This is a genomic window from Allobosea sp. GW822-FHT03F07, from assembly GCF_058801345.1.
The window spans coordinates 1,394,751-1,451,371 of the sequence record NZ_JBXAND010000001.1; the positions used below are offsets into that span (position 1 = coordinate 1,394,751).

The 56,621-nt window shown below is 66.9% G+C and carries 49 protein-coding genes, 1 other RNA gene and 1 pseudogene (1 of these 51 only partly in view); 20 read left to right on the forward strand and 31 right to left on the reverse strand.

All coding sequences use genetic code 11. From position 1 onward, the window contains the following. Window positions 1-781: the start of an ATP-dependent helicase gene (locus tag AC1RMY_RS06665; RefSeq protein ID WP_492863165.1), read on the reverse strand. Its footprint begins 1,595 nt before the window's first position; only the first 781 of its 2,376 coding nucleotides appear in the window; its start codon is at window positions 779-781; the stop codon falls past the left edge of the window. A gap of 158 nt (window positions 782-939) precedes the next feature. On the opposite strand from AC1RMY_RS06665, the gene AC1RMY_RS06670 reads away from it, so the two are divergent. Continuing rightward, entirely contained in the window at window positions 940-2,577 is a 1,638-nt protein-coding gene (locus AC1RMY_RS06670; protein ID WP_492863166.1) for an acyl-CoA dehydrogenase family protein, read from the forward strand. A 191-nt stretch (window positions 2,578-2,768) separates the two neighbouring features. On the opposite strand, the gene msrB is transcribed toward AC1RMY_RS06670, so the two are convergent. Together msrB and AC1RMY_RS06680 are read right to left on the reverse strand one after the other, a co-directional pair. Next, window positions 2,769-3,209, reverse strand: a complete 441-nt coding sequence (gene msrB, locus AC1RMY_RS06675) for a peptide-methionine (R)-S-oxide reductase MsrB (RefSeq protein WP_492863167.1) — start codon at window positions 3,207-3,209, stop codon at window positions 2,769-2,771. A gap of 187 nt (window positions 3,210-3,396) precedes the next feature. After that, a complete protein-coding gene (locus AC1RMY_RS06680; protein ID WP_492863168.1) occupies window positions 3,397-4,473 on the reverse strand; it encodes a tartrate dehydrogenase in 1,077 nt (358 codons plus the stop codon). A gap of 115 nt (window positions 4,474-4,588) precedes the next feature. Between AC1RMY_RS06680 and AC1RMY_RS06685 the strand changes: the two genes are divergently transcribed. From AC1RMY_RS06685 to AC1RMY_RS06700, 4 genes are all read left to right on the forward strand, one after another. After that, complete coding sequence (locus tag AC1RMY_RS06685) at window positions 4,589-5,293, forward strand: GntR family transcriptional regulator (protein ID WP_492863169.1); 705 nt, start codon at window positions 4,589-4,591, stop codon at window positions 5,291-5,293. Between the two features lie 110 nt (window positions 5,294-5,403). After that, entirely contained in the window at window positions 5,404-6,333 is a 930-nt protein-coding gene (locus AC1RMY_RS06690; RefSeq protein WP_492863170.1) for a tripartite tricarboxylate transporter substrate-binding protein, read from the forward strand. 82 nt (window positions 6,334-6,415) lie between these two features. Next, window positions 6,416-7,669: a BtaA family protein gene (locus tag AC1RMY_RS06695; protein WP_492863171.1), complete on the forward strand. Its 1,254-nt coding sequence runs from the start codon at window positions 6,416-6,418 to the stop codon at window positions 7,667-7,669. Continuing rightward, window positions 7,666-8,331 (forward strand): class I SAM-dependent methyltransferase, encoded by a 666-nt coding sequence (locus AC1RMY_RS06700; RefSeq protein WP_492863172.1) that lies wholly within the window; start codon window positions 7,666-7,668, stop codon window positions 8,329-8,331. The genes AC1RMY_RS06695 and AC1RMY_RS06700 overlap by 4 nt, the downstream gene beginning before the upstream one ends. A 171-nt stretch (window positions 8,332-8,502) precedes the next feature. Here AC1RMY_RS06700 and mqo read toward each other — a convergent pair whose 3' ends face one another. Together mqo and AC1RMY_RS06710 are read right to left on the reverse strand one after the other, a co-directional pair. Further along, the gene (gene mqo / locus AC1RMY_RS06705; RefSeq protein WP_492863173.1) at window positions 8,503-10,227 is read right to left on the reverse strand and encodes a malate dehydrogenase (quinone); all 1,725 of its coding nucleotides are present in this window, start codon (window positions 10,225-10,227) and stop codon (window positions 8,503-8,505) included. A 442-nt stretch (window positions 10,228-10,669) separates the two neighbouring features. Then, a complete protein-coding gene (locus AC1RMY_RS06710; protein ID WP_492863174.1) occupies window positions 10,670-11,230 on the reverse strand; it encodes a thioesterase family protein in 561 nt (186 codons plus the stop codon). Window positions 11,231-11,498: 268 nt separating this feature from the next. On the opposite strand from AC1RMY_RS06710, the gene AC1RMY_RS06715 reads away from it, so the two are divergent. Further along, on the forward strand, window positions 11,499-12,938 hold the full coding sequence (locus AC1RMY_RS06715) for an FAD-binding oxidoreductase (RefSeq protein WP_492863175.1): 1,440 nt from the start codon (window positions 11,499-11,501) through the stop codon (window positions 12,936-12,938). 148 nt (window positions 12,939-13,086) lie between these two features. After that, on the forward strand, window positions 13,087-16,701 hold the full coding sequence (locus tag AC1RMY_RS06720; RefSeq protein WP_492863176.1) for an AsmA family protein: 3,615 nt from the start codon (window positions 13,087-13,089) through the stop codon (window positions 16,699-16,701). A gap of 231 nt (window positions 16,702-16,932) precedes the next feature. On the opposite strand, the gene AC1RMY_RS06725 is transcribed toward AC1RMY_RS06720, so the two are convergent. The 7 genes from AC1RMY_RS06725 to AC1RMY_RS06755 all read right to left on the reverse strand — a co-directional run bounded on the left by AC1RMY_RS06725 (window position 16,933) and on the right by AC1RMY_RS06755 (window position 20,784). Then, a complete protein-coding gene (locus tag AC1RMY_RS06725) occupies window positions 16,933-17,157 on the reverse strand; it encodes a ribbon-helix-helix domain-containing protein (protein WP_492863177.1) in 225 nt (74 codons plus the stop codon). A gap of 10 nt (window positions 17,158-17,167) precedes the next feature. Beyond that, on the reverse strand, window positions 17,168-17,365 hold the full coding sequence (locus tag AC1RMY_RS06730) for a DUF4169 family protein (RefSeq protein ID WP_492863178.1): 198 nt from the start codon (window positions 17,363-17,365) through the stop codon (window positions 17,168-17,170). 15 nt (window positions 17,366-17,380) lie between these two features. Further along, entirely contained in the window at window positions 17,381-18,790 is a 1,410-nt protein-coding gene (gene fumC, locus AC1RMY_RS06735) for a class II fumarate hydratase (RefSeq protein ID WP_492863179.1), read from the reverse strand. 95 nt (window positions 18,791-18,885) lie between these two features. Then, window positions 18,886-19,512 (reverse strand): SspB family protein, encoded by a 627-nt coding sequence (locus AC1RMY_RS06740; RefSeq protein WP_492863180.1) that lies wholly within the window; start codon window positions 19,510-19,512, stop codon window positions 18,886-18,888. Window positions 19,513-19,569: 57 nt separating this feature from the next. Next, window positions 19,570-19,982, reverse strand: a transfer-messenger RNA (tmRNA) gene (ssrA, locus tag AC1RMY_RS06745). 41 nt (window positions 19,983-20,023) lie between these two features. Further along, window positions 20,024-20,335 carry a hypothetical protein gene (locus tag AC1RMY_RS06750; protein WP_492863181.1) on the reverse strand — a complete coding sequence of 104 codons (312 nt, stop codon included), beginning with the start codon at window positions 20,333-20,335 and terminating at the stop codon, window positions 20,024-20,026. Between the two features lie 128 nt (window positions 20,336-20,463). Then, on the reverse strand, window positions 20,464-20,784 hold the full coding sequence (locus tag AC1RMY_RS06755; protein WP_492863182.1) for a PepSY domain-containing protein: 321 nt from the start codon (window positions 20,782-20,784) through the stop codon (window positions 20,464-20,466). A 213-nt stretch (window positions 20,785-20,997) separates the two neighbouring features. On the opposite strand from AC1RMY_RS06755, the pseudogene AC1RMY_RS06760 reads away from it, so the two are divergent. Further along, window positions 20,998-21,282, forward strand: a pseudogene (locus AC1RMY_RS06760) (thymidylate synthase); the annotation flags it as partial. A gap of 187 nt (window positions 21,283-21,469) precedes the next feature. Further along, window positions 21,470-22,264 (forward strand): thymidylate synthase, encoded by a 795-nt coding sequence (locus tag AC1RMY_RS06765; RefSeq protein ID WP_492863183.1) that lies wholly within the window; start codon window positions 21,470-21,472, stop codon window positions 22,262-22,264. A 509-nt stretch (window positions 22,265-22,773) separates the two neighbouring features. Here the strand turns inward: AC1RMY_RS06765 and AC1RMY_RS06770 are convergent. The 6 genes from AC1RMY_RS06770 to AC1RMY_RS06795 form a co-directional block, all read right to left on the reverse strand. Then, window positions 22,774-24,978: a TonB-dependent receptor gene (locus AC1RMY_RS06770; protein ID WP_492863184.1), complete on the reverse strand. Its 2,205-nt coding sequence runs from the start codon at window positions 24,976-24,978 to the stop codon at window positions 22,774-22,776. A 296-nt stretch (window positions 24,979-25,274) separates the two neighbouring features. Next, the gene (locus AC1RMY_RS06775; RefSeq protein ID WP_492863185.1) at window positions 25,275-26,174 is read right to left on the reverse strand and encodes a LysR substrate-binding domain-containing protein; all 900 of its coding nucleotides are present in this window, start codon (window positions 26,172-26,174) and stop codon (window positions 25,275-25,277) included. 33 nt (window positions 26,175-26,207) lie between these two features. After that, window positions 26,208-27,107, reverse strand: coding sequence for an ABC transporter permease (locus AC1RMY_RS06780; protein ID WP_492863186.1), 900 nt, complete (start codon window positions 27,105-27,107; stop codon window positions 26,208-26,210). Then, the gene (locus AC1RMY_RS06785; RefSeq protein WP_492863187.1) at window positions 27,104-28,060 is read right to left on the reverse strand and encodes an ABC transporter permease; all 957 of its coding nucleotides are present in this window, start codon (window positions 28,058-28,060) and stop codon (window positions 27,104-27,106) included. The genes AC1RMY_RS06780 and AC1RMY_RS06785 overlap by 4 nt, the downstream gene beginning before the upstream one ends. A gap of 6 nt (window positions 28,061-28,066) precedes the next feature. After that, window positions 28,067-29,740: a peptide ABC transporter substrate-binding protein gene (locus AC1RMY_RS06790; protein ID WP_492863188.1), complete on the reverse strand. Its 1,674-nt coding sequence runs from the start codon at window positions 29,738-29,740 to the stop codon at window positions 28,067-28,069. Window positions 29,741-29,809: 69 nt separating this feature from the next. Continuing rightward, complete coding sequence (locus AC1RMY_RS06795) at window positions 29,810-30,946, reverse strand: NAD(P)/FAD-dependent oxidoreductase (protein ID WP_492863189.1); 1,137 nt, start codon at window positions 30,944-30,946, stop codon at window positions 29,810-29,812. 229 nt (window positions 30,947-31,175) lie between these two features. Here AC1RMY_RS06795 and AC1RMY_RS06800 point away from each other — a divergent pair, with 229 nt between their 5' ends. The 4 genes from AC1RMY_RS06800 (at window position 31,176) to AC1RMY_RS06815 (ending at window position 35,724) form a co-directional block, all read left to right on the forward strand. After that, window positions 31,176-31,589: a RidA family protein gene (locus tag AC1RMY_RS06800; protein WP_492863190.1), complete on the forward strand. Its 414-nt coding sequence runs from the start codon at window positions 31,176-31,178 to the stop codon at window positions 31,587-31,589. Beyond that, complete coding sequence (locus tag AC1RMY_RS06805; protein WP_492863191.1) at window positions 31,576-32,931, forward strand: NAD(P)/FAD-dependent oxidoreductase; 1,356 nt, start codon at window positions 31,576-31,578, stop codon at window positions 32,929-32,931. Before AC1RMY_RS06800 ends, AC1RMY_RS06805 begins: the two co-directional genes overlap by 14 nt. 35 nt (window positions 32,932-32,966) lie before the next feature. Then, window positions 32,967-34,481 (forward strand): aldehyde dehydrogenase family protein, encoded by a 1,515-nt coding sequence (locus AC1RMY_RS06810; RefSeq protein WP_492863192.1) that lies wholly within the window; start codon window positions 32,967-32,969, stop codon window positions 34,479-34,481. 109 nt (window positions 34,482-34,590) lie between these two features. Continuing rightward, window positions 34,591-35,724, forward strand: a complete 1,134-nt coding sequence (locus AC1RMY_RS06815) for a serine hydrolase domain-containing protein (RefSeq protein ID WP_492863193.1) — start codon at window positions 34,591-34,593, stop codon at window positions 35,722-35,724. A gap of 19 nt (window positions 35,725-35,743) precedes the next feature. Here the strand turns inward: AC1RMY_RS06815 and AC1RMY_RS06820 are convergent, their stop codons facing one another. The 7 genes from AC1RMY_RS06820 to AC1RMY_RS06850 all read right to left on the reverse strand — a co-directional run bounded on the left by AC1RMY_RS06820 (window position 35,744) and on the right by AC1RMY_RS06850 (window position 44,467). After that, window positions 35,744-37,792: a mechanosensitive ion channel family protein gene (locus tag AC1RMY_RS06820; protein WP_492863194.1), complete on the reverse strand. Its 2,049-nt coding sequence runs from the start codon at window positions 37,790-37,792 to the stop codon at window positions 35,744-35,746. A 112-nt stretch (window positions 37,793-37,904) separates the two neighbouring features. After that, window positions 37,905-38,723, reverse strand: a complete 819-nt coding sequence (locus AC1RMY_RS06825) for an MBL fold metallo-hydrolase (protein ID WP_492863195.1) — start codon at window positions 38,721-38,723, stop codon at window positions 37,905-37,907. 8 nt (window positions 38,724-38,731) lie between these two features. After that, complete coding sequence (locus tag AC1RMY_RS06830) at window positions 38,732-40,627, reverse strand: adenylate/guanylate cyclase domain-containing protein (protein ID WP_492863196.1); 1,896 nt, start codon at window positions 40,625-40,627, stop codon at window positions 38,732-38,734. A gap of 26 nt (window positions 40,628-40,653) precedes the next feature. Beyond that, on the reverse strand, window positions 40,654-41,160 hold the full coding sequence (locus AC1RMY_RS06835) for a hypothetical protein (RefSeq protein ID WP_492863197.1): 507 nt from the start codon (window positions 41,158-41,160) through the stop codon (window positions 40,654-40,656). A 40-nt stretch (window positions 41,161-41,200) separates the two neighbouring features. After that, window positions 41,201-42,295, reverse strand: coding sequence for a patatin-like phospholipase family protein (locus AC1RMY_RS06840; protein ID WP_492863198.1), 1,095 nt, complete (start codon window positions 42,293-42,295; stop codon window positions 41,201-41,203). After that, window positions 42,295-43,614 (reverse strand): NAD(P)/FAD-dependent oxidoreductase, encoded by a 1,320-nt coding sequence (locus AC1RMY_RS06845; RefSeq protein ID WP_492863199.1) that lies wholly within the window; start codon window positions 43,612-43,614, stop codon window positions 42,295-42,297. The genes AC1RMY_RS06840 and AC1RMY_RS06845 overlap by 1 nt, the downstream gene beginning before the upstream one ends. A 22-nt stretch (window positions 43,615-43,636) precedes the next feature. Then, complete coding sequence (locus AC1RMY_RS06850; protein WP_492863200.1) at window positions 43,637-44,467, reverse strand: 3-hydroxybutyrate dehydrogenase; 831 nt, start codon at window positions 44,465-44,467, stop codon at window positions 43,637-43,639. Between the two features lie 136 nt (window positions 44,468-44,603). Between AC1RMY_RS06850 and AC1RMY_RS06855 the strand changes: the two genes are divergently transcribed. Then, window positions 44,604-45,269, forward strand: a complete 666-nt coding sequence (locus AC1RMY_RS06855) for a peroxiredoxin-like family protein (RefSeq protein WP_492863201.1) — start codon at window positions 44,604-44,606, stop codon at window positions 45,267-45,269. On the opposite strand, the gene AC1RMY_RS06860 is transcribed toward AC1RMY_RS06855, so the two are convergent. The 6 genes from AC1RMY_RS06860 to AC1RMY_RS06885 all read right to left on the reverse strand — a co-directional run bounded on the left by AC1RMY_RS06860 (window position 45,250) and on the right by AC1RMY_RS06885 (window position 50,082). Then, window positions 45,250-46,149, reverse strand: a complete 900-nt coding sequence (locus AC1RMY_RS06860) for a LysR family transcriptional regulator (RefSeq protein ID WP_492863202.1) — start codon at window positions 46,147-46,149, stop codon at window positions 45,250-45,252. The two genes, AC1RMY_RS06855 and AC1RMY_RS06860, sit on opposite strands and share 20 nt — an antisense overlap. Window positions 46,150-46,258: 109 nt before the next feature. Further along, on the reverse strand, window positions 46,259-47,482 hold the full coding sequence (locus AC1RMY_RS06865; protein WP_492863203.1) for an MFS transporter: 1,224 nt from the start codon (window positions 47,480-47,482) through the stop codon (window positions 46,259-46,261). Window positions 47,483-47,521: 39 nt separating this feature from the next. Further along, entirely contained in the window at window positions 47,522-47,977 is a 456-nt protein-coding gene (locus AC1RMY_RS06870; RefSeq protein ID WP_492863204.1) for a DUF4440 domain-containing protein, read from the reverse strand. Window positions 47,978-48,060: 83 nt separating this feature from the next. Continuing rightward, entirely contained in the window at window positions 48,061-48,552 is a 492-nt protein-coding gene (locus AC1RMY_RS06875) for a cupin domain-containing protein (RefSeq protein WP_492863205.1), read from the reverse strand. A gap of 229 nt (window positions 48,553-48,781) precedes the next feature. Beyond that, window positions 48,782-49,423, reverse strand: a complete 642-nt coding sequence (locus tag AC1RMY_RS06880) for an NrsF family protein (RefSeq protein WP_492863206.1) — start codon at window positions 49,421-49,423, stop codon at window positions 48,782-48,784. Between the two features lie 68 nt (window positions 49,424-49,491). After that, entirely contained in the window at window positions 49,492-50,082 is a 591-nt protein-coding gene (locus tag AC1RMY_RS06885) for a sigma-70 family RNA polymerase sigma factor (protein ID WP_492863207.1), read from the reverse strand. A gap of 263 nt (window positions 50,083-50,345) precedes the next feature. Between AC1RMY_RS06885 and AC1RMY_RS06890 the strand changes: the two genes are divergently transcribed. The 6 genes from AC1RMY_RS06890 to AC1RMY_RS06915 all read left to right on the forward strand — a co-directional run bounded on the left by AC1RMY_RS06890 (window position 50,346) and on the right by AC1RMY_RS06915 (window position 56,511). After that, complete coding sequence (locus AC1RMY_RS06890) at window positions 50,346-51,113, forward strand: CE1 family esterase (RefSeq protein ID WP_492863208.1); 768 nt, start codon at window positions 50,346-50,348, stop codon at window positions 51,111-51,113. A gap of 72 nt (window positions 51,114-51,185) precedes the next feature. Further along, the gene (locus AC1RMY_RS06895) at window positions 51,186-52,835 is read left to right on the forward strand and encodes a thiamine pyrophosphate-binding protein (RefSeq protein ID WP_492863209.1); all 1,650 of its coding nucleotides are present in this window, start codon (window positions 51,186-51,188) and stop codon (window positions 52,833-52,835) included. Continuing rightward, window positions 52,835-54,031: an OpgC family protein gene (locus AC1RMY_RS06900; protein ID WP_492863210.1), complete on the forward strand. Its 1,197-nt coding sequence runs from the start codon at window positions 52,835-52,837 to the stop codon at window positions 54,029-54,031. Before AC1RMY_RS06895 ends, AC1RMY_RS06900 begins: the two co-directional genes overlap by 1 nt. Window positions 54,032-54,100: 69 nt before the next feature. Further along, window positions 54,101-55,507, forward strand: coding sequence for a tetratricopeptide repeat protein (locus AC1RMY_RS06905; protein WP_492863211.1), 1,407 nt, complete (start codon window positions 54,101-54,103; stop codon window positions 55,505-55,507). Between the two features lie 20 nt (window positions 55,508-55,527). Next, window positions 55,528-56,013 (forward strand): hypothetical protein, encoded by a 486-nt coding sequence (locus tag AC1RMY_RS06910; RefSeq protein ID WP_492863212.1) that lies wholly within the window; start codon window positions 55,528-55,530, stop codon window positions 56,011-56,013. Between the two features lie 15 nt (window positions 56,014-56,028). After that, window positions 56,029-56,511 carry a YHS domain-containing (seleno)protein gene (locus AC1RMY_RS06915; RefSeq protein ID WP_492863213.1) on the forward strand — a complete coding sequence of 161 codons (483 nt, stop codon included), beginning with the start codon at window positions 56,029-56,031 and terminating at the stop codon, window positions 56,509-56,511. Window positions 56,512-56,621: the final 110 nt, after the last annotated feature.

Genomic DNA, 56,621 nt, shown 5'->3' on the forward strand with positions numbered 1-56,621 from the left:
GCCGCAGCCAGAGATACTGCGCGGTATTGGTGTCCTGATACTCGTCGACGAGGATGTAGCGAAAGCGGTCGTGATAGGCCTGGAGTACGTCCGGATGCTCGCGGAACAGCGTCAGGCAGTGCAGCAGCAGATCGCCGAAATCGACCGCGTTCAGCGCCTTCAGCCGCTCCTGATAGGCGGCGTAGAGCTTGCCGCCCTTGCCGTTGGCGAAGACGGCGGCCTCGCCCGGCGCGACATCCTTTGGTGCGAGCCCGCGGTTCTTCCAGCTATCGATGAAGCCGGCGAGCATGCGGCCGGGCCAGCGCTTCTCGTCAATGCCCTCGGCCGCGATCACCTGCTTCATCAGGCGGATCTGGTCGTCGGTGTCGAGGATCGTGAAATCCGAGCGCAGGTCGAGCAGCTCGGCATGGCGGCGCAGGATCTTGGCCGAGATCGAGTGGAAGGTGCCGAGCCAGGGCATGCCCTCGGCGACGCCGCCGACGAGATGCGCGATGCGCTCCTTCATCTCGCGCGCAGCCTTGTTGGTGAAGGTCACCGACAGGATCTGCGAGGGGAAGGCGCGGTTGGTCGCGATCAGATGCGCGATGCGGGTCGTCAATACGCGGGTCTTGCCGGTGCCGGCGCCGGCGAGCACCAGCACGGGGCCGTCCGTCGCCTCGACGGCCAGCCGCTGCTCCGGGTTCAGCCCAGCGAGATAGCCGGCAGCCGGCTGCGCCGCAGCGCGCGCGGCAAGGCCGCCGGGGCGGGGCAGGGGGGCGGAAAAACTGTTCGCGTCGGACAAAGGACCAGGGTGCTCGTGCGTGATTCGTTCTCCGGCGAATATAGGGCGTCGATGGCAGGATTGCGCCCTTGCGCGCGCATTTTCCGTTGGATCGAGCTAGGCTCTGCCGTCATGCTCGGGACAGGGCCGACCAAGACGATCAAGCGCGGGGATGCGCCATGACAAGCGGCGTCTGGGAAGTGACCAATCAGGTCCCGCTGCTGGCGGATTGTGACGCCTTCGCCGCAGATCCGGTGCTGCGGGCGGCGATGTCGGCCTTCGACGCGGATTGGGCGAGCGAACGCCTGCACGAGGCGGGACGCAGCGTCGGTTCCGCCCATGTCCAGGAGCTGGCGCGTTTGGCGAACCGCTTCACGCCGGAGCTGCGCACGCATGATCGCTTCGGCAACCGGATCGACGAGATCGCCTTCCACCCGGCCTGGCACGAACTGATGGGTCTCGCCATCGGCCAGGAGACGCATGCGCTCGCCTGGAACCAGCCGCGGCCCGGTGCGCAGGTGGCGCGCGCGGCGCTGACCTATCTGTGGACGCAGGGCGAAAGCGGCATCTGCTGCCCGATCAGCATGACCTATTCGGTGATCCCGCTGCTCAGGCAGGATCCGGCGCGCTGGGCGGAATGGGGCGCTCTCGTCTCGTCCAGCCGCTATGATCCACGGCAGGGGCCGGCGGCGGGCAAGGCGGGCGCGACCGTCGGCACGGCGATGACGGAGGTGCAAGGCGGCTCGGATCTGCGCCAGACGCAGACGGTTGCGCTGGACAACAGCGACGGCACCTTTTCGCTGACCGGTCAGAAATGGTTCTTCTCGGTGCCGCATTCGGACCTGTTCCTGACGCTGGCGCGGACGGACGAGGGCATCTCCTGCTTCGTCGTGCCGGGCTGGCTGCCGGATGGAGCGCGCAACGGCGTCGCGATCCAGCGCCTGAAGGACAAATGCGGCAACCGCTCGAACGCCTCTTCCGAGGTCGAGTTCCGCGGCGCCATCGGCCACCTGCTCGGCGAGCCGGGCCGGGGTTTGCGCACGGGCCTTTCGATGAACCACAACAGCAGGCTCGACATCGCCGCCTCCGCCGCAGGGCTGATGCGGCAGGCGGTGTCGCTGGCGGCGCATCATGCCACGCATCGCCGCGCCTTCCAGCGGGCGCTGATCGACCAGCCGATCATGCAGAATGTGCTCGCCGATCTGGCCATCGAGGCGGAGGCCGCGGCTTGGCTCGCCTTCCGGCTGTTTGCGTCGGTCGACCGGCAGGAGGCCTCCGAAAGCGAGCGGCTTCTGGCGCGGATCGGCGCGCCGATCGCGAAATACTGGCTGGCGAAGCGCGCGCCGGCCGTCGTCGTCGAGGCGCTCGAATGCCATGGCGGCAACGGCTTCATCGAGGAGAACCCGATGGCGCGGCTCTATCGCGAGGCGCCGCTGAACTCGATCTGGGAAGGCTCGGGCAACGTCATCTGCCTCGACGTACTGCGCTCGCTGGAGCGCGAGCCGGGCTCATTGCAGGCGTTGCTCGGCGAACTCGGCGAGGCGAAGAATGTCGACAGGCGTTTCGATGCGGCGCTGACGGTGCTCAGGGACGACCTGCCCGAGCTGACGCGCCATGAAGGCCAGGCGCGCCGGCTGGTCGAGCGGCTGGCCGTCATGCTGCAGGCGGCGCTGCTGTTGCGCTATGCGCCCGAGCGCGTCGCGGATGCTTTCATTGCGAGCCGGCTCGAGGGCGGCTGGTCGGGCCATTTCGGCGATCTGCCGGCGTGGATCGACGCCGGTGCGCTGGCGCGGCGGGCCGTGCCGGAGGTGAGCTAGGCGAGGATAGCGCGGGGGACCCTCTCCCGGAGGGAGAGGGCAGGGTTGAGGGGTGGGCCGTTGGACGATCGGCTGTGCCGTGACCGTTGCTAAGCCGTGAGGTTAGCACGCTACTGGTCAAGGGGCCGACGCCTCACCCCTACCCCTCTCCTTACAGGAGAGGGGGTTCCCCGCCCCGATTCGTATGAGGCTCACCCCTGCGCCGGCTCGAAATCCATCGCCACGCCGTTGATGCAGTAGCGCAGGCCGGTCGGGGGAGGGCCGTCGGGGAAGACGTGGCCGAGATGGCCGCCGCAATTGGCGCAGTGGACCTCGGTGCGGATCATGCCGAACTTGCGGTCCTCGCTGATGCCGACGGCGCCTTCGAGCGGCTGGTCGAAGCTCGGCCAGCCGGTGCCGCTCTCGAACTTCTTGCCGGACTGGAACAGAGGCTGGCCGCAGCCGACGCAGGAGAAGGTGCCGGCCCGCTTCTCGTAGTTCAGCGCACAGGAGCCGGGGCGCTCAGTGCCATGGCCGCGTAGCACCTGATATTGTTCGGGCGTCAGCCTGGCGCGCCATTCGGCGTCGGTCAGCTCGTAGGGGAAGTGCTCCTCGGGCGCCTTTTCGCCGCCTAACATGCTCAACAGTCCCATGCCATCCTCCTGTGCCAACGGATCAGGAGAATCATATGGTGCAGGTACGCGAAATTTCAGCCCTCATCCTGAGGAGCCGCGAAAGCGGCGTCTCGAAGGATGGTCCAAGAGGCTCCCGCACATACCGAACCATCCTTCGAGACGCGGGCTTTGCCCGCTCCTCAGCGTGAGGGCTTTGAGGCTGGCTTCAAACATTGTCGCCGGCAATCGCCGCGATGACGGCGTCGGTGACCTGCCGTGTCGTGGCAACTCCGCCGAGATCGGGCGTGTGGAAGGCAGGATCCGCCGTCACCCGTTCGATCGCCCGCATCAGCCGGGCCGAAGCGGCCGCCTCACCGAGATGGTCGAGCATCATCGTCGCGGTCCAGAAGGTGCCGATCGGGTTGGCGATGCCCTTGCCTGCGATATCGAAGGCCGAGCCGTGGATCGGCTCGAACATCGAGGGGAAGGCGCGCTCAGGATTGAGGTTCGCCGTCGGCGCGATGCCGAGTGAGCCGGCCAGCGCAGCGGCGAGGTCCGACAGGATATCGGCGTGGAGATTGGTCGCGACGATCGTGTCGAGGCTGCCCGGCTTGATCACCATGCGCATGGTCATGGCATCGACCAGCATCTTGTCCCAGGTCACGTCCGGGAACTCGGCGGCGACCTCGGCGGCGATCTCGTCCCACATCACCATTGCGTGGCGCTGGGCGTTCGACTTGGTGACCACCGTCAGCAGCTTGCGCGGCCGCGATTGCGCCAGCCGGAAGCCGTAGCGGATGATGCGGGCGACGCCGGTGCGCGTCATCATCGAGACGTCTGTGGCGACCTCCTCGGGGAAACCCTTGTGCACGCGCCCGCCAACGCCGGCATATTCGCCTTCCGAGTTCTCGCGCACGATCACCCAGTCGAGCTCGGGCCCGGAGACATTGCGCAAGGGCGAGGTGATGCCGGGCAATACGCGGGTCGGGCGGACATTGGCGTATTGGTCGAAGGGCTGGCAGATCGCGAGCCTGAGGCCCCAGAGCGTGATGTGGTCGGGGATCTCGGGATGCCCGGCCGAGCCGAACAGGATCGCGTCGTGGTGGCGGATTTGCTCGCGCCCATCCTCGGGCATCATCCGGCCGTGCTTCTTGTAGTACTCGCCGCCCCAGTCGAAATGGTCGAAGGCGAAGCCGAGGGAGCCGTCGCGGCGGGCCAGCGCCTCGAGAACCTCGACGCCGGCCGCGATGACCTCGACGCCGATGCCGTCGCCGGGGATGGCTGCGATGCGGTGGGTCTTCATGGTCGTGGTCTCCCGAAACCTGTCCTCTGCCTCGTCTTTGCGAGCGAAGAGGCTGCAAGTCAAGAATGCATTGCAGCTTCCATGGAAGTTGATAGTGTCAGCGTGGGAGAATGATATGGCGACGCGCAGCAAGGCTATCGAGCAGGCGAATGAACGGGGCGCGAGCCTCGTCGACAGCGCCTATGCGGCGCTGAAGCATGCGATCCGCGAAAGCGTCTTCGCGCCGGGCTATCAGGCCTCGGCCGGGGAACTGGCGCTGCGGCTCGGCGTCAGCCGGACGCCGGTGCATGAAGCGGCGCTGCGGCTGCAGGAGGAAGGGCTCGTCCGCATCCTGCCCAAGCGCGGCATCCTGATTTGCGCGCTGGCCCCGCAGGACATCGCCGAGATTTACGAGGTCCTGATCGCGATCGAGGCGGGGGCGGCGGAGCTCTCGGCCAGGATGCCAGAGCCCGCACGCGTCGCGCTGGCCGACGAGCTCGATCGTGCCACGGATGCGATGGGGCAGGCGCTGGCGGCCGGCGATCTCGATGCCTGGGGCCGCGCCGACGAGACATTCCACCGCCTGCTGGTCGAGCGCTGCGGCAACAGCCGCTTCATGCGCATCATCCAGACGGTCAACGACCAGTCGCACCGGGCGCGGATGCTGACGCTGCGGCTGCGTCCGCGCCTGCCGTCGTCGGAGGCCGAGCACCGTGCGACCAGCGACGCGATCCGCAGCGGGTTGCCGGGGCTGGCCCGTGAGGCGGCGCGCCGCCATCGCATCCGGGCGCGCGACGAATTGCTGCCGCTGATCGAGAGCGTCGGGTTGCGGCACATGTAGAGGCTTCAACTGTCGAAGACCGCGATCAACGCGGCGAACCGAACCGGAGGAAACGCATGCGTCGACTGATCCTGGCCCTCGGGGCCGTTCTTGCCATATCTCCATGGGCCATGACCGCAGCGCCCGCTTTGGCACAGAGCTACCCCTCGCGTTCGATCACCATGATCGTGCCCTTCGCCGCTGGCGGGCCGACCGACGTGATCGCCCGCATCGTCTCCGACCATATGAGCCGCACGCTCGGCCAGTCGATCGTGGTCGAGAACGTCGCCGGTGCCGGTGGTACGACCGGCTCGCTGCGCGTCGCACGCGCGACGCCTGACGGCTACACCGTGATCATGGGCAATCTCGGCACCCATTCGGCTTCGGTCGGGCTTTACCCCAACCTCGCCTATGATCCGCGCACCGATTTCGCACCCGTCATCAACACGGCGGGCACGCCGATGCTGATCTCCGCGCATAAGGATTTCCCGGCCAATACGCTGCAGGAGTTCGTCTCGCTGCTGAAGGCCGATCCGGCCAAGTACAATTGGGGTCATGGCGGCATCGGCTCGACCTCACATCTCACCTGCGTGTTCTTCCACCATCTGATCAAGGCGCCGGTGCAGCAGGTGCCATTCCGGGGCTCGGGCCCGGCGATGAACGCCCTGCTCGCCAAACAGCTCGATTACGTCTGCGACCAGACAGTCGGCATCGTGCCGCAACTGTCCAACCTCAAGACCTATGTCGTCGCGACGCCCAAGCGGCTCGACGTGGCCAAGGAGGTGCCGACCAGCACCGAGGGCGGGCTGCCCGAGTTCCAGGCGGTGGGCTGGAACGCGATCTTCGCCCCGAAGGGTACGCCCAGCGAGATCGTTGACAGGCTCAATGCCGCCGGGCGAGCCGCGCTCGCGGATGCCGGCGTCAAGGCGCGGCTGCTCGAACTCGGCTGCGTCATCCCCGACGACGCCGGCCAGAGCCCGGCCGCGCTCGGCGCCCATGTCCGCGCCGAGGTCGACAAATGGACGCCGGTGATCAAGGCGGCCGGCGTCACGGCGCAGTGACCGGCCGGCGCCGGGCCGTCACCCAACCGTCACGCGACTCCACTAGTCGGCTCGCCATCGCAAATGGCGGGCGAGGGCCAAGGTGACGCAGACGGCACGCACGGTTCGGCGCACGACCAGCATAGGACTGACGACGGCAGTCCATCGCAGCAAGCCCCTCTCGAAGGCGGGACTGCTGGAGCGGATGTTCACCCTGGCCTTCTCCGGCCTCGTCTACCCGCAGATCTGGGAAGACCCGGTCGTCGACATGGAGGCGCTGCGGCTGCGGGCGGACGACCATGTCGTCGCGATCGCGTCGGGCTCCTGCAACGTGTTGTCCTATCTCACGGCGGATCCGGCGAAGATTAGCGCGATCGACCTCAACGGCGCGCATATCGCGCTTGGCCGGCTGAAGCTCGCGGCGCTGGCGCGGATGACGCGCCATGACGAGTTCCTGGGCTTCTTCGGACAGGCGCAGTCCCCGGCCAATGTCGCGTTCTACGACCGCGAGATCGCGCCGCATCTCGACGCGACCTCGCGCAGCTACTGGGAGGGCCGGGGGCTCGACGGCCGGCGCCGCATCGGCATGTTCGCCCGCAACGTCTATCGTTTCGGATTGCTCGGACGCTTCATCGGCGCCGGCCATCTGCTCGGCCGGGCGCTGGGCTGCGATCCCCGCAAGATGCTGGAGGCCCGCGACATGGCCGAGCAGCGCGTGCTGTTCGAGCGCCATCTCGCGCCGGTCTTCGACAAGCCGTTCGTGCGCTGGCTGATCCGGCAGCCGGCCTCGCTCTACGGGCTCGGCATCCCGCCGGCGCAGTACAAGGCGCTCGCCGCCGACGGCGCGGACGGAATCCGTGGCGCGCTGAGGGACCGGATGGAACGGCTCGCCTGCGGTTTCGACCTGAGGACCAATTACTTCGCGCGGCAGGCCTTCGGGCGCCGCTACGAGCCCGGAGCCGAGGCGGCGCTGCCGCCCTATCTGCAGCGCGAGCATTTCGAGCGCGTGAAGGCGCGGGCGAGCCGCGTCTCCTATCATCAGAGCGCGGTCACCGCCTTCCTCGAAGCCCAACCGGCCAAGAGTTGCGACGCCTATGTGCTGCTCGATGCCCAGGACTGGATGAACGACGCCGACCTCACGGCCCTGTGGACGCAGATCACCCGCACCGCGAGGCCAGGCGCGCGCGTGATCTTCCGCACCGCCGCCGACGAGCGGCTGCTACCAGGCCGCGTGCCGGCGGAGATCCTCGACCAGTGGCGCTATGACGAGGCGACAAGCCGGGCGCTCTGCGCGCGCGACCGCTCCTCGATCTATGGCGGCTTCCACCTTTATGTGCTGCCGGAGGCTGCAGCGTGAGCGCGGCGGCGCCCGAACGCGGCGCGGCCGGGCTGATGGATGCGATGTATCGCCATCAGCGCCACATCTACGACGCCAGCCGGAAGTTCTACCTGCTCGGGCGCGACCGCCTCATCGACGGGCTCGAGCCGCCACCGGGCGGAACCGTGCTGGAGATCGGCTGTGGCACGGGGCGCAACCTGATCAGGATCGCGGAGGCCTATCCGGGCCGCGCCTGCTACGGCCTCGACGTTTCCTCGGAGATGCTCGCGACGGCGCGGCAATCGGTTCTGCGGGCGGGAATGTCCGAGCGCATCGTGCTGAGGCAGGCGGATGCCACCGCGTTCGATCCTCAGGCGCTGTTCGGGCGGGACGGCTTCGACCGGATCGTGATCTCCTATGCGCTGTCGATGATCCCGCCCTGGCGCGGCGTGGTCGAGGAGGCGCTGCGCCGGCTGTCGCCGGGCGGGGAACTGCACATCGTCGACTTCGGCGATCAGCGGGACTTGCCGGCGCCGTTCCGGGCCATTCTGAACCGCTGGCTGGCGCTGTTCCATGTCACGCCGCGCCGCGACCTCGCGGCCATTCTGGACGATGTGGCGCATGCCGTGGGAGCGAGTGCCCGCACCGACGCTCTTTATGGCGGCTATGCCGCTCTGGCGAGGTTACGCCGTAGCGCCTGAGCGCCGGCGCTCCCCGATCCGCTCCGCCTTCCCCGCCATGCCAGCGCCGATGGGATGAGCCTGACGCCCGGCACGGCCGTCGTCGCCGGACAGCGCGGCGTCCTCGCCTCCTGGAGACGAGTGGGCGCGGACCATGGGCAAGTGGCTCCTCTTCGCAGCGAATGGCCGCGATCAGAGCTGGATGTCCGGCACCTTCGGAACGTCCGCCGGGTTCTCGGCCCGCGCAGGGGCGCGGCTGCCGCTCACCGCAGGCGAAGCGATAGCGAGTTGAAGAGTGCTCTCTGTCTCGGCCCAGACGCGTGCGACGAACGCCGGATCGTCGTTCAGCTTCTTGCCGTAGCTCGGCACGATCCGTTGCAAGGCAGCCTGCCAGGCCGGCGTCGCGATGCGCTCGGGGAAGGCACGCTTGAGCAGGTCCAGCATGATCGGCGGGGAGGTCGAGGCGCCGGGCGACGCGCCGAGCAGTGCCGCGAGCGACCGGTCACCGGCGATGACGATCTCGGTGCCGAGGTTCAGAACGCCCCCCTTTTCGGGATCGTTCTTGATGATCTGCACGCGCTGGCCGGCCTGCCAGTCGCGCCAGTCCTCATCCTTCGCCTCTGGCATGTAGGCGCGCAGGTCACGCATGCGATCCGATTTCGACATTGCGAGCTGGCCGGCGAGATACTGGACCAGAGCCATCTCGTGCCAGCCAACGTTCATCATCGGCAGCAGGTTTGACGGCGTCACCGAATCCGGCAGGTCGAAATAAGATCCGTTCTTCAGGAATTTGGTCGACCAGGTCGCGAAGGGACCGAAGAGCAGGACGCGCTTGCCGTCGAGCATCCGGGTGTCGAGATGCGGCACGGACATCGGCGGAGAGCCGACATCGGCCTTGCCGTAAACCTTGGCGAGGTGGCGGTTCACGATTTCGGGCTTCTCGGTCACGAGGAAGGAACCGCCGACCGGGAAGCCGGCATAGTCTCTGGCTTCCGGAATTCCGGACAGTTGCAGGAGCGGCAAGGCCGCGCCTCCTGCGCCGATGAAGACGAAGCGGGCGTCGACGGTCTGTATCTTGGAGCCGTCCTGCACGTCGAAGGCGGAAACGCGCCAGGTGCCGTCGCTGTTGCGAGTGATGGAGCGGACCTCTTGACCGGTCCGGACGGTGAAATTCGGCGACTTCGACAGGTGATCGAAGAACTGGCGCGTGATCTCGCCGAAGTTCACGTCGGTGCCGAGTTGAGAACGCGCCGCAGCCAATTGCTGTCGCGCGTCGCGGCCCTCCATCATGATGGGGACCCACTCCGCGATCTTCGCCTTGTCGGTCGTGTATTCGATCCCCGAGAACAGGGGACTCGCCTGCAGGGCGGCGACCCGCTTGCGAAGGTACTCGACGTTCTCATTTCCCCAGACGAGGTTCATATGGGGCGTCGAGTTGATGAAGGACCGCGGCTCTGTCAGCACGCCGCGGCGGATCTGATGGGACCAGAACTGCCTGGAGATCTGGAATTGCTCGTTGATCGCGATGGCGCGACTGATCTGAACATTGCCCTTGTCATCCTCCGGCGTGTAGTTCAGCTCACACAACGCCGAGTGCCCAGTGCCGGCATTGTTCCAACCGTTCGAGCTCTCCTCGGACACGGCGCCGAGACGTTCGAAGACCTCGAATGTCCAGCCGGGCTCCAACTCCGTCAGCAGAACGCCGAGCGTCCCGCTCATCACGCCGCCGCCGATCAGCAGGACGTCGACGGAGCGGTCGGCCTTCTCGGCGCGATACTGTCCGCCGGCGAACCACCGGTAGGTGACGAGAGCGGCACCCGCACCAAACACCGTTCCGAGGAGGCGACGGCGTGTAAGTCCAAGGGGCGACGTCCGGACGGCCGCCTCACTCTTGTCCGGCTTCCCATTGGAGTACATTCTCAAGGCCTTCCTGCAACCGTTGCAAAACGCACTGGCAGCGTTTTGGGCTCTATGTCAGGAAACTGGCCTGCCATCAACAAGAGTTTCAGCCGAATATATGCGTTGTGTTGAGTGGCGTTTCTATTTTTTATATTTGTTCTAATCTTGTTTGTTGTCCAGGAATCGATCTCCGGTCGGTGGCGGGGCGCGAGTCTTCACGCGATTAGGCAGATCGACGAGTCGATCTTTCGATCAGAATTCTTTCGGGTGCCCCGCGCATGAGCAACTGCTAACTTGAGGCGATTCAATCGTAAGGGGCGGATCAACCGTCCAAAACAGCCAGTGCCTGGTGTCGCTCTTGGCGAAGACCCGCCCGCCGGTCTGTCCCTTTTGTGGCATCATGCCGTGGGCGGCCTTCATCAAGGCGAGATCGGCGAGGATATCGGCAGCGCGCCGCGCGTCAGTGCCGCGTCTCGGTTTCGCGCTCGCCGGTCATGCCCTCGACAGTGATTGCGGTCTTCTGCGGCATGCCGATGATCCGGCCGATCGTCGCGGGCAGCGGCATCATGCTGTGAGCGGCCTTCATCAGGGCGAGATTGGCGAGGATGTCGGCCGGGAAGGGCTGGACCTTTCGATTCGTCAGATCGACATGGAGCGAGAGGTTTTCGCTGGTCGCCGCGAGCCAGCCCTCGGTCGCGTGCCGCATTTCGAGATAGTAGTGCAGCCGCTTGTCGTCGAAGGCGATGAGCTGGGCGGTGATCCTGACCTGGTCGCTTTCGGTCAGCTCGCGCTTGTAGAGGATGTGGCATTCGGCTGTGAAAGTCGAGGCGTGATGCGTATCGACATAGTTCTGGTTCAGGCCGACCAGCGAGAAAACCTCGTCCACCGCCCGGTCGAACAGCACATGGTAGTAAGCCATGTTGAGGTGGCCATTGTAGTCGATCCATTGTGACTCGACAGGCATTGCCGACGAGACGAAAGGCGCGAAGAACAGCGCCGGAGCGCGGATGTCGTCTTTCATGGCCGCCTCCCTTACTCAAAGCCACATGCTACGTGAATGTACATGGGCGCGGGCTTCACTCCTGCAATCAGGGCATGGAGGTCGATATGAAACCGCATCATTGCGGCTGCCCTTTGCGTGTCGGCATGGTCTATCATACTGCGTATTCACCGGCCGTCAGCCCGGCTGCGGGACGATCGAACCACCTCGTGTCAGGCTGCTGTCCGGATCGTAACCGATTGCGAAACCGGATTGTCCCAAGTCTAAGCTCCAAAACCGGATGTTGACAATGAATTTGCCTGCCGCCGCCCTGCATGAGACCCCCGCATCCGCCGCAACGCTGCCGCCATCGCCGGAATCGGTCGCTGCCGTCACGCAGGCGCTTGCGGCCTCCTTCGGCAACCGGCTGGTGACGAGCCTGGCGGTGCGGCAGCAGCACGGCCATACGCTGACCTGGATTCCGAACCAGCCGCCGGATGCGGTCGTCTTTCCGCAGAGCACGCAGGAGGTCTCCGAGATCGTGAGGCTTTGCGCCGCGCATGGCGTCCCGGTGATAGCCTTCGGAACGGGTACCTCGCTGGAGGGCCATGTGAATGCGCCCTTTGGTGGCGTCTGCATCGATATGAGCCAGATGAAGGGCATCATCGCTGTTCATGCCGAGGATCTCGACTGCGTCGTCGAGGCCGGCGTTACGCGCAAGGAGTTGAACGAGCATCTGCGCGACCAGGGCCTGATGTTCCCGATCGATCCGGGCGCCGACGCCTCGATCGGCGGCATGGCGGCGACCCGCGCCTCGGGCACCAACGCCGTGCGTTATGGCACGATGAAGGACAATGTGCTGGCGCTGACGGCCGTGATGGCCGATGGCTCGATCGTCAAGACCTCGACGCGGGCGCGCAAGACATCGGCCGGCTATGACCTGACGCGCCTGCTCGTCGGCTCCGAGGGCACGCTCGGCATCATCACCGAGATCACGCTCAAGCTGCACGGCATCCCCGAGGCGATCTCGGCCGGCATCTGCCCGTTCCCCTCGGTCAAGGCCGCCTGCGACGCCACGATCGTGACGATCCAGTCCGGCCTGCCGGTGGCGCGCATCGAGCTCGTCGACGAGGTCATGATCCGCGGCGTCAACCTCCATTCAAAGCTCGGCCTGCCCGAGACCGTGATGCTGTTCGTCGAGTTCCACGGCAGCGAGGCCGGCGTGAAGGAGCAATCCGAGCGTTTCGGCGAGTTCGCGGCCGAGTTCGGCGGCGGTCCGTTCGAATGGGCGACCAAGGCCGAGGACCGCAGCAAGCTCTGGCAGGCGCGCCATGACGCCTATTGGGCGGCCAAGGCCCTGCGCCCCGGCGTGAATTCCGTTGCGACCGATGTCTGCGTGCCGATCTCGCAGCTCGCCGATTGCGTCGAGGAGACCAAGCGCGACATCGAGGCGAGCGGGCTGATCGCTCCGATCGCCGGCCATGTCGGCGACGGCAATTTCCACACGCAGCCGCTGGTCGATCTGGATGACCCCGAAGAGGTGGCGCGAGCCGAGGCCTTCATCGAGCGTCTGGTCAAGCGCGCGCTCGCCATGGGCGGCACCTGCACCGGGGAGCACGGCGTCGGCCAGAAGAAGATCAAGTATCTCGAGGCCGAGCACGGCGCGCCGGCGCTCGCCGTGATGCGCACGCTCAAGCGGGCGCTAGACCCGCAGAACATCCTCAACCCCGGCAAGATCCTCGTGCTGTGACTCTCGTCCTGCTCGCGGAAGGGCAGCCGGTCATGATGCCGTGCCCGGCGCGTTGAAAATACCGGGATCCAGGAAAATGTCGTGATCTCGCCGCGACTTGGCGGCATGATCGCGGCATCCCCCAAACCGACGAGGATAAAGCCGGACGTTGCGTGAGACCCTGACAGTCCTGGCCGGCCTGCTGGTGCTGGCGCTGCTTGCCGCCCTGATCGGGCCCGGCTTCGTCGACTGGCGCGCCTACCGGCCGCAGTTCGAGACGAGGCTCGCTTCCGCGCTCGGCGTCGAGACGAGCATTTCCGGCGGCATCGGCCTGCAGCTTCTGCCGTCGCCACGGCTGACGCTGCAGGATGTCCGATTTGGCGGCCGGGCGCAGGATTTGAGCACTGCGGATGTCGAGTTGCTGACGGTCGAGCTGGCGCTGTCGGCCCTGGCAAGAGGCGAGTTCCGCATCGCCGAGGCGAAAGCCGAAGGCGCGGCGGTTTCGGTCGCGCTCGACGACGCCGGAGCAATCCGATTGCCGACGCGGATCGGGTCGGGTCTGCCGGTGCAGACCAGCCTCGACCGTCTCACCATCAGCCGTTCGGTGCTGGTGTGGCGCGAGCCCGGCAAGGAGCCGCTGACGATCGCCCCGATCGCGGCCGAGGTCTCCGCCGTCAGCCTGTCCGGCCCCTGGCGGATCGAGGGCGAGGTCGCGGGCTCGTCATTGCGCGTCACCACCGGCACGCTGGAGCCGGATGGCCGGCTGCGCGCCAAGGCATTCGTTACCGGAGAGGACATCCAGCTCGGCTTCGACGGCAACTTCCTGCTGCCGGCGGTCGCTGGCGGGGTTGGTCTCGGACTCGATGGCAGCTTCAACCTGTCGCCCGGCGGCGCGCTCGCCTTGTCGGGCAAGGTCAGCGGTGGCAGCCGGCAACTGGACCTGGCTGGGCTCGTTCTCGATATCGCCGGTGGCGCGGCGCGGCTCGAAGGCGAAGGGCAGTTTCTTCCGGGGGCCGGGACCGGCGCTCTGGCGCTGCGCGCGCGGCGGCTCGACGCCGACGCCCTGGCGGGGGCGCTGGCCGAGCGTGCGGGCTTCGAGCGCGCCCTTCAGACGCTCCCGGGGCATTTCGATATCTCGCTCGATCTCGATCAGCTGATCTGGCGCGGCGAGGATTTTTCCGCCTTCGGCCTGCGCGGGCGATTGGACGGCAACGGCCTTGCCGACGCGACGGCCTCGGTGCGTATCGCAGGGGCCCTGCTTGGGGCGAGCGGCGCCGTCGATGCCAATGGTGTCGCGGGGAAGCTCAATCTCCAGGCGGGGGATTCGCGACGGGTCGGCCTCGTACTGGCCCGGGCCGGCTTGAATCCCGCGCTCGCAGACCTGGTCGCGGGGCTCGGCCGGATCGACGCCGAGGCGATCGGCGCCTGGGATGGCGGGCGCGTCGGCCTGCAAAGGCTGATGATGACCGGATCTTCCGGCGTCCGGCTCGAACTCTCCGGTGACGTCACCGCTGAGCGTTTCGCTGCCAAGGCGGCGCTGCACGGCCTCGACCTGAATACACTGCCGCCGGGGGAAAGCTTCGCCGGCCTGCTCGGGTCGCGGGATCTCGCGCTCGACCTCAGCCTGACCAATGCGCGCTTCCGCAATGCGCCGCCCGGTTCGGCCAGTCTCGATCTGCGCCGCGACGGCGCGATCTGGCGACTCAGCCGCCTGGGCATCGACGGGTTCGGCGGCGTTGCCGTCTCCGGTTCCGGCGCGTTGCTGGCGGAAGGCGGAGAGATTTCCGGCCGCATCCGTGCGCTGCGCTTCGAGACGATCGCGGCTCTCGCCGGGCCGCTCCTGCCCGAGGCGGCGCGGCAGGTGCTCGGGCGCGTCGGCGACGGTCTCTCGCAACTCGATGCCGGCTTCCGCCTGACGCGGGCGCCGGCCGGGGATACGGGACTGTCCGTCGACGGCTCGGCGCAGGCCGGGCGCCTGTCGCTGACCGGGCGGCTCGACGGCACTGGGCGCTGGACCGGCGCGAAACTGCGCTTCGATCTCGTGGACCGGAGACAGGTCTTCCAGGCGCTTGGGCTGCCGCCCCCCCGGCAGGCCGGTCCCGGCGAACTGGTGCTGGAGCATGGAGCAGGGCGCCTGGTCGGCACGCTGGCGGGGCCCGGCCTGTCGATCGTGCTGGAGAACGAGGCATCGACGCAGCCGCGGCTGGCCATTCTGGCTGACGGGATCGGCCAAATCCTGCCCGAGGGGGCGTCCCGGCTCCTGCCCGGTGGTCTCGTCGATGCCCATGCTCGCATCGGCTTTGCTCCGGATATCGTCTCGCTCGATGAGCTGGTGATGAATCTGGGAGGCGCTTCGGCGCACGGCAGCATCACCTTCGCGCGCGAGGGCGGCCTGAGCGGACGCCTTTCCGTGCCGGGTGCGGATCTGCGCGGCTTGCTCGGTTCGGCCCTGGGGGCAGGCCCTTCGAGCAGCGCGGGCTGGTCGACGACGCGCTTCGGCGCGGCCGCGGGGCTGCCGGACTTCCAGCTCGCGATCGAGGCTGCAACGCTGGTGGCGGTAGAAGGCTTCACCCTGCGCGATGCGCGCTTCAGCTTGCGCTCGGATCAGGACGGGTTGCGGCTCGACGACCTCACTGCGGCCTATGGCGGAGGCCGCGTCGGCGGTCGCTTCGCGACGCGTCGCGAAGGCGGGCTGGCCCAGCTTTCCGGGCGGATCAGCCTCGAGCGGGTCGATCTCGCCCCGCTGACCGGAGGCGCTCTCGGCGGCAGGGTTTCCGGCCAGTTCGATGCCGGCGGTTCGGGCGAAAGTCCGGCGCGGCTGATCGCGGGCCTCAGCGGTGCCGGCAGCCTGACCTTCGCTGATGCGCGGCTAGGCCGTTTCGACCCTGCCGCCTATGCGCGCGTCATCGCCGCGACCGGCGAGGATGCCTCCGAGAGCGACGCCTCCCGCCTGCAGCAGCGGCTCGGCGAAGCGCTCGACCGCGATAGCTGGGCGCTTGGCAGCGTCACCGTGCCTTTCACCCTCGCCGGCGGGCTGATCCGTCTGCAGCCTCTGACCTTCGAGCGCAGCGGACTGCGCACAGAGGCCAGCGGCATCGTCGACCTGCGCGCCTTGAGCCTCGATCTGCGGCTGGGCGTGAAGCCGCTCGGGGCGCTGCCCAAGGGCTGGCCGGCGGATGCACCGCAGGTCGGCGTTGCCTGGCGCGGCCCGATCTCGGCGCCCCGGCGCGAGGCGGATGTGAACGCCCTCTCGAATGTGGTCGCGGCGCGGGCCCTGGCGCGCGAGATCGAACGGGTCGAGGCCTTCGAGGCGGATGCGCGCGAGCGCGCCGCGCATTCGCGCCGGCTCAGGGCCGAGCGCGAGACGCGCGAGAACGAGCGCAAGCTGGCCGAGTTCCTGAAGGCCGAAGAGGAGCGCCGCATCGCCGAGGAGAAGCGGGCGGAGGAGCAGAGGCGAGCTGAGGAAGCGCGGCGGCTGGTCGAGGAGCGCCGGGCGGAGGAGGCGCGCCGCGTCGAGCAGGCGCGGATGGAGCAGGAGATGCGCCGCCGCATCGAGGCGGAGGAACGGGCCGAGCGAATGCGGGCCGCGGCCGAACGCGCCGCCGCCGAGCGGGCCGCGGCGGAGCGGGCGGCGATTCAGCAGCAGCCTGGTCCGCTGATTTTGCCCGGCGCGCCGCGTGCGAATTTCCCCGACGCGGTTCTGCAGCCGGCCCCGCCGCTGGCGCCGCCGCTCGATATCCAGCCCGTGCCGCGGCCCTTGTCACGCAGCGGCCAGCCGAACTGAGCGGAGTTCGCAATCTGATTCAGGTCGTGGCTGAATTGATTCAGGCGGCTGGTGCAAGTGGCTGCCAAACAATCGCTTTCAGGCGATCAAGGTGCCAATTTTTCGCTGGAAGCATGCCGTCATCCCGGGCTTGCCCCGGGATCCATCGGAGGCCTCCGGCGCTCTATGATGGATCCCGGAGCTCCGCTTCGCCGCGTCCGGGATGACGAGGAGGTTCATTCGCGTCACGGATTACCCGCTTGTTGCCAGGCGCTTGTAATGTGCCAGTACGTGCAGGCGGAGCGCCGAGGACAGGTTCATCGCCTTGCGCCCCGAATCGACTTGCGCGATCAGCACCGCCACCGTCAGCCCTTCGGCTGCGGCGATCTCCTTCAGCGCGTCCCAGAAGGGCTCCTCCAGCGAGACGCTGGTGCGGTGGCCGGCGATCGTCAGCGAACGCTTGCGCTCGGCGCTCACGGCTCGGCGCTCACGGCTTGGGTTCGCCATCCTCGCCCGGCAGGCGATGGCCTTCTAGCGTGCGGGCGGCCTTGTCGCGCTCGGCTTCGGTGAGGCTGCGCTCGGCCTTGCTGCGGCCGAAGCTGACGCGGTTCTGCTGGGCCTGATTCTCGGCGTCCTGCCTTGCGCGCTGCTTGCGGGCGCGGCGGAGATTGATGATCTCGGCCATGGCGGCTGGCCCGGATCAGGCCGGGCCGAGCATGCGCTCGGGCCTGACCGTCGTGTCGAAGAGTTCCGCATCGACGCCGGCGCGGAGTGCCTCCTCGCGCAGCGTCGAGCCGTTGTGATGGGCCGCCTTGGCGATGCCGGCAGCCTGGTCGTAGCCGATGGCCGGAGCCAGCGCCGTGACCAGCATCAGCGAGCGCGACAGCAGATCCTGGAGCTGCGTCTGATTGGCTTCGATGCCCTCGACGCAATTGGTGCGGAAACTCTCTGCCGCATCGGCCAGCAGCCGGACCGATTGCAGGAAGGCGGCCGCGATCACCGGCTTGAAGACATTGAGCTCGAAATGGCCCTGGCTGGCGGCAAAGCCGATCGTGGTCTGGTTGCCCAGCACCTGCGTCGCGACCATCGTCAGCGCCTCGGCCTGGGTCGGGTTGACCTTGCCGGGCATGATCGAGGAGCCCGGTTCGTTCTCGGGCAGGCTGATCTCGCCGAGGCCGGAGCGCGGCCCGGAGCCCATCAGGCGGATGTCGTTGGCGATCTTGAACAGGTCGGCGGCGAGTGCGGCGAGCGCACCATGGGCCGCCGCGAGCGCGCCATGGCTCGCCAGCGCCTCGAACTTGTTCTCGGCCGTGCGGAAGGGCAGGCCGGTCAGCGCCGTGACCTCCTTGGCGAAGAGCACGGCGAAGTCCGGATGGGTGTTCAGGCCGGTGCCGACCGCGGTGCCGCCCTGTGCAAGCGCGTGAAGCCCGCCGAGCGAAGCCTCGATCCGGCCGATGCCGAGATGGAGCTGCATCACATAGCCGGAAAACTCTTGGCCGAGCGTGACGGGGGTCGCGTCCTGCAGATGGGTGCGGCCGATCTTGACCAGATTCTTGAAGGCTTCGGCCTTGTCAGCCAGTGCCTTTTCGAGCTGGCGCAGGGCCGGCAACAGCGAACGCGAAATCTCCAGCGCGGCCGCGATGTGCATCGCGGTCGGGAAGCAATCGTTGGAGGACTGGCCGCGGTTGACGTGGTCGTTGGGGTGGACCGGGCTCTTGGCACCGAGCCCCGCGCCGAGCAATTCGTTGGCGCGGTTGGCGAGCACCTCGTTGACGTTCATGTTGGACTGGGTGCCGGAGCCGGTCTGCCAGATCACCAGCGGGAAATGACCGTCGAACTTGCCCGAGAGCGCCTCATCGGCGGCATGGCCGATCGCGCCCGCGACACGCTGGTCGATCAGGCCGAGCCTTGCATTGACGTGGGCGGCCGCCTTCTTGACCAGAACCAGCGCATGGATGAGCGGCAGCGGCATGCGCTCGCGCTCGCCTCCGATCCGGAAATTCTCCAGCGAGCGCTGCGTCTGCGCGCCCCAGTAGCGGTCCGCCGGCACGGCGATGGGGCCAAAGGAGTCGGTTTCGGTGCGGTGCTCGGAAACGGGATGCGCGGACATGGACGGCCTGCTCGTTGGAGGGGCTGCCGTCGGCGGCGAAGCGCGTCCGGAAAAGCCCGGTGGGATTCGTGCCGGTCGGGCTTTCTGAATGCTGGTCAGGTTTTCTTGCGGAAGGAATCAAGGCTGACGACCTGCGCGCCGCCGCTGTCGTCACCGGAGGCAGTCTCCGGCTCGTCGGCGCCGGCTTCGTCGGAGCCGGGCTTGGCAGCCTTGGCGCTACCTTTGCCCTTGATCGCGGGAACGCCGGCGGGCGTGGCCTTGACCGGGAGGGTGACCGGCGCGGGTGGCGCCTCGATCGGTTCGGAACCTGCGCCGCGCGGCTTTGGACCGGAAGCCTGATCGTTGGCGGAAGCGCCGTCGGGTGCGTCCTGCGTCTCGAATTTGAGCCCGAACTGGACTGAAGGGTCGAAGAAGGTGGTGATGGCGTCGAAGGGGATCAGCAGCCGCTCGGGCACGCCCGAGAAGGACAGGCCGACCTCGAAGGCATGCTCGCTGACGCTAAGATCCCAGAACTGATGCTGGAGCACGATCGTCATCTCGTCGGGATGCTTTTCGCGCAGCCGCTGGGAAACCCGCACACCCGGCGCGGTGGTGCGGAAGGTGACGTAGAAATGATGATCGCCTGGCAAACCGTCCCGCCCCGCCTCCGTGAGAATCTTGCGCACGACCCCCTTCAGTGCCTCCTGCACCATCAGATCGTAGCGAAGAACATCCTTTGACATCGGGTCGGCGCTTCCGCTTTCAGTATCCGGCTGCACGAGCCGGTCAGGCCATAAAAAAGTGGAGGCTTCTGTTGCCAGGCGCCTCCGGGCCCCGCCTTACGTCGCTAAACGGAAGGACTTAGGTTTGGGAACCAGCACCGCTTACGCGGCGACAGCAACCCGAGCATTGTTGTCGTTGGCAACTATGCGTTAGCCCTATAACGGCGGAACCATACCGGGCAAAAGAACGGCCTTTACACTCTCGTCGATCCTATTTCGCCCCCGCCGCAACCCTGCCACCAGAGTGGCCTGGCCAGCCCGCGGTCCAAGATCCCGCAGGCCGCCCCAAGGCTTGCGCCGCAGGGCTGTGGTGGAGGCGCCGGGTACCGCCCCCGGGTCCGAAAAGCTTATTCCGACGCTCGTTTATCGCCATAGCCGATCTTGCGAACGGCAAGGCCAATATAGGCGCTGCATGGCCGCGGGGAAAGAGAAGAAGGATGCATCGCCGGCTTATTTCGGAGTACGCCGCTTTTCAGTCGATCACGCTGCCGTCATGGGCGTGGATGTCGAGGACCATTTCATTCCCCTCCCGATCGCGCCCGGCGACCTCCCAGTGCTCGCCCAGGAGGGCGATCTCCTCGATATGGTCGAGGCCCGAGCGCCAAGCGATCCGGCGCGCCGATGCCTCGGAGACGCGCGGCGGCTGGGCCTGCTTGGCCGCGAGCTTGTTGTGGATATGGGCCTTGGTCCTGGGCTGTTCGGACAGCGTGGCCGGTGCCGTGCCGATACCCAGCAGGCTTGCCGCCAACCAGGTTGTTCCCGCCATGAAGGCAAGCTGTCTCATCGAATCCTCCTGCCGTCGCGATGACGACAGGAGGCGCGCGGATTGTGGCAGGCCCAACGGCCAGGCCAGCCACGATCCGTCAAATCCTCTCCCGATCGCGTGATCGGGAGGGGCGCGTCATGGCTGGTTCATCGAGGCCGGACGCCGGCAGAGGCGGGGCGATCCCGCGCCATCTTGATCACGGTGCCGTCGGTGGCGCGCAGGTCGATCTCGATGCCGGCGCCCGTGCTGTCGCGGCCCTCGATCTCCCATTTGCCGTCGTCGAGCTTGATGTCCTCGACCCGGACGAGACCGTGCTCCTTGGCGATGCGGCGCGCATCGTCCATCGAGATCGTGGGCTCTCCCTGCTTGATCGGAGCGGGCATCTGGGTCTGCGACTGGACGGGAGCCGCAGGGGCGGCGAGCAGGGCCGAGAGCAGCAGGGCGCGGGCGGCGGTGCCAAAGGTCATGTCGATCTCCCGTCGGTGAGGCGTGGATGGACTTCACTCGACAACCGCCGCGACACCGTGTCGGTTCCGGCTGCTGACACCGGGAGGCGCGGCCGCGCGCTAGGGTTGGACCTGCCAGCACGAGGGTAAGAAATCGGGGGAAGCCCGACGTTGCGCCCGCGCCATCGCCGCATGCTGCCGCTATGATGGCGGCGTTTCGATCGGGACTCGCCTATGCGCCAGTATCACGACCTGCTTCGACGCGTTCTCGACGAGGGTGTCCGCAAGGAAGGCCGCACCGGCACGCTCGCCGTGTTCGGCCACCAGATGCGCTTCGACCTCAGCGAGGGGTTCCCGCTCGTCACCACCAAGAAGCTGCACCTGAAATCGATCATCCACGAGTTGATCTGGTTCCTGTGGGGCGACACCCGGCAATGGCGCTCATGGCCGGCACCGGACGGGGCAACGATCGACCAGATCGCCCGGCTGGTGAACGAAATCAGGCGCAATCCGGATTCTTTCCCACCTCGGAAATCGCGATGCGCGACTGAATGGCAGGCCGCGCTTGAGGTTTTTCGGTCAGCCCAGTCCCTAGCGCTATGACTGCGATTGATGGGGAAACGGGCGAGCGCCGAGTTCACTCGCTGCCTTCGGGCACCTAGATGGGTTAGATTGCCCTGAAACACTGATCTCGCTCGAGGCCCAAATGAAGCAATATCACGAGCTAATTGAGCGCATTCTGTCCGAGGGTGTGGAAAGAGCCGATCGGACCGGAACCGGCACGATCGCCTTGTTTGGCCACCAGATGCGCTTCGACATGCGCGAGGGTTTCCCGCTGGTGACCACCAAGAAGCTTCATGTCAGATCTATTATCCACGAACTCCTGTGGTTCCTGAAGGGAGAAACCACCACCGAGTATCTGCGCGACAACAAGGTTTCAATTTGGGATGAGTGGGCGTCTGAAACCGGAGAACTGGGGCCGATCTACGGCAAGCAATGGCGTGCTTGGCCCGCATCGAATGGTCGCGAGATCGATCAAATTGCCTGGCTAGTTGACGAGATTAAGCGCAATCCCGATAGCCGTCGCCTTGTCGTATCTGCTTGGAATGTGGGCGAACTGCCCGACATGGCACTCGTTCCCTGTCATGCCCTATGGCAGGTCAGTGTGATGGGTGGGCGCTTGCATTTACAGTTGTACCAGCGGTCGGCGGATGTATTTTTAGGAGTCCCATTCAATATAGCTTCGTACTCGCTGCTATTGCATATGCTCGCTCAGCAATGCGATTTGGAGCCTGGAGATTTTGTTTGGAGCGGTGGAGATTGCCATATCTATAATAATCATCTCGATCAGGTAAAATTGCAGCTTTCGCGAGAGCCTTATCCCCTTCCAAAGCTGTCTATCAAGCGTCGTCCGCCATCAATCTTTGATTATCGTTACGAGGATTTTGATATTTTAGAGTATAGCAGTCATCCTCATATCAAGGGAAAAGTTGCGGTCTAGCTCTTTTCCGCGAGGCGTCACTGCGAATCTGGATGACTAACGACCGGAGCGTGGATGCATGGTGTCTTGGCCGGCGGCATGAACGCAGTGAGCGCCGCCGGCTTCAGGGCTGTTCTCGAGAGAGAGCTGCACCAGTAGCCGCCGATCCATCCCCTATCGGAAGTCAGACCGAAGTGGCCTGCTGCCGGTTTCGTGAACGGTGAGTTAAGCTAATCCGACCTTCATTTCGAACTCGGCCGAGCTGAGATAGCCGATGGTCGAGTGCCTGCGGATCGTGTTGTAGAGCCGTTTAGCGCGACGCGGCATAGAGCGTTACGTTTTGCCGCACATTGTGACTAATTGCGCCCCGTTTTGATTTTGTAAGGCGCCGCAATGGCCGTGAACGTGTCGGGCAAATTCGGCCTGGATCGGCACCGCTCCGGCGGCGATACCGGTCGTCGTCGGTATGAGCAACGCGCAGGCCAGCGCGCCCAGAACGGCGCGCCGGGATGCCCGATAGCGATGCCTCATCACAGGTCCACGGACATGGACAGGAGATAGGTCCGGGGAGCGCCTTGCGTGAAGGTGCCGAAGGAGGCCGCTCCCGCCCAGTACTTCGCATCCGCCACATTCACCACATTGGCGCGGAAGGTGGTCTTGCGTCCGCTGAACTCGGTCGCATAGCGCAGCCCGAGGTCGAGGCGGGTCCAGTCCGGCAGCGCCTGGGTGTTTGCGGCGTCGACGAACTGCTTGCCGGTGTGCACGATCGCGGCGTTGACGGTGAGGCCACGGATCCAAGGCAAATCCCATTCCGCCCCGAGATTGAGCTGAATGCGCGGCACGCCGATCGGGGCGTTGCCGACGTTGGCAGCCGCCGCTGTCCGGGTGAGCTCGCCGTCGAGAAGGGTCAGGCCGCCCAACACGCGCAGTTGCTGCGTGATCTGGCCGAAGGCGCTGAGCTCGAGGCCGCGAACGCGTTGCTCGCCGGTCTCGGCGAAACGGAGTGCGGGGCTGAGCTCGCCTACCGGGCGGGTGATCTGGAAGGCGGCGATCGAGCCGCCGAAGCCGTTGAAGTCGAGTTTGACGCCGGCCTCGACCTGACGGGCGATGTAAGGTCGGAGGATCTCGCCGGCATTGGTCGCTGTCGCCGGCGCGATGTCGCCGCGGCTGAGGCCCTCGACATAGTTGCCGTAGAAGGAGACGTTCTCCCAGGGGCGGATTACGAGGCCGGCGAAGGGCGTCGTCGCGCTCTTGTCGTAGGCGGAGGCCAGCGTCCCGACATTGGAGACGTAATTGCGAGCCTCGATGGTCTGGCGACGCACGCCGAGCGTCAGCAGGACGCGCTCGTCGAAGGCGGACAGCGTGTCGGCAGCGGAGAGGCCGGTGAGCGTGCTGTCGGACAGGCGCGGGCGCGATCCGAGCCGCTGCGGGGCGATCTCGGGCACGCGGACCGGATTGTAGATGTTCGACACGTATGAACCGCGCGCGGCGGTGAATTCGCGCCCCGTCTCCTCACGATAGCGGGAGAGTTGAACCGTCAGGGCATGACGGATGAAGCCGGTCTCGAACTTCGCCCGCACGCCGCCTTCATAGATCTGGCGGTCGACGCCGAGATTGTAGAACTGCGGCGCCGTGGTCGTGTCGCCGAGCACGTTGTTGATCGTCGGGGCGGAGGCGAAATAGCGCTCGACGCTCGTATGCGAGGCGCCGACATTGCCGAACAGGGTGATCCCGTCTGTGACGTCGTACTCCATCCGCAGCAGGCCGCCCTGATCCTGGACGTCCGAGTATTCCCATGGCTGGGTGACGTTGCGCCTGCCGTCGGGAGCCTTGGGCACCGGCACGCCTGCCCTCATGAAGAAGGGACGCAGCGGCGCGTCGAACTTGTCCTTTTGCGCCACCGCATAGGCCCAGGCCCTGAAGCGCTCGCCCTGATAGTCCAGCGCCAGCGCGGCGACGCCGCTCTGTTCGGATTGATTATCGACGGCCGTCCGGCCGTCGTTGAGGCTGGTCACGACCCGCAGGCCCCATTCGCGGTTCAGGCCGTAGCGGCGGGCGAAGTCGAGCTGCCCGCCGAACCGTGCCGTCGAGGCGTAGTCGAGCGTGACGCGCGTGAGATCCTCGCCGGCACGCTTGGGCACAATGTTGACGACGCCGCCGATGCCGCCATTAGGCGAAACGCCATTGATCGCCGCCGTGGGGCCCTTGAGAACCTCGATACGCTCGGCGTAGTCGGAGAAGACGCGCAGGCTCGGCGCGACGCCGTAGACCCCGTCGAACGCAATCTCGCCGCTCGTGCCCTCGTTCACCGGAAAGCCGCGGATATAGAACGAATCGAACGGCGCGCCCGTGCCCTGCGTCGCGCGCACCGACGGATCGAGCGCGAGCGCTTCGGATGCCGTCCGCGCCTGCCGGTCGCGAATGAATCGGTCGGTGTAGCTGGTGACGCTGAAGGGAATTTTCTTGGTCTCGACATTGCCGAGCATGCCCAGCCGCGCGCCGGTCGCGACCTGGCCTCCGGCGAAAGCCGGCGGCACCTGCGACGTGGCCACGCCTTCGACGACGATCTCGTCCAGTTGGACAGGCGCCTGAGGCTGCTGCCCCGCGGCGGACCCACATGCCAGCGGGACACTGGCGATGATCAGGGCGGCCGAGCATGCCCTGACTGCCGTGGTTTGCGCATAGCCGAACCTGTTCGCCGTCGCAGGCGTCTTCAAAAACACGTCGATCATCATGAGAATTTCAAACCCTCGGCCAGAACGAAAATACTCGCTGGCTGACGTCCTGAATTCTTTACTGGTTGCGAGTCAATATACTCATTTATTAACGATTGATTCAGATCTCAATGTAGTTATTCTGCAACTATTACATTATAATTACTTTAATTGCACTATCGTTTCCGACGCGAACGAACCCCGCGCCGCTTCGACACGGCACGTTCCGATCAAATGTCATCGGACGATGCCGGGAAGGCCCGGCATTCGTCGATCGCAATTTTTCGGGGCAGCCTCTGAAAATTAGAAGGGATGCGTCAGGCCGCGTATCGCTCGACGAGCGCGCGCGCGTCCTCGATCTCGCAGCGGATCCATTCCTCGACCACGACCACCTCGCGCCGGCGGCGCATCTCCGGCGGCCGCACGAGATAGTAGGAGAAGCCGGTCGGCACCGCCTTGCGCAGCGGTACCACCAGCCGGCCGGACTGGATCGCTTCATGCGCGAGCACGACGTCGGTCATGGCAACGCCGAGGCCGGCCTCCGCCGCGCTCAGCGCCATGTCCAGCGCATCGAAATCGAGGCCCCCGCGCGCGTCCAGTCCAGTGCCGGATTTTTCCGACCAGGTCGCCCAATCGCGCCGATCCGGCAGCGGATGAAGCAATGTCGCCTTGCCGAGTTCGGCTTCGCCCCCTCGTCCTTCGAGATAGCCTGGCGCGCAGACGGGCAGGATCCATTCCGGATAGAGCTCGCTCGCGCAATCAGCCGGCCAGTTGCCGATGCCGTAGCGGATGCCGAGATCGGCGTCATTGTCGTTGAGCGTCATGTCGTTCAGGCGCGTGTGGACGTTGACCTTGATCAGGGGATGCCGTTCCTGGAACGCCCGCAGCCGCGGCAGCAACCAGCGCAGCGCGAAGGTCGGCAGCACCTTGATCGTGACCGCGTTGCGCTCGTTGCGGAACGGATCGATGGCGTTGGCGATGTGGTCGAAGGCTTCCTTGACGCTGAGCGCGAGACGCCGTCCGTCGTCCGTGATCTCGAGCCCGTTATGGCTGCGGATGAAGAGCGGCGCGCCGAGCTGATCCTCCAGAATCTTGACCTGGCGACTGACAGCGCTCTCGCTGACGTTCAGGGCGAGAGCGGCCTTCTTGATGCTGAGTTGCGCCGCCACGACCTCGAAGCAGCGCAACGCATTGAGCGAAGGCAATCTGCGGCTCATCTCGGCCTCCTCGGTAGGACCCTACGCGTCCTTTCACGGCAAATCCATGCGCGGGTCGAGCGCGTCGCGCAGGCCGTCCCCGATGAAGTTGAACGAGGTCACGGCGAGCGTGATGGCAAGGCCCGGAAGAATGGCGAGCCAGGGCGCGCTGGCGAGATAGCTCTGTGCGCTTTCGAGCATGTTGCCCCAGCTCGGCGTCGGCGGTTGGATGCCGTAGCCGAGGAAGGAGATGTAGCTCTCGGCCAGGATGGCGTGGGCGACGTTGAGGGTCGCTGCAACCACGATCGGCGCGACGGCGTTGGGCAACAGTTCCCTGAACATGATGTGCCGGTTGCTTGCGCCGAAGGAAACCGCAGCCTGCGCATATTCGCGGGTCTTGAGCGAGCGGATCTGCGCCTCGACGACACGCGCGACCTCCATCCACGACGTCATCGCGATCAGCAGCACGATGGTTGGGACGGAGGGCTGGATCAGCGCCGAGGTCGCCAGCAGCAGGAAGATCGATGGGAAGCACAGCATCGCATCGACGAAGCGCATCAGTGCGGCGCCGACCACGCCCTCATAGAAGCCAGCGACGAGCCCGGCGATGACGCCGATCGCCATGGCGATCGCCATGGCCGAGAAGCCGACGGCGAGCGAGATCCGGCCTGCCATCAGCAGCCTGGCCAGGATGTCGCGGCCGAGCGGGTCGGTGCCGAGAATGTGCGGGCCGGCGAAGGGCGGCGTGAAACGGGCGCGGATGTCGATGAAGGTGTCGGTGTAGGGCAGCAGCCACGGTCCGACGATGCAGGCGAGCGTCAACAGGATGATTGTGGCCGCGCCGAAGACCGCAAGCCTGTGACGGCGGAAGCGCTTGAAGCCCGGGCTGTTCCCGAAGCCGGTCGCGGGGGCGAACTGCGGCTCTGTCTCGGTCGTGAAGGGGGCTCCGCTCATCGCCCGTTCCTTGCGATGCGGGGATCGGCCACGCCGTAGAGCAAATCGGCGATCAGGCTGCCGAGCAGCACGAGGACCGCGGAGAACATCAGGATGCCCATCACCACGGGGTAGTCGCGATAACTGATCGAATCGAGGAAGAGCCTGCCCATTCCCGGCCAGGTGAAGACGGTTTCGGTGACGAGCGCGCCGGAGAGCAGGGTCGGGATATGCAGGCCGGTAATGGTGATCATCGGCAGCAGTGCGTTGCGCAGGGCGTGGCGGATCAGGACCGAGCGCTCCGAGAGGCCCTTGGCGCGGGCCGTGCGGATATAGTCCTGGTTGACCACATCGAGCATGGAGGAGCGCATGTAGCGGCTCCAGACCGCGGTGGAGACGAGCGCGAGCACGATGACGGGGCCGATCATGTGATGAATCTGGTTCAGGAGGGAGCCGTTGCCGATCGTGTACCGATTGCCCGAAGGCAGCCATTCGAGGCCGACCGAAAAGACGTAGATGACGACGAGGCCGAACCAGAAGGTCGGGATCGAGAGCGCGACCATCGCCCCCACCGTCGCCAGCGCGTCGAACAGCGAATAGCGGCGGATCGCGCCGAGGATGCCAAGCCAGCCGCCGATTAGCATGGCAAGCAGCGTCGAAGTCAGCATGAGCTCGACGGTGGCGCCGACATGCGAGCCGATGATGTGGAGCACCGGCTGCTGGTCGCGATAGGAGCGGCCCCAATCTCCCTGCAGCATGCGCCAGAGCCATTCGGTGTACTGGACCGGCAGCGGCCGGCTCAGCCCGAGTTGCTCTGCGATGCGATCGAGATCTTCCTGGGACATCTCGCCGCCGGCGGCGAACTGCGACATTGGTCCGCCGGGAGCCAGGTGCAGGATCGCGAATCCGATCATCGAGACGACGAACAGCAGCAACACGGCCTGCCCGAAGCGGCGAAAGAGAAAAGCGCTCATGGGCGCTCAGGCCGCCCAGTACCAGTCGCGCATGTTCCAGCAGTTGGACGAGCAGTTGATGTTGGCCGCGAAGCCGTTCAACCCCTCCTTGACGCCTTCGACCATGACGGATTGATAGACCGGCAGCAGCACGAGATCCTCGCGAACGATGCGCTGGATCTGCTGGTAGGTCTTGCTGCGCTCCTGCTGGTCGAACTGGCTGGCTCCGAGATCCAGCAGCCGGTCGAGCTCCGCATTCTGGTACTGGTAGGTGTTGAGTCCGGCCCCTTGCTTGTTGGGGATCGACCTGCTGCCGAAACGCGGCGTCACGTCCGGATCGTTGCCGATCATGAAGTTCGAGCCGACGGTCACGGATTCGAATTTCGACTTCTGCCAGAACTCGCCCCAGATCACCGCAGCCGGCATGTTGGCGATCTTCATCTCCGCGCCGATCTGCCCCCAATCCTGCTGGAGTAGCTGCTGCGACTGCTCGCGCGCCGGATTGCCGGTCGTGGTCGAGTTGGAGAAGGCCAGGCGCACACCATCCTTTTGGCGGATCCCGTCCGACCCACGTTTCCAGCCGGCTGCATCCAGCAATGCATTGGCCTTCGCCGGATCATGCCGATGCGCCGGAAGTTCCGGGTCGAAGGCCCAGGATTGTCGAGGCAGGAAGGATTCCGTGGCGATCGGAAGCCCGTAATAGATGGCGTCGATCCGGGCCTGCTTGTCCATCGCCAGATAGAGCGCCTCCCGGACGGTCCGGTCGGCGAAGGGACCGAACTCCAGGTTGAGCGCGATGTGCTCGATGAAAGGCGTCGGCGAGCGGAAGACCTTGCGGCCCTTCAGGCCTTCAGCCTCCTTGGCCGCATGGGGCGGGATGCCTCCGATGCCGAGATAGTCGACCTGGCCGGTCCTGAACTGGGTGTAGAGCGCCGTCAGGTCCGGAATGTACTTGAACACGACCCGTTCGAGATGCGGCCCGGCGCCGTGATAGGCCGGATTGGCATTGACCAGCACGCGGTCGCCGGCCACGCGCTCGCCCCAGCGAAAGGGCCCCGTTCCGACGGGCGCGGTGTTGAAGGGAGCGCTGTTCGGATCGCTCGCTTTTCCGAGGATGTGCTGAGGCACGATGAATGTCAGCGCCAGGATGGACAGATAGGGCGAGTAGGCTCGCTCCATGCGCCAGTGGATTTCATCTGGCACGACGACGGCGATATCCTTGACGAGGCTGTGACCCACCCGGTTGCGGGCGCGGAAGCCGGGCGTGTTGATCAGGTCGAGCGTGTATTTGACGTCCTCGGCCGTGAACGGCGTCCCGTCATGCCATTTCACATCGTTCCTGAGCTTGATCTTCCAGTTCAGTCCGTCGGGCGAGATTCCGCCATTGGCGACGCTGGGAATCTCGCGCGCGAGGTCGGGTACCGCGCGGCCTTCCGGGTCGATCGACCAGAGCAGGCTGAAGATCTGCCACCAGACGCCCTGATCGACCTCACTGCCTGGCATCAGGGGATTGAAGACCGTAGGTTCCTGCGAAATTCCGGCGACCACCTGGCCACGCGGCTTGGGTGGCGGAGCAGCCGGCTTGCCCTGCGCAGGGACGCCCGCGGCCGGTGCGAACAACGTGCCCGCGCCAGCGGCCAGACCCAGCGCCAGCACCTCGCGGCGGCGAAAGCTCGTCCCTTTGAAATCATTGCCTGACATGATGGTATCCCCTCGTATGACGGGCTGTCTTCAGCCTCGTGATCCAGGCGGCGATCCGCCGCCGACGGTTCAGTCTCCCGCGCCCAGGCTCTCGCGCTCCGGAGAAAGATCAGCTTCGACGACGCCCAATTGTGTGATCGCGTCGGGGAGCGGCGCCCCGGCGACGAGCGCGGCGATAGCCTGGCCCATGGCCGGCGAGGTCAGGATGCCGCAGCCGCCCTGGCCCGCCAGCCAGAAGAAGCCGGGCGCCTCCTGCCGCATGCCGGCGACGGGATTGCGATCCCGAACGAAACTGCGCAACCCGGCCCATTGGCTGAGCGGGCGACCGACACTGAGCCGGGTGTCGCGCTCGATATTCTCAATCGCCTGGGCGACGTCGATATCCTCGGGATAGGCATCGAACGGTGCGACAGGCACCGCATCGGCAAGGCTACCCATCAGGCAGCCCGGCTCGGGCTTCACGTACCAGTCGTAGTCGACCGTGCCGACATGTGGCCAGTTGCGCGTGTCGAAATCCGCCTGGAGCGCGAAGGTGAAGGCCGTGCGCCGATATGGAGCGACGCCCAGTGGTGCAAGGCCGGCCATCGCCGCCACCTCATCCGCCCAGGCCCCCGCAGCATTGACCAGCACGTCCGCGACGATGTCCCCGCCAGGCCAGGTCAGGCGCCAGCGGCCGTCCTCGCGCGCGATGGTCCGGATTTCGGCCCGCGTAAAAAGCTGTGCTCCGGCAGCCCTGGCGCCCCGGAGATAACCCTGCAGCAACACATCGACGTCGATGTCCATCGCATCGGGTTCGTAGACACCGGCATCGATTCTGTCCGCCCGCAGCGCCGGAAACAGCGCCAATGCCTCGTCTTGGGTCAGCCGGCGGGCTTGCGCGCCCACCGATGCGAGATTTTCCTCGAGACGCCGCAGCGTTGCATCCTGCTCGTTGCGCCCGACCGTGAGACAGCCTCGCGGCGTGAGGATCGGCTGTTCCGTGAAGCTCGCAGGAGGCGCCGCGAGAAAGGCGCGGCTCGCCTGCGCCATCCGCCGCATCGTCGCGGCTCCGATGCCGACCGTGAACTGCGCCGCCGTGCGGCCGGAACTATGGTAGCTGAAGTGCTCCTCGCGCTCGATCAAGGCGACCGAGCCTTGCTTCGCCAGGAAATAGGCCCCGGAAGCCCCGGCGATCCCCCCTCCGACGACAGCAACGTCTACCCGCATCGGCTCAATACCACTCCAGCTTCAGAATTGGCTTGGCCCGGTCGAGCCTCGCCCTGCCTGACAACGGCATCGCGATCGCCGGATGTCGATTTCAATTTTGAGAAGCCGAGCCCTGAAAAGCGACGGTGGGCCCCGAATTCCTTGGCCACCGCCTCGAATTTTTGAAATCGACAGCGTGCCCGCCGCCGTTGCCTCTGAGCCGTCACGACAAGCGCAGCAAAGGCGACCCATGGCATTCACGATCAGCGAGACATCCGGCCGGAGGCTCATTTCTTCGGGCAGCAGCTTCGAGACGACGTACGGCTACAGCCGTGCCGTCGTCGTCGGATCACAGGTGATGCTGTCGGGCACCACCGGCTACGATTATGCGACGGAGATCCTGGCCGAAGGAGCCGCGGAGCAGACCCGCCAGCTGTTCCGCAATGCGCAGAACGCCTTCGCACAGGCCGGAGCGACGCTCGCCAATGTCGTTCGTGTCAGGGTCTACATCGCACGCGTCGAAGACTACGAGCCAGTGATGGCCGCCTTTGCCGAGGCTTTCCGTGGCGTGAGCCCGGCCTGCACCACGGTCCAGGTGGGCCTCTTCGATCCCGAGACCCGGGTCGAGATGGACATGGATGCCGTGCTCGATGTCCGCGCTTAGCCTGACGGAGCACGTGCCGGACGATGTGCTGGCCCAGTTGCTTCCTCCCCGCATCACATTGCCCTGTCGGGCCGACGTGGTGGTGATCGGCGGCGGCATCGTCGGTTGTGCGTCAGCCTATTATCTCGCGCGTGCGGGATTGTCGGTCGCGCTGGTGGAGCGTGACGCCGTCTCCTCCCAGCAATCGGGCCGAAACTGGGGCTTCGTGCGGACGCAGTATCGCGATCCGCTCGAACTGCCGCTGGCTGTCGAAGCGCTGTCGATCTGGCCGGAGCTGGAGCGCGAACTCGGCGAACCGTTGGGCTGGCGTCGGACGGGTTGCGTCTTCGTCGCCGAAACCGAGGCCGAGTACGTCGCCTTCCAGCGCTGGCGGGAGGAGACCCGGGAGATTGCGAGCGAAGCCCGCTTGCTTTCGCAGCAGGAGACGAGCGAGCTTCTGCCGGCCTTGTCAAAACCTGCGAAAGGCGCGCTCTTCACGGCCAGCGATGGACAGGCAGAACCCGCGCTCGCGACGACGGCCTTCGCCCGAGCCGCCGCCCGGGCCGGAGTGCACATCATCGAGGATTGCGGGGTCTTCGCGATCGAGAGTTCCGCCGGCCGGGTAACCGGCGTCGTCACCGAGCACGGGCGGATCGAAGCCGGTCTCGCCGTCTGCGCGGCCGGAGCGCAGAGTCATCGCCTGCTGGCGCCGCTCGGATTGTCGCTGCCGCAGCAGATCGTTCGCAGCACCGTTTCGTTGACCGCGCCCTTGCCGTCGCTGAGCGAGCCCTGTTTCTGCGGCTACGGCATCGGTCTGCGCCAGCGCGCCGACGGATCCTGCATCATCGCCGCCGATTCCTGCTCAGACATCGATCTGACGCTCGATTCGATGCGAGGGATGCGCTTCTTTCTGCCGGAGTTCATCCGCCATCGCAGCGGCTTCTCGCTGCGCCTGGGGCGCCCTTTGATCGACGATCTGCACGAGCGCCTCGCCGTTCCAAGACCGGAGCGCGCCGCAGCCGGGCGCAGGCCGCGGATCCCCGCCAATCGCGAACGCGCGAAACGAACCGGCGAAGCGCTCCGTTCCCTCTTCAACGGAGCTTCCGGTCTGTCCATCGTCAAATCCTGGGCCGGCTATATCGACGTGCTGCCGGACGCGCTGCCGGTGCTGGGCGCTCCCGACACCATACCGGGGCTGATCGTCGCGACCGGCTTTTCAGGCCATGGTTTCGGCCTCGGCCCCGCGGTCGGCCGACATGTCGCGCGCCTCGTGAAGGGCGAGGCGGCCGACCCCACGATCGCGCCCCTCAATCTGGAGCGCTTCGCGCGCGGCACCTATGCCCGCGCGCATGCTCCGCTCTGAACCGACCCATCCCTATCGCCGACCGGGAGCCGCCGATGACGTCCGCAACAGCCGCCGATTATCATGCCATCGCAGCCGGGCTTTCCTTCGAGTCCCGTGCTTTTATCGATGGCGGCTTCGTCGCGGCGAGAGGCGGCGAGACGATGGAAACGGCGAATCCCGCGACCGGCGAGGTGCTCGCCACCGTCGCAAGCTGTCAGACCGCCGACATCCACCGTGCGGTCGCGGCAGCGCGCAGGGCCTTCCGGGATGGCGCTTGGTCGCGCTCGGCGCCGGAACGGCGCAAAGCCGTGCTTCTGAAATTGGCCGAGCTCGTCCGTGCCAATGCCCGGGAACTCGCCGTCTTGGAAAGCCTCGATAGCGGCAAGCCGATCCGCGATTGCCTCAAGGAGATCGGCACCGAGGTTCCCGATACCCTGCAATGGTATGCGGAGCTGATCGACAAGACCTTCGGAAAGGTGGCGCCGACCGGCGAGGACGCGCTCGCCCTGATCACGCGCGAGCCCATCGGCGTCATCGGTCTCGTGCTGCCCTGGAACTTCCCCTTGCTGATGGCCGCCTGGAAGCTCGGACCCGCGCTCGCCAGCGGCTGCTCCGTCGTGGTCAAGCCAGCCGAGCAGACATCGCTTTCGGTTCTCAAGCTCGCTGCGCTCGCGGCCGATGCCGGCCTGCCGGACGGGGTGCTGAACGTCGTCCCCGGCCTCGGCGAGACAGCAGGGCGGGCGCTCGGCCTGCATCCTGACATCGACGCCATCTCCTTCACCGGCTCGACCGAAGTCGGGCGGATGTTCCTGCGCTATGCGGCCGACAGCAATCTCAAGGCGATCGGTCTCGAAATGGGCGGCAAGAGCCCGTTCATCGTCCTCGACGATGCGGAACTCACGCCGGAGTTGATCGACAACGCGGTGACTGCCGCCTTCTGGAACGGCGGACAGAACTGTTCCGCCAATATGCGCCAGCTCGTCGCCCGTGGCAGCCAGGAAGAGTATCTGTCCCTGGTCTCGGACAGGGCGCGGGCGCTCGTCGTCGGCGATCCGCTCGACCCGGCGACCGATCTCGGGCCGCTGGTGACGTCCGAGCATCGTGAGCGTGTCATCGGTTTCATCGAAAGCGGCCGGCGCGAAGGCGCGCGCTGCGTCCTGAGATCGGACGAGGCGCTCGCCGGCAGGCCGGGCTGTTACCTCGGGCCGACCGTATTCGCCGATCTGTCTTCCTCGATGACGATCGCGCGCGACGAGATCTTCGGTCCGGTTCTGGGCGTCCTTCCTGTCGATGGGCTGGAACACGCCCTGGCGATCGCCAACGACAGTTCCTACGGGCTGCATGCGACGGTCTACACGCGCGACATCGATCAGGCTCTTTACATGGCTCGGCGCCTCGGCTGCGGAACGGTCTCGATCAACGGCTTCACCGAAGGCGACATCAAGACGCCGTTCGGCGGCTATCGCCAATCGGGATCGCTCGCCCGCGACAAGGGCACCGAAGCGATGGCGCAGTACCTTCAGACCAAGACGAGTTGGATCAACCTGAAGATGCCCGCCGTCGCGTGAGAGGGAGGAAGCCGGCCGGCGCTCGTATTGGCCGCCGGTTCGGGTTTCATACATGCTTTCGCGGGCAGATCACGCCGGACTATCACAGAGTTAGAGCAGGCGAGCACCCATGAGCATCGACGAGACCAGACGCACGCAGCTCATGCGGTTCTACGATGGCACTCTGCTTCCGGACGAACTGGTTGAGACCATGGCCTCGGACCGGGGCTGGTTTCCCTCGCGGGTGGTGCGGCGCGGCGGCGTGGTCAAGCCGCTGATGGCCTCGGCCTCCGCGCTGCCGAAGCTCGACATCCGGGACCAGGGCAGAAGCTTCGACCTTTACGACTATCTGTCGGTCAATCGGGTCGCCGGCCTGCTGATCTTGAAGGACGGTGCCGTCGTCGCCGAGCACTACGGGCTGGGCATCCGCCCTGAGACGAAGTGGAACTCCTGCTCGCTCGCCAAATCCGTCGCGGCGACGCTCGTCGGCATAGCGCTGAAGGAAGGCGCGATCGAAAGCCTGGACGATCCCGTCACCCGCTACATGCCGCTCGGCGGCGTCTATGAGAAGGTCTCCGTTCGGCAGTTGCTGAGGCTTTGCTCAGGGGTGCGCTGGCGCGAAGACTACACCGATCCGACCTCCGACCGCCGGCGGTTGCTCGAAATCCAGTGCAACTGGGAGGCAGGCGGCATCGTCCGGCATATGGCGTCCCTGCCGGCCGAGACTCCGCCGGGCGAATCCTGGGCCTACAATACCGGCGAATCCTATCTGATCGGGCTGCTCATGCAGAACGCGGCCGGGGTCAACCTCGCCGACTACTGCAGCGAGAAGCTCTGGTCGCGGCTCGGCATGGAAGCCGATGCGAGTTGGTGGTCGGAGAGCCCGGAGGGAATGACGATTTCCGGCAGCGGAATGCACGCGACCCTGCGGGATTACGGTCGCTTCGGCCAGTTCGTGCTCGACGAAGGCCAAATCGGAGCCGACAAGCTGCTGCCAGACGGCTGGAATGGCGAAGCCGGAGCCCCCTTCCACATCGGCGAGAAGACCATCCCTTACGGCTACATGTGGTGGATCCCGGTCCTTCAATCTCCGGCTCTTGCAGACAGCTTCCAGGCCGAGGGCATCTATGGCCAGCACATTCATATCAACCCACGGCACCGCCTGGTCATCGTGGTGCTTTGCGCGCGCTCGAAGCCAACCTATCGCCAACGCCTTGAGATCAACGACGACGCTTTTTTCGCCTCTGTCGCAGAAGCCCTATGAGCCAACCGTAACATCGAGGTCAGCTACCACTGGCCACCGTTGTGCGGGGCTTTGATCGCGGTGTCGCGACGGGGCCTGGTGTCATGGCTGCGACTGCTCCGGCGGCAATATCCAAATGATCCGGAAAGCCATGGACTACCACCGAGTGCGACGCGAAGGCGATGCCGCGCTCGCCGAATACTTTCACGATCCTCTTCAGCGCCTCTCGCTGGATTTCGGTTGGTTTTCCGGGCCGAACCGTGAATTTGAGGCGCACGACGAGCGCAGCCTCCTGAATGTCGGCGACGCCCTGCAGCTTGAGCGGCTCAAGGAACTCGGGCGCGAACTCCGAATCGGTCAGCAGTTCTTCGCCGACCTTCTTGACGGTCTTGCGCACGGCTTCGAGGTCCACGTCGCGCGCCAGCCGCAGATTGAATTTGACGATCAGCCAGTCACGGCTGCTGTTCGTTACGGAGCCCAATTGGCCGAACGGAACCGTATGCACCTGGCCATGGTGATGGCGAAGGCGGACGGAGCGAAGCGAGATGCTCTCCACGGTCCCCTTGAGTTGCCCGGCCTGAATGTATTCGCCAATACGAAAGGCGTCGTCCGCCATGTAGAACAGGCCGGAAATGATATCGCGCACGAGGGATTGAGCGCCGAAGCTGAGGGCGAGCCCGAAAATGCCGGCGCCTGCGAGGAGCGGAGCGATATTGACCCCAAGTTCTCCAAGCGCGACCAGGATCCCGGTCCCCAGCATGAGGAAGGTGATCCCCCACTGGAGCAGCGGAATGATGGTCAGGAGCCGAGAACCGGGCTGGAATTCATTGTCCTTGCCCGGGACATAGCGGGTGACGGTCACGAATTTTGCGCGGATCCAGGTGCTGATCAGCGCCGACAGGGCATAAGCGATAAAGATCGCCGCGGCCGCTCGGGCAATGCTGTCATTGATCTCGTTCCAGCGCGACTCTCCGAGCCAGGCTGGAAAGTCCATGGCGAGAAACCGCGCGATGATCAGAACCACGCCCAGCGTCGCGGCCAGGCGCACGATCGCAACGAGCGCTCGCGCCAGGTGCCATTGCAAGGGCGCATTCGCCCGCTCATCCCCATGGGCATTGCAGTAGGCCAGCAGGAGCCGATCGACGATGAACGCTCCGACGACGATGCCGCCGATCGAGATCGTTGCGACGTAGAATGGAAAGTCGAGGGACATGACGCCGTAGATCCAGGCGATCCCTGCGGCACCAATGACGATCCCGAAGCCGATCTCCCGCATCGGCAGGCGCGTCGGAGCCTCGGCGTGGAAGCGGCGTGCCGCGGCCCACATCAACGCGGCGGCAATGATTCCCGCCGCTACGCCCGAAGCCTGCCCGGCGGGCCAGCTCATTCCAGCTTCAAGCAGCAACGGTATGACCGTTACGAAGGCGACGGCCAGGAACAGCGAGGCTGTCAGGAACGGCATGGCACGTCGGACTTGGGCATCGCTGGCGGAGATGAGGCGCAGCGGCGGCGCGCTCGGGCGCAACAATATCCGGACGGCCGTCATGACGATTCTGAACCGGAGCACGGTATCGACCACGGCGATCCCTAGTCGGGCCATGAGCGAACTGTCGCCCAATGCGAGCTCAACCAGGATGGCCGCTGCCAGCATCATCAGGATCAGGTCGCCGACATCGCATGCGAAAGCGGACAGGAGCCGGGTCGTTCTCGAGGCGCTCATGCGCGCCCTTGGGCGCGAGATTGCCAGGCGCATGGCATGCGGAAGCAACAGCAGGAGCGCCGCGATGACCGCAGCACGCCAGAGAAGGCCGGGATCGCCGTTGGTCAGTATACGAGCGGCCGCGTCGCCGGCTTCGCCGGGAATGCGCGGAATCGCGGTCAGGATCGGCCAGAACAGGTCCCGGATGGCGGTGAGGCCCTGCGCCAGATAGCTGACGAGGCTTCGTTGCATGGAAACGCCGGCCGGATAGGTGTCGACGCCTGCCCGCGCTGCATTCATCCAGCCGATGGCGGCGACGCCGACCATGGCAGGGATATGCCGTCTGATGTTCGCGGGCATTCGTCCGCCTATCTGCGATCGCTCGGACATGACGACCCCCCTCCCGCGGTGACGCATCCTCCAGGGCGCATGCTAGGCTCCTCCCGGCCAGCATGCGAATGAATCAGGTCGCGTGCGCGTCCAGCTCCCCAAGCCTTGCGCTTCAGAGCGTGAAGACATCGCCATCGCGGGCGAAGACGCTGTCGGGAGCCAGCGCCTGTAGACGCGCCTCGCGACCGCGCAGCAGCACATCGTCGGCGGTCGGCGCATGGTGCAGGCAGGCGAGCCGGCGGGCGCCAGCTGCCCGCATCAGTGCGAGCCCGGCCTGCCAGGTCGAATGTCCCCAGTCGCGATGAGCCGGGTAGTCGCTGTCGGCGCACCACATCGCGTCATAGGCGATCAGATCGGCGTCGCGGCAGAAGCGGACCAGGTCGGGATCGGGCGCGTTGCCCGCATGCTCATGATCGGTCAGGACCACGAAGGCCCGGCCGCCATGATCGAAGCGGTAACCGGCGGTGGCCGTGCCATGCCGCAGGGCGACGGTGCCAATGACGATATCGCCCAGCACGATGTCCCGGCCCGTCTCGAAGCTGGCAGCGTCAAGGCGGGCGGGAAGCGAGGCAAAGCCGATCGGGCTCAGCGGCTCCTCGAACAGAAGCCGCAGACTCTGGTGCAGGCTGATGTCGCTGCGGCGGGGCGCGCGAATGCCCAGCGTGAAATCGGCGTGGAGCGGGGCGAACCCGGCCAACCCGATGACATGATCGAGATGGACATGGGTCAGGAGCAGCCAGGCCGAACGCCGCCCTTCGGCGAGCAGGCTTCGCCCCAGCTCGGCCGCGCCCGATCCGCAATCGATGATGAGAACCTGCTCGCCGATCAAGACCTCGATGCAGATCGTATTGCCGCCGAAGGCGCGGAAGCGCTCGCCCGAGACCGGCATCGAGCCGCGCGTGCCCCAGAACCGGACGCTGAAATCGCTCATTGCAGGCCTCACTTCGTCTGCAGCGCGTGAACGGGCCGCCAATCTGCCCGCGGCGCAGCGGCGATCAAGTCGCGGCAGCGCTCCGCCAGCACCTTGGCCGGCCCATCGCCGGGCTTCTGCGCTAGGCAGGCGTCGATCCGGCCGAGGGCATGGTGGAAGCGGCGCTGCCGATAGGCTACGAGCGCCTGTTCGTAGCTCTCGACCCACGCCGGGCGAGTCATCGTCGTGGACAGGCCGAGGAGCTCGTAGACGGTGACGCCGAGATCGCGGCCATAGACAGCGATGCGGTCGACTTCGCGCACGAGGATTGCCTCGCCCGCTTCGCGCCGCGTTTCCTCGCTGATCAGGATCGCGGTGCCATAGGCCTTGTTGGCGCCTTCGAGCCGGCTGGCGAGGTTCACGCTGTCGCCGATCGCCGTGTAGTTCAGCCGGGTCCGGGAGCCGATATTGCCGACGATGGCCTCGCCGGAATGCAGGCCGACCCTCACCCGGAGCGGCTGCCCTTCCGCATCCATCAGTCCGGCCGCCGCGGTCTCCGCGACGATGGCGAGCGCGGCGCGGCAGGCCTGCAGGGCCATATGCGGCGCCCGCCGTGGCGCCCCCCAGAACGCCATGACGGCGTCGCCGATGAACTTGTCGACCGTACCGGCCCGCCGTTCCACCGCCTCCGAGGCCAGTTCGAGAAAGCGGCTGGCGACCGGCAGCACCGCCGGCCCGAGGCGTTCGGCGAGACGGGTGAAACCGGCGAGATCGGCGAACAGGATGGTGATGCGGGCCGAGCTGCCGCCCGGCTCGGCCCGGCCGCCATGAGCGACCAGCTCACGGACGAGATCGACCGGGATGAAGCGGCCGAAATTCGCCAGTCCCGCGGCCATGCGGGCGAGTGCGGCGGAGAGCTGGTCGATCTCGATCAGGCGCGAGCGGCGATGCACCAGCGCATCGAGCTCGAAGCGTTCGAGATGGGCGAGGTCGGCGACGACGGCACGGATCGGCTGGACCAGCAGCAGCCTCGCCAGGGCGGCGGCAGCCAATCCCGCCAGCGCGATGGCGAGGGCAAGGCCAACGCCGACGCGACGGGTGGTCGCATCGATCTCCGCCAGGAAGTCGCGTTCCGGCACGATGACCGCGAATTGCCAGCCTTGGAAGTGCAGTGGCGATAGCCCCACGGCGAAGCGCTCCCCGGAGATCTCGACGGCGATGCGCTCGGGCGCCGGCTCACCCTGTTCCGCCCGCTGCACGAGCGTCTCGCCGACACTGCGGCTGACCTCGATCAGCTTCGTGCGATCCTTGCCGTGGCCGGCCGGCTCGACCACGAGACGGCCCGTAGGGTCGATGACAACCGCTCCGCCGGTGCGGCCGACCGAGATCTGGCCGAGCAGTTTGGAAAACTGCGACAACGCGACGAAGGCGCCGAGGCGGCTGCCGTCGGGCAGCCGGCCGACATAAGCGACCGCTGGCATGGCATCTCCGGGATCGGTGGCGGGGAGCCAGTCCGGACCGGCGGATTCGACAACCGGCCAGATCCCGGCTGCGGCTTGCAGCCGGACCGCTCCGTCTTGTGTTCCGGGCTCGATCACCGCCACCGTGCCCTGCGGCCCTTCATGGGCCAGCGCCGTGACCAGCGACATGCTCCCGAGCGGCTGCGTCAGGGCCGCGTCGCGCGCGGCGGGCGAGCCGTCCCGCTCGATCAACCTGGCGGCGGCGCGCCAGGCGGCTTCCGCGCCCGTGACCTGCGCCCACCATTCATGGCGGACGGAGGTCGTGACCTGCCGCTCGATCTCGATGGCAAGCGCCGTGCTGTTGCGCGTCGCGGTTCGCCACCAGGCGATATGCACGCCACCGGCCACGATCAGCACGCCGCCGAGCGCCAGCGTCGTCAGGATGGTCTGCAGGCCAGTGCGCATCGTCGCCTCCCGCGAACGGCCGGCCGTCAGCCGGTCGGATGGGCGGTCTCGAAGGCCTGGAACACCGCCGCCAGCACATAGCCGAAGACGGCATGGCCGATCAGGCTCATCAGGGAGAGCTGCAGGTTGTCACCGATCAGCAGGAAAGGCAGGCCGGCGAGCGGAGCCAACAGGCCGAGCGCGATGAAGTAGGTGACCACCCCCCAGAGCCAGCCATCGGCGGGATGGCCGAGCCGCACCAGCCGCGTCGTCAGCCAGTAGCCGAGCGGGTAGAAGATGAAGCCGGTGACGTAGTGCAGCGCCTTAGCCCACACATCGGGCAGGGTGAAGCCGAGCTGGCGCTGGAACAGCAGCTTGACCAGTGCCGGCGGTTCGAGCGGAAAGCCCGCGAAGAGCTGCGTCGGCCAATTGGCCCAGATCTCGTAGAAGCCGGTGGCGGCGAAGCCCCCGAGCACGAGGTGCCAGCTCTGGCGGGCGGTGGGGACCACGCGGGCGATCAGCCCCGGTTCGCTGGTGGCGGTGGTCATGCTCATGAGAGCCTCCCTGGAGGTTGGTCGCCGCGGAACTGGCGGCTCAGAGGTATTCCTGGTGAAGATCGACGGTGGAGCGCCGGCCGATATCGTCGAGATGCGCGGCGATCCATTGCGCCGCTGCGGCGCGGCCGAGATCGCGCAGCCGTGTCAGAAACGACCAGCTCGTGTTGAACTTCGACGCGATCGAGAATTCGGCCATCGCGTCGTCGGAGCGGATCGCGTGGATGAAGACGCGCCGCAGCTTGTCGCGGTGCTCCGGGCGGATCCAGTCCTCATCGATCAGCTTGGTGGCGAAGGCGATCGCCCGCATCTCGCGGATCAGCGAGGAATTGAAGCTGATCTCGTTGATCCGGTTGAAGATCTCCGAGGGGTCGTTCGGCACGTCCGGCCGCACGATCGGGTTGATGTGAACAACGAGGATGTCGCGCGCCTCGGCATCATAGATCAGCGGGTAGATCGCGGGATTGCCGACATAGCCGCCATCCCAATAGTGCTGGCCGTCGACCTCCACGGCCTGGAACAGCATAGGCAGGCAAGCAGAGGCCTGGACGACGTCCGGCGACATCATCTCATTGGTGAAGATCTGCGGCTTGCCGGTCTTCACATTGGTCGCGCAGAGCCGCAGCCGGGTGCAGCGGCAGGCGCGCAACGCGTCGAAATCGACGACGCTGGTCAGCACGTCGCGCAAGGGGTTGAAGCCGAGCGGATTGAGCTGATGCGGCGAGAAGGTCCGGGTCAGGGCCTCGAAGAAGCGATAGCTTACCGGCTCCTTGACGCCGAACCCCTCCAGCCAGAGATCGAAGGGGGTCTGCTGGTAGGGGCTGGCCGTCCGGCCGGCGCGGCTGATCCGATGCCAGAAGAGTTCGAGCATTTCGCGGGCCTGCGCCTTGCCGCCGATCATCTTGCCATAGGCATAGACGACGGCGTTCATGGCGCCGGCGCTGGTCGCCGACAGGCCGTCGATCTCGATGCGGCCGTCCTCCAGCAACATGTCGAGCACGCCCCAGCCGAAAGCGCCATGGGCGCCGCCGCCCTGTAGAGCGAGGTTGATGGTCGGCGCATTGGCGCCGGGGACATCCGCCATGACTTTCGGCTGCGGGCGGGTTTCGCGGTCGAGAACGATCGACGGGGACATCAGGCGGCGTCCTTCTGCTGGGAGGGTTCTGTCGCGGGCCTGGCCAGCGCGATCTCGCGGCCGGTGATCAGCCGGGCGCCGCGCTCATAGGTCAGGTAGGACCAGAGCCAGCTCGTCGCGACGGAGAGCCGGCTGCGGAAGCCGATCAGGAACCAGACATGAACGGCCGACCAGAACAGCCAGGCCGGAAAGCCCGTCAGCCGCAGCCAGCCCAGATCGACGATCGCAAACTTTCGACCGATGGTCGCCATCGAGCCGGCGTCGCGATAGCGGAACGGGGTTGGGTCGGGTACGGCGAGGGCGCGGGCTGCGATCAGGCTGCCGACCCAACTCCCGGCCTGCTTCGCCGCCGGCGCGACTCCTGGCAGCATTGCGCCGTCCGCCCCGGCATAGGCGGCCGTGTCACCGATGACGAAGATCGCGGGATCGTCCGGGAGGGAGAAATCCACCTCGACTTTGACCCGGCCGGCACGGTCGACCGGGGCATCGAGCCAGTGGCCGGCTGGCGAAGCCTTGACGCCCGCGGCCCAGATCACGGTTCGGGCCGGAAGACGGGTCGCGCCCAGCCTCACGCCGTTTTCGGAAACGTCGGTCACCATGGCTCCGGTTGCGACGTCGACGCCCATCGCCTCGAGTGCAGCATGGGCCGCCCGGCTCAGCTCCTCGCGGAAGCCCGGCAGGATGCGTGCCCCGGCCTCGACCAGCACGATGCTGGTGTTTTCGGGCGTGATGCGCCGGAAGTCGCGATCCGAGGCATGGCGGACCAGTTCGGCGATGGCCCCCGCCATCTCGACGCCGGTCGGGCCGCCGCCGACGATGACGAAGGTCAGCAGCGCCTTGCGGACGACCTCGTCGTCTTCGAGTTCGGCTTCCTCGAGGGCGTTGAGGATCTTGGCACGGACGCGGGTTGCATCGTCGACCGTCTTGATCCCCGGCGCGGCCGACGCCCAGTCGTCGCGGCCGAAATAGCTGTGCCGGGCGCCGGTCGCGACGATAAGGTAGTCGAAAGGAACGCTGCGGCCATTCTCCGTCACCACGCAGCGGGAACGGCGATCGACATCAACGACCTTGTCGAGCACGACACGCGCATTGGCCTGGCCGCGCAGGACGGAACGGATCGGCGCGGCGATGTCGGCGGGCGACAGGCTGGCGGTCGCGACCTGGTAGAGGAGCGGCTGGAACAGGTGGAAGTTGCGCCGGTCGACGATCGTCAGCTCCACCGGCGCGTGTTTCAGCGCCTGCGCCGCGGCGAGGCCGCCGAAGCCGGCGCCGATGATCACCACGCGCGGATCGGTCGTTGTCGTCGCTGCCGTTCCCATGGCGAACTCCCCGCTTTGCCTATCAGTGGGCCGTCCAGGCGCCGTCGACGGGGATGGCCGTCCCGGTCACCGAAGCGCCTGTCTCGGAGGCGAGGAAAACCGTCAGTGCGCCGATCTCCTCGACGGTTGCGAAGCGCTTGTTGGGCTGCGCGGCCAGCAGGATTTCCTTGACGACGCGGTCGCGCGGGATGCCGTGGGCCTTGGCCTGTTCCTCGATCTGCTTCTCGACGAGCGGGGTCCAGACATAGCCCGGGCAGATCGCGTTGACGGTGACGCCATACTCGGCGCCCTCCAGCGCGACCGCCTTGGTGAAGCCGACGATGCCGTGCTTGGCGGCGACGTAAGCCGATTTGAACGGTGAGCCGACGAGGCCGTGCGCCGAGGCGATGTTCACGATCCGGCCGAAGCTGCGCTCCTTCATACCGGCGAAGACGGCGCGCGTGGCGTGGAAGGCGGCCGAGAGGTTGAGCGCGATGATCGCGTCCCAGCGCTCGACCGGAAAGGCCTCGACCGGTGCGACATGCTGGATGCCGGCGTTATTGACGAGGATGTCGACCTGGCCGAAGGCCGCGACCGCGCCATCGATCAGGCTGGCAACGCCGGCCGGCTCGGCGAGATTACTGCCGTCGAAGCGCACGGTGATGTCGCCAACCGCCTCCAAACTGAGGCGCGTCTGCTCGATGGCGCGCGGATCGCCGAAGCCGTTGATCACGAGATTGGCGCCGGCATCGGCCAGCGCCCTGGCGATGCCGAGGCCGATGCCGCTGGTCGAACCGGTAACGACAGCGGTGCGGCCTGCGAGAGGGCGGGGATGGCTGGCGGTGGCGGGGGCGGCTGTGGCGTGAATGTTCATCGCATCTCTCCTTGCTGCGGAAGAGGATGCGGATGGTGGCCGGCTCCGGGAAATATCGATGCGCTGTCGTGACGATAGCTGCCGGCTATGGCGATTGTTGTTGCCGGCGCCGGGCGGCGCATGCAGCCTCTGCCACATGAACGACAGGTCCCTTGCCGAGCGCCTTGCCGAGCTGCGCCAATGGCTCGCGCGCGAGCGCCCACAGATCGCGCAGGCCTATGACCGCATGGTCGAGCATCTCGCGCAGAGCGGCGCCGGGGCCCGGGCATTGCGGGCCGGCGACCGGATACCGGCCTTCGGCCTGGTGGCGGCCGATGGCCGCTTCGTCACCTCGGCGGAGCTTCTTTCCGCCGGGCCGCTCGTGCTCAGCTTCTATCGCGGCGCCTGGTGCTCTTATTGCCAGACGGAACTGACGGCGCTGCGCGACGCCCATGACGCGATCGTTGCGCTGGGCGGGCACGTCGCCGTGGTCTCCGGCGAGATCGGCGGACGCGGCATCGCAGCGGCGCGCGAGCACGGCCTGCCCTTCGACGTGCTGAGCGACGTTGATCTCGGTCTGGCCCTGGCATTCGGCCTCGTCGTCTCGGTGCCGGGCGAAGTGCGCGAGATCTACGAGCATCTCGGCTACGATCTGGCACGCATCAACGGCAACCCGTCCTGGTTCCTGCCGATCCCGGCGACCTATGTGGTGGCGCGCGATGGCGGCATCGCAGCGGCCTTCGTCGAGCCGGATTTCCGCTACCGCATGGATCCGGCCGAGATATTGGCAACGCTGACCCGGCTCAGAGCGGCGCCAGCCTGACCGCGCAGTCCCAGTCGCGGGCCCGAGCGAGACGCAGACAAGCCTCGGTCGCGGTCTGGAAGGGGCGGCCGGCAACGAGTGCAATGGCAACGCCGCGCTCCGGAGCGGTCTCCGCGAAGGGGCGCATCGCCAGTCCCTCGATCAGCGGGACGCTCGCCGGCAGCACGCCGAAGCCGAAGCCGGACCGCACCAGCCGCTGCAATTCGTCGGTGCCCCGCACGCGATGGCGGAAGCGCACGGCGACATCCTTGCTGGCGCAGACGAATTTGAAGCGCTCGTGATCGGCGCAGTCGAGCTGCTCGATCATCTCCACGCCGGCGAGGTCATCGAGGGCGATATTGTCCTTGCGGGCCAGCGGGTGGCTCTGCGGTAAGACGAGCTGGCTGCCTTCCCGGAACAGGATCCAGCTGCGGATTCGGTCGGGCAGCTCGACCGCATCACTGAGGAAGATCAGGTCGAAATCGCCCTCCAACACGTGAGCAACGAGATCCCTGTGCGGCAGCTTCACGAGCGTGAGATCGAAACCGTTGAGGCAGGTGTTGAGGCTTTCGAGCAGGCCCGTCAGCACCTCCGCGGAAACCGTTTCGAGGATGCCGAGGCGCAAATGCGCCATATCGCCCTTGCTGACGCCGCGCGCCAACTCCTTCGCGGCCTGTGCTGCGACATAGGTACGCTCGAGGTGCGGCAGCATGAGCCTACCCAGCTCGGTCAGATGTGTGTTCTGCCGCTCGCGATGCAGGAGCAATCCGCCGAGCTCATCCTCCAGCTTCTGGATGGCGCGGGTCAGCGAGGGCTGCGCGACGTTGCATTGTTCCGCCGCGCGCGTGAAGTTCAGGCTGCGCGCGACCGCCAGGAAATAGCGGATCTGATGCATTTCCATGCCCATGGCCCCCGGATGACAGGCCTCGCCGCGCCACTCAGCGCCGACCGAGCGCCATCGGGTGGATATTCGCGGGCGCGGGCGGTTCGGTTACAGGCGACTGCCTAAATTAAGCCTCCGACCCGTGCTCCAGCGCGCCGGCATCGCGGCCGAGCATCATGGCAAGCCCGGCGGCCGCACACAGCGCCAGGCCGATGGCGAGCACGGTCGCTCCCCAGCCGAAGCGCTGGAAGACCTGGCCCAGGAAGACGCTACCGACGAGGCCACCGAGGAAATAGCTCGCGAGATAGAGCCCACTCGCCGCGCCGCGTTCGCGTTGCGCCGTCCGGCCGACATGGCCGGTCGCGATCGCCTGCGCGGCGAAGGTGCCGATGGCGAAGAGGACGAGCCCGCAGAGCACGGCCACCAGGGACGGCAACACCAGCAGCGGCAGGCCGGCGAGCGCGACGCCGAGGCTCGCCAGGAGAGCGCTCCTTGTGCCGAGGCGCAGAGCCAGCCCGCCTGCCAGGAGCGTGGTCGCGACCGACGGCGCGAAGACGAAATAGACGAAGCCGATCTCCATCATCCCGAGCGCCAAAGGCGGCGCGGCCAGGACGATGTTCACATAGGTGAACAGGCCGATGAAGGCGAAGAGGATCAGGAAGCCGAGCGCGAAGCTCGCGCGCAGCTGCGGATCGGCGAGATGAAGCCGCAGGGCGCCGGTGACGGGAGCCGTGGCTGTCGCCATCGGCGGGGCCCGCCGCACGGTGGCATGCACCAGCGCGGCGCCCGCCAGATTGAGCGCGGCGAAAGCATAGAAGGTGGTGGGCAGCCCGAACCGGTCGGCGACCGAGGCCGACAGCAGCCGCCCGGCAAAATTGCTGGCGACGTTGCCAGCAATATAGGCGGCGAAGGCCGCCGCGCCGTCACTGGCCGAATAATGCTCGCCGAGATAGGCCAGCATCAATGTGAAGGCCGCGGCCATGAACACGCCCTGCAGCACGCGCAGGCCGGTGAAGGTTGCAAGATCCGGCGCGCCGGCCAGCAGCGCGGTCGGTATCGCGAGCAGGGCGAGGCTGATCGTGATGCCACGGCGCCGGTCGATCGAGGCGCTCAGATAGGAGGTGGCAAGACTCGACAGCGCCATACCGATCGTGCTCGCATTGACCGCGACGCCCATCGCGCCGGGGCTCGCGCCATAGTGCCGGATCAGCGCCGGCAGGATCGCCTGCATGGCGAACAGATCGACCAGCGTCAGGAAGGCCGTCAGCGCGATCACGAGGGTTCGCAGCCAGGAACGCGGGTTTGTGACCGGCATCGCCATGGCGGCGGTCGGAGCGGTTTCGCTTCGCATCAGTTCCGTCCTCGGGATGCAGCCGGGCCCGGGCCCGGCTCAGTTCGGGTTTTCCTCGGTGGTGTAGAGCGCGCCGACCCGCCAGCCGTCGGGCGTGCGCACGCACAGCACATTGACGAGAAAGGCGATCTTCCGCGCATCCGCCCTTGGCCCCAGCACCAGGCTGAGCGGCTGGAAAAGAACCGCACTCACCGGACTGACCTCGACGACACGCGCTCGCTCGCGATCCGGCGTCACCTCCCAAATGTCGGCGCGCTGGAAGGCGCTCATGCGCTCGATCATCCGGTCTGCGCCCCAGAACGCCTTGCCGTCGCTGATCCAGACGAAATTCGGCGAATCCCACATCAGCGCTCGCACCGCCTTGGTGTCGCGCGCGTTCTGGGCCGCGACGAAACGCTCGTAGAGCGACGTCACGGCGCGCTCGGTCTCGGTCTCGGCCGCGGCGGGCGCAGCGAGGGACAAGGCAACCAGGGCGATGAAGACCTTCGTCATCATGACGACCTCCGACAGGGTGCGGTTTGGATCGGGGCGCCGGATCGCGGGCGGCGAAGGCCCGCCCGCATCGGCATGATCGAGCGTTACATGTCGGGATCGTCGAGCATGTCCGGCGGAACGATGTCGGAGGAGAGCAGGACCACTTCCTTGCCCGACTTGTTTTCCCACCAATGGGCGTGGCCGGGTCCGAACTCAGGCGTCCACTCGCCGGTCCGGTGGACGATGGGGACGGAGCAGAAGGCGCTGTGCTCGATGATTTCGCCGGAGGCGACGTAGACGATCGAGGGACGATCGTCGTGGCGGTGGAAGGGCACGATGCCGTTGACCGCGACGGTCAGGCGGCGCGTGCGTAGGCGCAGGTCGCCGAGATTGCGCCAGCCGGTGACGTTCACGACCGCCAGCGTTTCGCGCCGGATGCCGACGTCCGGAGCGTCTTCGATCGTGCGTGGCTGCTTCAGCTCCTTGTCGGCCGGACAAGTGCCGGCCTGGGCGGCGCCGATGCCGTGGATGATGGCAGCGGCACAGGCGGCGCCTGCCAGCAGATTGCGAATGGCGGAACCGTATCGTCTCGACATGATCGTCTCCTTCCTGATCGTCGCGCGATGTCGCGACCCGGAAGGCAGCATCCCGAAGCGGTAGGCCCGGCGGAAATACCTGGTTTCTCTGGTTTCGATAGCGGCAGGCTATTTCACCTGCGGCCCTCGAACGGCGATCATCGTCGAGATCGATGCATCGACCCGCGGCGCGGAACTCGGCCGGCACGAAACGCGGGGACGCTCCGCCGAATGGACTGTCAGGAGGACATCACCAGCGCAGGAAGCGCGGAAAGACGAGGCCGGCGAAGACGGTCACCATCGCGACGGCGAGCGTGTACCAGGTCGCCAGGAACGGCACGGTGTCGTCCGGACAATGCAGCGCATAGGCCACGACGGAGAGCCCGGCGGCGGCTAGTCCGGCACAAAGCCCGGTCAAGGTCTTGTCGATCGGTGCACCGCGCCGCGCCAGCCAGAGCAGCGCGACGAGCGGGACGAGCGCATAGAGCGGCACGTTGAACAGGCAACTGCGCCAGTAGCGCCCGAAGATCAGTGCCTGCCACTGCTCGGCCGGGGCGAGCGCCAGCGTCAGCACGGCCCAGGCTGCGACCAGTCCGACCGGGATCGCCACCAGCGGCAGCAGGCGCTTCGGCTTCAGCCCAGGCCTGAGGCTGCGCTGGAACAAGGTGAGCGCGATGGCGGCAATGCTCGCGCCGAACAGGATCTTGGCGATGACCGGCGTGGTGACGATCACGCCCGCGAGATTGCGCCGGACGCCGATGGTGAAGCCGAGCAGCGCCACCGTCAGCACGAGAGCGGCAAGGGCGGCCAGCCATGTGCCGCGGCGCAGCCAGCCGGTATCGATCGGCTGGCTGTTCGCACTCATCAGGGAAATCAGGTCGTCGGTGCGCATGGTTGGTGATCCGGGCTCCTGTCAAGCCGAATTCGCGCGGAAACGGCAAAAGGTTACTGGTCGCAAACTCATGCGGAGCGCGCTCCGCGCCGGGCGAGGAACTTCGCCATGCTCTGCAGGCCGCGATGGATCGCGACCTTGGCGGCCGTCTCGCTCATCCCCGCCGCGCCTGCCGCCTCGGCCACGCTCGCGCCCTGGAGCTTGACCTGGTCGATCAGCTTGCGCGTGCGCTCCGGCAGGGCCGCCATGGCGCGCTCCAGATCGAGCCTCGCCTCGGCCGCGACGCTCTCCGGCTGGTCCGCGAGCCGATGCGCCTCGTCGTCGAGCGGCAGGTTGCCGGCATGGCGGCCGGAGCGACGCAGATGATCGACCAGCTTGTAGCGCGCGATCGCATGCGCCCAGGCCGTCACCGGGCTGGCGGCGTCATAGGTGTGGCGCGACAGATGCAGCGCCAGCAGCGTTTCCTGCAGCACGTCCTCGGCCTCGCTCGCCTCGGTCCGGCCGGCGCGCGCCAGCATCTGGCGCAGATAGCCGCGCAGCCTCCCGCTGATCGTGTCGAGGAACAGGCGATAAGCCGCGGCATCGCCGGAAAGCGCTGCGAGGAAGACTGGTCGGAGCTGGGTTTCGAGCTCTTGCAGCGACACGTCTTGTGCTTTCACGACGGGGATTCCTGCCACGTGCGTCGCACGGCAGGCGGCAGCTCACAAGCCCGCGATGCCAAGGTGAAGCGCGTGCCGCGCCCCGTTACGCTCGCGCGGGAGCGCAAGGCTTCATCGGCGCGGCGGAGAGATGGCAGATGGCCAAAGGGCTACGGCTTCCAGCAGCGCTCGTCGGCCTCCTCCTCCTTGTCGGCATGGCGGTCGCGCAAGAGCCCAGTCCTCCAAAGTCCGGCGACGCTTGTCCCGCAGGCCCGGGCTGCGTTGTGGCGAGCGGCAGCTATCGCCTCGTCCTGCCGCCGCACGCCGCCAGGCAGCGACCGGTCGGTGCGATCATGTACTTCCATGGCTATCAGGGCTCGGCCGAGGAAACGATCGCCGATGCCGGCCTGCTCGCGGTGGCACGACGCCTCGGCGTCGCGCTGATCGCGCCCGACGGCGCCGGCCGCACCTGGTCCTATCCCGGCTCGCCCGCCCGCCACCGCGACGAATTCGCCTTCGTCGGGCAGGTGCTGGACGATGTCGCCGCGCGCTTTCCCGTCGATCCCCGGCGCATCTTGGCGAGCGGCTTCTCGCAGGGCGGCTCGATGGTCTGGTACCTCGCCTGCCGGATGCCGACACGCTTTGCTGCCTTCGCCCCGATCGCCGGCGCCTTCTGGGAGCCGCTGCCCGAAAGCTGCGAAGGCCCGCATCCGCCGCTGATCCATGTCCACGGCACGAGCGATGCGACCGTGCCGCTCGCTGGCCGTACGCTACGCTCCGGCACCCGGCAGGGCGATGTCTTCAGGAGCCTTGCGGTGCTCGCGCCGGGCAGGTGCACCGCCGGCTGGGCGCAAGCCGTCCGGACTGAGAGGATTGCGGACGCGCTCGCCTGCCGCGTCGCGACAGGCTGTGACGGACCCGCTCGGCTGGAACTCTGCCTGCATGCGGGCGGCCACGAGATCGATCCGGCCTGGATCGAGCGCGCCTGGCGGCTGACGATGCCGGCCGGATCGCCCGTCGCCGCAGGGCGAAGCGGTGTCACGTCTCCGTGATCGTGTAACCAATCCGGCGTCACGCGCGATCTCTCCCGCACAGTCGCCGCAGCGGCGAAGCGGAGAGAGACGATGCGTCACGAAAGGATAGAGGCCGCGGAGTCCGCCGGAAGCGGTCCGGACGATGTCGTGACCGGGGCCGATCTCCTGGCCGCCCAACTCGCGGCCGCCGGCGCGACCCATGCCTTCGGCATCCCCGGCGGCGAGGTGCTGGCGCTGGTCGATGCGCTCGAGCGCGCCGGCATCCGGTTCGAGCTTGCCCGGCACGAGAATGCCGCCGGCTTCATGGCCGAGGGGCTCTGGCATGCCACCGGTGCGCTGCCCGTGCTGGTCGCGACGCTCGGCCCCGGCGTCGCCAATGCGGTCAATGTCGTCGCCAATGCGCAGCAGGACCGGGTGCCGTTGATCTTCGTCACCGGCTGCGTCGATCAGGCTCTGGCCGAGAGCTACACGCATCAGGTCTTCGACCATCAGGCCGTGCTGCGCCCCCTGGTCAAGGCGAGCTTCCGCGTCGCTCCCGGCACCGAGCGCCTGGTAGTGGCCAAAGCCGTCGCCATCGCCCGGCGCGGCCGGCCCGGGCCGGTTCATATCGATCTGCCGATCTCGGTTGCCGAGGCCGACGCAATCCGGCGTGCCGTGCCAGCGTTGACATCGGTCGCACCCACCGTTCCAGCAGATCTGCGGTCGGCGCAGGCGCTGATCGCGGTGGCGCAGCGGCCTCTGGTCATCGCCGGGCTCGATCTCGTCGAGCAGGGGGGCGGCGCCGCGCTCGAGCGCTTTCTTGCCAGCACCGGGGCGCCGCTGCTCACCACCTACAAGGCGAAGGGGCTGGTGCCGGAGGATGATCGGCGCGTGATCGGTGCCGTCGGCCTCTCGCCCAAGGCCGATAGCCTCGTCCGACCGCTGATCGAGGCCGCCGACCTGGTCGTGCTCGCCGGCTACGATCCGATCGAGATGCGCCAGGGCTGGCGCCATCCCTGGCCCGCCGGCATGCCGGTCATCGACATTGTCGCCGAACCGGTCCAGCACGGCATGCACGCATCGAGCCTGCTGCTGGAGGGCGATGTCGGCACGATTCTGGCGCGCCTCGCGGAGGGGCTTCCGGCGAAGGCGACCTGGCCGGGCGGCGAGCCCGCGGCGATCCGCGCGGCTTTCCGCGCAGCCTTCGCCGTCCCTCGCGAATGGGGGCCGCATGCCGTCTTCCAAACCCTGCGCGAGATCGTTCCGGCCGGCACCGTCGCCACCGCCGATTCCGGAGCCCACCGCATCCTGCTGAGCCAGATCTGGAGTTGCGACGGGCCGCGCCAACTGCTGCAATCCAGCGGGCTGTGCACCATGGGCTGCGCCCTGCCGCTGGCGACGGGCGCGGCGCTCGGCTCCGGCCGCCCGACGCTCTGCTTCGTCGGCGATGCCGGGCTCGAGATGGTGCTCGGCGAGTTGGCGACCTTGCGCGATCTTCGCCTGCCGGTGATCATCGTCGTGCTCGTCGACCGGGCGCTCGGGCTGATCGCGCTGAAGCAGCGCCAGCTCGGCTTGACGCGCGCCGGCGTCGATATCGGCGAGACCGATTTCGCTGCCGTTGCCCGGGCGATGGGCGGGCACGGCGTTACAATCGAGCATCGCGAGACCCTCGCGCGCGAGGCGCAGGCAGCCTTCGGCCGCGAGGGCTTCACGCTGCTGGCCTGCCGCATTGATGCTTCCGGCTATGAGGGAGCGTTCTGATGGCCGCGCTCACTGCAGCGCCGGCGAAGCGGCCGCGTGACGAGCGGCTCGACCTCTTTCGCGGCCTGACCATGCTGATCATCTTCGTCGCGCATCTGCCGGCGAATAGCTGGAACGCCTGGATTCCCGCGCGCTTCGGCTTCTCCTCGGGGGCCGAGCTCTTCGTCTTCTGCTCCGGCCTCGCCAGTGCGCTCGCCTTCGGCGGCGTCTTCGCGCGCCGGGGGCTCTGGTTGGGGACGGCCCGCATCGCCTACCGTATCTGGCAGGTCTACTGGGCACAGATCGGCCTCGTCCTCGCGCTGATCGCGCTTGCAGCCGCACTCGACCGGAGCTTCGGCCTTACCGTCCTCGCGCAGCAATTCCAGCCGCTGCTCGCCGATCCGGAACGCGCCCTGCTCGGCCTCGCCACGCTCACCTGGCAGCCGGACTATCTCGATATCCTGCCGATGTATCTGGTCATCCTGGCGCTGGTACCGGTGATGATGCTGGCGCGGCGCCTTCACGCCGCGCTGCCCTTCCTGATTGCGGCCGGGCTCTACGCTGCAGTCTGGGGGAGGGGGCTCAACATTCCCGGCAATCCCTGGAACGACGCCGGCTGGTTCCTCAACCCCTTTGCCTGGCAGCTGATCTTCTTCGTCGGCTTCTTCATCGGCATGAACTGGCTGCCGGTGCCCCGGCTCGGCGACCGGCGGCTGATGCTCGCAGCCGCGCTCTTCATTCTTGTCTCGATGCCGTTGTCCTTCTGGGGCATCCTCGAGCACTGGCCGGCGGCGCAGGCGGTCCGCGATCTCGTCATCCCCGCCAGCGAGAAGACAGACCTGCATATCCTGCGCGTGCTGCACTTCCTGGCGCTCGCCTATCTCATGCTGAGCCTGCTCGAGCCCTGGCGGGACCGGCTCGACCGCGGCGCCGGTCATCTCCTCATCCTGATCGGCCGGCAATCGCTTGCGGCCTTCCTCGCCAGCGTCGTGCTGGCGCGGCTGCTGGGCACGATCGCCGACATGGCTGGGCGCAGCGAGCCCGTCACGGCACTACTCAACCTCATCGGCTTCGCGCTGATCCTCGCCACGGCGCTCGTGGTCGGCTGGTTCAAGAGCGCGCCCTGGTCGGGTCAGAAGCCGAAGCCGGTGGTCGAGCGGCAGCAGGAACCGGCCGCGGGCGCCGTGCTGGCAACACGGGTCCGTGAAGCGAGTTGAACGCCGCTTGATCGGCCCGCTGCGAACTCCCTCACAAGCGCCCTTCGCGGCGCGGCAATGGAGCAGACCATGTCTTACGCCGTTCATCACGATCTCTCCGGCGACCGGATCACCGTTGCGAGCGATGCCGCGCGCCTCGCCTGGAACGACACGCTCGAAGCGCTGATGGCCCATGCCGCGGCAACGCCCGAGCATCTCGCCCGGACGCTCGCCGCCGATCCCGATTTCGCGCTCGCCCATGCCGCCAAGGGCTTGATGCTGCTCTCTCTGGCGCGCGGCGAGTTGCTCGGCCCGGCTCGCGATTGCCTCGCCAGGGCTCATGCGGCGGCGCGCCTGCGGCCGATCACGCGGCGCGAGACGATGGTCGTCGAGGCGCTGGCGCTCTGGCTCGACGCCGCCCCGCGCCGGGCGGCGGAGCAGCTGGAGGCGATCCTCTTCGTCCATCCCTTCGACGTACTGGCGCTCAAGCTTTCGCACGGCATCCGCTTCATGCTCGGCGACCAGGACGAAATGCTGTCGAGCTTGCGCCGCGTCGCGCCTGGCTTCGGCGAGAGCCATCCACTCGCCGGCTTTGTCCATGGCTGCCATGCCTTCGCGCTCGAGGAGCGCGGCTTCTATGTCGAGGCCGAGCGGGCCGGGCGGCGCGCCGTCGAGTTGAGCCCGCGTGACGCCTGGGGGCGGCACGCCGTCGCCCACGTGCTGGAGATGACCGGCCGGGCCGATGAAGGCGTCGCCTGGCTCGGCGACGGCCGCGACATCGCCCACGCCAACAATCTGCGCTTTCATATTTTCTGGCATCTCGCTCTGTTCCGGCTGGAGCGTGGCGAGACCGGCGAGGTGCTGCGGCTCTATGACGAGGAGATCCGGGCCGAGTCGACCGACGATTATCGCGACATCGCCAATGGCGCCTCGCTGCTGGCAAGGCTCGAATTCGCCGGTGTCGATGTCGGCCAGCGCTGGGACGAACTCGCCGCCAGGGCGGAAGGCCGCGTCCATGACGGCTGTCTCGTCTTCGCCGACCTGCATTACGCCCTGTCACTGCTCGGCGCCGGACATGCCGCGGAAGCCGATGCCATCGCCCGTGGCCTGATCACGGATGCAAAGGCCCATCCCAGCGGCGAGCGGCGCGATGCGGCCCGCAACGGCGCGCTCGCCGCCTTCGGGCTGATCGCGTTCCGCGAAGGCGACTATGGCGAAGCGGCCCGTCTGCTCGGTGCTGCCCGTGACGGCCTGCTCGCCGTTGGCGGCAGCCATGCGCAGCGCGACCTATTCGAGCAGGCCTATGCCGAGAGCCTGATCCGGTCCGGCAATCACGACCGGGCCGCAGTCGTCCTGCTCGAGCGCCTGGCGCGGCGCAAGGGACACAACCGCTTCGCCAGCCGCCGGCTCGAAAAGCTCGGGCGGCTCGGAAAGACCACGAGCGGCCTCGTCGCCACGCTCGCCGTCGCTTCCACCCAGCTCGCCATCGCTCACTGATCCCACGGAGAGGATACGCCATGACCACCGCGACCATGACCCGGGGCTTCGCGCTGCCCTCCAGCCGTACCGTAATCAACCTCGCCATCGGCGGCTTCGCCGGCCTCGGCTTCTGGGAATTGTTCTCGGCGGTGCCGACCGCATGGTTCGCCGAGTATCCGCTGGAGCCGCCGGAGCTGGTGAAGTCGCTGTTCGCGCACCAGTTCGGCCTGACGCTGTCGACGCCGACCGCCAAGCTGCTGCACTTCGTCACCGGCTTCCTGTTCTACCCCCTCGGCTATTGGCTGCTGACCCGCTGGGTGAAGAGCTTCGGCATGCCGGCCGATGGCTGGATCTGGGGCGTGATCACCTATTTCATCGCGCTCGCCTTCTTCGCGCCTCTGGCCGGCCAGAACTTCCTCCTGAACGACGTGCCGCGCCTCTCCGTGATGAGCCTCGTCGGACACGCGATCTACGGTTGGCTCGCAGCCTACGTCTTTGAAGCGCTCGAAGCGCGCCGGACCTGAGCGGGAGGCGATGCCATGCTCGACAGACGCAAATTCATCCGTCTCGCGGCCGCTGCGTTCGCCGCCGCCGGTACCGCCAAAGCCGATGCGCAAGCGGACACGTCCCGCCCGGTCAACACGCTCGGCTCCCCGGACGGTGTCGCGATCCGCGGCTACGACCCGGTCGCCTATTTCCGCAATGGAGGCCCCCAGCTCGGCAAGCCGGAATTCTCGGTCCGTCATGGCGGCGCCGTCTGGCGCTTCGCCAGCGCCGAGCACAAGGCACTGTTCGAGGCCGATCCGGAGCACTATCTGCCGGCCTATGGCGGCTTTTGCGCCTATGGCACCTCGCGCGGCTATCTCGTCAAGATCGAGCCGGAAGCCTGGTCGATCGTCGATGGCAGGCTCTATCTCAACTACGATCTCGGCGTGCGCGAGACCTGGGCGCACCGGACGAGGATCTATATCGCCCGGGCCGAGGGAAATTGGCCGCGCCTCACGGCGAAGGATATCCGCTAGCCGGGAGGACCTCATGCCGGCCGGCCATCGCGACGGCGCTGTGGAAAAACACCGCCCCTGAAGCGGACGTTTCCTAAGTCGGGACAGGCCGGATTCGGAAGCTTTCCTGC

Coding starts and splice junctions, on each gene's coding strand:
- AC1RMY_RS06670 (WP_492863166.1), top strand. CDS start 940: ATGACAAGCGGCGTCTGGGAAGTGACCAATCAGGTCCCGCTGCTGGCG.
- msrB (WP_492863167.1), bottom strand. CDS start 3,209: ATGGGACTGTTGAGCATGTTAGGCGGCGAAAAGGCGCCCGAGGAGCAC.
- AC1RMY_RS06680 (WP_492863168.1), bottom strand. CDS start 4,473: ATGAAGACCCACCGCATCGCAGCCATCCCCGGCGACGGCATCGGCGTC.
- AC1RMY_RS06685 (WP_492863169.1), top strand. CDS start 4,589: ATGGCGACGCGCAGCAAGGCTATCGAGCAGGCGAATGAACGGGGCGCG.
- AC1RMY_RS06690 (WP_492863170.1), top strand. CDS start 5,404: ATGACCGCAGCGCCCGCTTTGGCACAGAGCTACCCCTCGCGTTCGATC.
- mqo (WP_492863173.1), bottom strand. CDS start 10,227: ATGTACTCCAATGGGAAGCCGGACAAGAGTGAGGCGGCCGTCCGGACG.
- AC1RMY_RS06710 (WP_492863174.1), bottom strand. CDS start 11,230: ATGAAAGACGACATCCGCGCTCCGGCGCTGTTCTTCGCGCCTTTCGTC.
- AC1RMY_RS06715 (WP_492863175.1), top strand. CDS start 11,499: ATGAATTTGCCTGCCGCCGCCCTGCATGAGACCCCCGCATCCGCCGCA.
- AC1RMY_RS06730 (WP_492863178.1), bottom strand. CDS start 17,365: ATGGCCGAGATCATCAATCTCCGCCGCGCCCGCAAGCAGCGCGCAAGG.
- fumC (WP_492863179.1), bottom strand. CDS start 18,790: ATGTCCGCGCATCCCGTTTCCGAGCACCGCACCGAAACCGACTCCTTT.
- AC1RMY_RS06740 (WP_492863180.1), bottom strand. CDS start 19,512: ATGTCAAAGGATGTTCTTCGCTACGATCTGATGGTGCAGGAGGCACTG.
- AC1RMY_RS06750 (WP_492863181.1), bottom strand. CDS start 20,335: ATGAGACAGCTTGCCTTCATGGCGGGAACAACCTGGTTGGCGGCAAGC.
- AC1RMY_RS06755 (WP_492863182.1), bottom strand. CDS start 20,784: ATGACCTTTGGCACCGCCGCCCGCGCCCTGCTGCTCTCGGCCCTGCTC.
- AC1RMY_RS06765 (WP_492863183.1), top strand. CDS start 21,470: ATGAAGCAATATCACGAGCTAATTGAGCGCATTCTGTCCGAGGGTGTG.
- AC1RMY_RS06770 (WP_492863184.1), bottom strand. CDS start 24,978: ATGATGATCGACGTGTTTTTGAAGACGCCTGCGACGGCGAACAGGTTC.
- AC1RMY_RS06775 (WP_492863185.1), bottom strand. CDS start 26,174: ATGAGCCGCAGATTGCCTTCGCTCAATGCGTTGCGCTGCTTCGAGGTC.
- AC1RMY_RS06780 (WP_492863186.1), bottom strand. CDS start 27,107: ATGAGCGGAGCCCCCTTCACGACCGAGACAGAGCCGCAGTTCGCCCCC.
- AC1RMY_RS06785 (WP_492863187.1), bottom strand. CDS start 28,060: ATGAGCGCTTTTCTCTTTCGCCGCTTCGGGCAGGCCGTGTTGCTGCTG.
- AC1RMY_RS06790 (WP_492863188.1), bottom strand. CDS start 29,740: ATGTCAGGCAATGATTTCAAAGGGACGAGCTTTCGCCGCCGCGAGGTG.
- AC1RMY_RS06795 (WP_492863189.1), bottom strand. CDS start 30,946: ATGCGGGTAGACGTTGCTGTCGTCGGAGGGGGGATCGCCGGGGCTTCC.
- AC1RMY_RS06800 (WP_492863190.1), top strand. CDS start 31,176: ATGGCATTCACGATCAGCGAGACATCCGGCCGGAGGCTCATTTCTTCG.
- AC1RMY_RS06805 (WP_492863191.1), top strand. CDS start 31,576: ATGTCCGCGCTTAGCCTGACGGAGCACGTGCCGGACGATGTGCTGGCC.
- AC1RMY_RS06810 (WP_492863192.1), top strand. CDS start 32,967: ATGACGTCCGCAACAGCCGCCGATTATCATGCCATCGCAGCCGGGCTT.
- AC1RMY_RS06815 (WP_492863193.1), top strand. CDS start 34,591: ATGAGCATCGACGAGACCAGACGCACGCAGCTCATGCGGTTCTACGAT.
- AC1RMY_RS06820 (WP_492863194.1), bottom strand. CDS start 37,792: ATGTCCGAGCGATCGCAGATAGGCGGACGAATGCCCGCGAACATCAGA.
- AC1RMY_RS06825 (WP_492863195.1), bottom strand. CDS start 38,723: ATGAGCGATTTCAGCGTCCGGTTCTGGGGCACGCGCGGCTCGATGCCG.
- AC1RMY_RS06830 (WP_492863196.1), bottom strand. CDS start 40,627: ATGCGCACTGGCCTGCAGACCATCCTGACGACGCTGGCGCTCGGCGGC.
- AC1RMY_RS06835 (WP_492863197.1), bottom strand. CDS start 41,160: ATGAGCATGACCACCGCCACCAGCGAACCGGGGCTGATCGCCCGCGTG.
- AC1RMY_RS06840 (WP_492863198.1), bottom strand. CDS start 42,295: ATGTCCCCGTCGATCGTTCTCGACCGCGAAACCCGCCCGCAGCCGAAA.
- AC1RMY_RS06845 (WP_492863199.1), bottom strand. CDS start 43,614: ATGGGAACGGCAGCGACGACAACGACCGATCCGCGCGTGGTGATCATC.
- AC1RMY_RS06850 (WP_492863200.1), bottom strand. CDS start 44,467: ATGAACATTCACGCCACAGCCGCCCCCGCCACCGCCAGCCATCCCCGC.
- AC1RMY_RS06855 (WP_492863201.1), top strand. CDS start 44,604: ATGAACGACAGGTCCCTTGCCGAGCGCCTTGCCGAGCTGCGCCAATGG.
- AC1RMY_RS06860 (WP_492863202.1), bottom strand. CDS start 46,149: ATGGAAATGCATCAGATCCGCTATTTCCTGGCGGTCGCGCGCAGCCTG.
- AC1RMY_RS06865 (WP_492863203.1), bottom strand. CDS start 47,482: ATGCGAAGCGAAACCGCTCCGACCGCCGCCATGGCGATGCCGGTCACA.
- AC1RMY_RS06870 (WP_492863204.1), bottom strand. CDS start 47,977: ATGATGACGAAGGTCTTCATCGCCCTGGTTGCCTTGTCCCTCGCTGCG.
- AC1RMY_RS06875 (WP_492863205.1), bottom strand. CDS start 48,552: ATGTCGAGACGATACGGTTCCGCCATTCGCAATCTGCTGGCAGGCGCC.
- AC1RMY_RS06880 (WP_492863206.1), bottom strand. CDS start 49,423: ATGCGCACCGACGACCTGATTTCCCTGATGAGTGCGAACAGCCAGCCG.
- AC1RMY_RS06895 (WP_492863209.1), top strand. CDS start 51,186: ATGCGTCACGAAAGGATAGAGGCCGCGGAGTCCGCCGGAAGCGGTCCG.
- AC1RMY_RS06900 (WP_492863210.1), top strand. CDS start 52,835: ATGGCCGCGCTCACTGCAGCGCCGGCGAAGCGGCCGCGTGACGAGCGG.
- AC1RMY_RS06905 (WP_492863211.1), top strand. CDS start 54,101: ATGTCTTACGCCGTTCATCACGATCTCTCCGGCGACCGGATCACCGTT.
- AC1RMY_RS06910 (WP_492863212.1), top strand. CDS start 55,528: ATGACCACCGCGACCATGACCCGGGGCTTCGCGCTGCCCTCCAGCCGT.
- AC1RMY_RS06915 (WP_492863213.1), top strand. CDS start 56,029: ATGCTCGACAGACGCAAATTCATCCGTCTCGCGGCCGCTGCGTTCGCC.